This window comes from Dysgonomonas sp. 521 (genome assembly GCF_010501055.1).
In the GTDB taxonomy this organism is placed as follows: domain Bacteria; phylum Bacteroidota; class Bacteroidia; order Bacteroidales; family Dysgonomonadaceae; genus Dysgonomonas.
This window is the reverse complement of sequence record NZ_QVMO01000024.1, coordinates 1-48,567: the sequence shown is the minus strand read 5'-3', so window position 1 is coordinate 48,567 and position 48,567 is coordinate 1. Positions and strand designations below refer to the sequence as shown.

The following is a 48,567-nucleotide window of genomic DNA, read 5'->3' as shown; positions in this document are numbered from 1 at the left end:
GTTGCTTTCATCAGGCTCAATCTGTACGTAAAGATAGATTTGCAGTACTGGCTCGACAATCCATTCCTTGAACCTCCTGAACCAGCTCCCGAATATCGGCAGGGGGTCCTTTTTCCAGAATATAGCTGAACCATCGCCTGAACATATTTGCAAGCCGGCATTTGGAAATGCTATTTTTATTTAGGACAGTATTGCCAATAAATATAACAAATTCTTTCGTTTTCATAGCAACCTTACAGAATGAATCACCCATTTTACCACTCATAACCCAAAAAAGCATATCTTTGTACCTTCAATTTTACATGATATGAAACAGCTTGCGTTAATTTTTATCTTATTTTTGTTTTTTGCTTGTTCTTCACTGGATAACGATGCCAAAAAGGCCGCTGAATTGAATAAGCAATCGATAGAATATGCTAAGGATGCTGACCTGCAGAAAGCGGAGGAACTATATAAAGAATCGCAAGAAATAGTGAACAGCTATATAGGCACCGATGAATATGAGGAGTTCCGCAAGTTATACCATCAATACATGGAAGAAGCCGAAAAATAATAATAAGAAACTAATATATTCCTATACCATATGTCTGAAAATACTGTAAATACGGAAGAACTTAAAAGAAGTCTCAATTTTATAGAAGTCATAGTAGAAAACGACCTGAAAGAAGGCAAGAACGACAGCCGCGTGCAAACCCGTTTTCCGCCTGAACCAAACGGATATCTGCATATAGGACATGCAAAGGCTATCTGTATAGACTTTGGTATAGCCCAACAATATGGCGGGGTATGTAATCTCCGCTTCGATGATACCAATCCGGTAAAGGAAGAAGTGGAATATGTAGACTCCATTATGGACGATATAAAATGGTTGGGCTATGACTGGGCCAATGTATATTACGCCTCCGACTATTTTCCTCAACTTTGGGACTTTGCCATACAACTGATAAAAGAAGGCAAAGCCTATATAGATGAGCAGTCGGCCGAAGATATTGCAAAACAAAAGGGAACACCTACCGAGCCGGGAGTTGCCAGCCCTTACCGTGACCGCCCTGTAGAGGAAAGCCTCGACCTATTCCATAAGATGAACGAAGGCGTTATTGAAGAAGGAACTATGGTACTTCGTGCCAAAATAGATATGGCGGCAGCCAATATGCACTTCCGCGACCCGATTATTTATCGTGTTATCAAACGTCCGCATCACCGTACAGGCAACAAGTGGAACGTTTATCCGATGTACGACTTTGCGCACGGGCAATGCGACTACTTCGAAGGAGTAACCCATTCGCTCTGCACCTTGGAGTTTGTGCCTCACCGCCCGCTTTACGACTGGTTTATCGACCAGTTGGCGACAAGCGACTACCGCCCGCGTCAGTATGAGTTCAACAAACTGCAATTCACTTATACGCTGCTGAGTAAGCGCAACCTGCGCGCTATGGTAGAAGAGGGAATACTTAAAGGTTGGGACGACCCGCGGATGCCTACTATTACAGGGTTCCGCCGCAGGGGATATACTCCTGAATCTATCCGCATACTGATGGACAAGATCGGTTATACCAAATATGACGGGGTAAACGATATAGGACTTCTTGAGTATGCTATACGCGAAGACCTGAATAAGAAGGCAAACCGTGTATCGGCAGTTCTTAATCCGGTAAAGCTGGTTATAACGAATTACCCTGAGGGTAAGACCGAAATTATGCCGGCACAGAACAACCCCGAAGACGAGAATGCGGGAAGCCATGAGATACTATTCTCACGCGAGTTATATATTGAGCGTGACGACTTTATGGAAGATGCCCCTAAGAAATATTTCCGCCTGACTCCGGGCAACGAAGTACGCCTGAAAAACGCGTATATCGTGAAATGTACAGGCTGCAAAAAAGATGAAGCAGGTAACGTTACCGAAGTATATGCCGAATATGACGAGATGACAAAAAGCGGTATGCCTGACAGCGGACGCAAAGTAAAAGGAACGATCCACTGGGTATCTGTAGACGGATGCTTCGATGCCGAAGTACGCTTGTACGACCGCCTCTTCATGGTAGAAAACCCCGCTGATGATGAACGTGACTTCAGGGAACTGTTGAATCCGGACTCATTAAAGGTACTTAAAGGCTGCAAAATGGAGTCTTACCTGAAGGGTGCGAAAGAAGGAGACAAATTCCAGTTCCAGCGCACAGGATATTTCTGTGTGGACAAGGATTCTACACCAGACAATATGGTGTTTAACCGTACTGTATCACTGAAAGATTCGTGGGCAAAGGCAAAAGATAAATGATTTAAATTTAATCTTCTACTATAATACTTTATTACGATGCGCTGGATGACTTGCGCATAACTTACTGTTGGATAGCCAAGGATTTGGAGAATGCAGAACTGAATGCCTATGGATTCCATTTATATGAATTACCCGCGAAATCGACCTGAACCGGATGAAGGTGAATATCAGCAATATGAAAGTCGATATTCAGAAAACCGCCGCCACCCTAAGCCAACAGATGAACTACCTGAAAGTATTGATGGGTATGCCATTGGAATATCAGTTTCTTGCAAAAGGCAATATGGAGTTATCCCCATTAGAAAGCTTTTTATCCGCTGTTCAGGAGAACTATATACAAAATAAAACCGAACTGCTTATACTGAATAATGAGAAAAAAGCCGGGGAGTTAGAAATCCGGCAACTCCGGCAGGCTTATCTTCCGACTTTATCCTTGTTTGCTTCTTCCGGTTATAATTTCGAAAATGAGCAATTCACGATTAGTAAGAGTACATTCTGGTCTAACGCTACATATTTCGGGGCAAAACTATCTATCCCGATTTTTGACGGAGGAGCAAAACATCACAAAATACGTCAGGCACAATTCCGGTTGCGACAAGTATCGATACAAAATAAATACTCCCTATATCTAGGTATCAAGTTAGCGCAAAATACCTAGATATAGCGATTGTTAAAAAAACGCAATCCTCCTACTTTTGTGCCTCAATTATACCCTATATATAACAACTGATCTATCCTTACACTAATTATGAATACAACAAAAAGTATTTCAAAAGTTCTTCTAATCCTATCTGTCTTCCTGTTTTTCAACCTTGCACACATACATGCCGATCTGGTGCGAACCGATGCTAATATATTCGGCCATGTAATCAATGCTAAAACAGGCGAGCATATCTCTTTCATTAATATCGTATTGAAAAATACGACTATCGGTGTAGCTACAGATGCTACCGGACACTATGCCTTGAAAAATTTACCGGAAGGGAAATTTACAGTAGTAGCACAGGGCATAGGATATAAACCGCAAGAAAAAGAAGTAGAGCTAAAACGGGGAAAATCAATAGAAGTTAACTTTGAAATTGAAGAAGACGCCCTCAACCTGAATGAGGTAGTCGTAACTGCGGGACGAACATCCCAGAAACGAACCGAAGCACCTGTAATAGTAAATACCATCAGCACCAAGATGCTGGAAACGACCCAGTCGGTGGTATTGGGCGAAGGCCTGAACTATTGTACCGGATTACGTTACGAAAACGACTGCCAGAACTGTGGTTTCTCACAGGTAAGAATGAACGGTATGGAAGGCCCGTACTCGCAGATATTAATAAACAGCCGCCCCATATTCAGCGGACTGGCCGGAGTATATGGCCTGGAATTGATTCCTGCGAATATGCTGGAGCGCATAGAAGTAGTCAGAGGTGGTGGTTCGGTTCTGTATGGTTCGAACGCCATTGCCGGAACTATCAACCTGATACTGAAAGACCCTAAGTCGAATAGTTTTGAGGCAGGATTCAACACATCGTTAATCGGGACAGGTGTCAGTGGTTCTAACGGGCCGGCTGCCGATTATAACGCGACATTCAATGCGACACTGGTTACTGACGACCACAAAACGGGAATTTCCGTTTTCGGAAATATGCGTGACCGCAAAATGTTTGACGCAAATGGCGATAGTTTTTCTGAAATAGCACCAATGAAAAACACCGTGATAGGAACACGTATTTTTCACCGTCCTGCTTACAGGAGCAAATTAAGCCTCGACTTTTTCAATATACGGGAACAGCGAAAAGGAGGAAATAAACAAAGTTATCCCGACCATGAAAGAGATATATCCGAATCGGTAAAGCACGACATGCTGGCAGGAGCACTTACTTATGAGCAATATCTACGCGAAAGCGATCTACTTACTGTATTCGCTTCGGGACAATACCTCGACAGGGATTCTTATTACGGGGCAAACCAGTCGTTAAGCGATTATGGCAACACCAAAGACAAGACTTACAACTTTGGCGCCCAGTATAAAGTATCAATCAATGATTTTTCAACTTTGATAGCAGGTGTAGAACACACCGGTTCGCACCTGATAGATAAAAAACTGGGATATCCTGAATATGAAGTGGACGAAACCGGAACAGAAGTAATTGTAACACACGTCCCTAACCGTATCGTTTCCGACCAGTCCCTGTCTACAACAGGAGCTTTTGCCCAATACGAAATAAAAGTAGGGAAAGCGAAATTCCTAGCGGGCGCACGTGTCGAGCATTACACGATAGACGACAAGCAGGCCGATAGCGATAAATCGGGGACTGTACTGGTGCCCCGCGCAAGTATCATGTACGACATACTTCCGTATCTGCAAACCCGTCTCGGCTTCTCAAGAGGCTACCGCGCACCTCAGATTTTCGATGAAGACCTCCATATCGAAACTTCCGGTTCTCGTCAGGTAATAAACAAGAATGACCCTGACCTGAAACAGGAGAACAGTTCAAGCTTCACATTGTCTTTCGACCTCAACAAAAAACTTGGAGGAGTGAATACAAGTATCCTGGTTGAAGGGTTTTATAACAAATTGCATAATCCTTTCAGAAATGAAATTGGAGAACCCGATGAAAACGGAACTGTTATCTATACACGCATCAACTCAAAGGATGGCGCCGTTGTACAGGGAGTAAACCTTGAATTCAAATTAATGCCGTCCGACAAGCTGAATCTGAGTGCAGGTTTCACATTCCAATCCAGTAAATATAAGGTAGGGGATGAAACCTTTGGCGAAAAAAAATTCTTCAGAACGCCCGACACTTATGGCTTCTTAGCGCTGGACTGGGAATTTGCCCGCAACTTCGGACTATCGGCTACTGGTAATTATACAGGAAAAATGCTCGTACCTTATTTCGGGCCCGAACTGGAAAATCCGGAAACCGGGGAATTACGCAAATCAAAAACTTTTTTCGATGCCGGATTGAAGTTCCATTACGACATGAGACTGGCCGGTAATGTCACTATTGAATGGTTTGCCGGAATGAAAAACATATTCAATTCTTATCAGAAAGATTACGACAGAGGCGTTGATCGCGACCCGTCATATATCTACGGGCCAAGCCTGCCACGTACGGTATTTCTAGGATTCAGGATAGGAAATCTGCTGTAAAAGATTACAAAAACAAGAATAATAGGAGGAGATGTTCGGAAAAAAACCGGACATCTCCTCCTATTATTTAACAAATATCAAGAACTCTTATTACCAACTAAAAACTATTATCTCTATTTTTGTACAAAACATATAATAAGGTCATGAAAAAGATTACATTATTCGCCTGCTTATTTATAGCTACATCAATAACTGCCTTTTCACAAGAGTACAATTATAAATTCCGTCTTACATTGAAGGACAAGGGCAAAACCGCATATTCAATAGATAAGCCCGAAGAGTTCTTATCTGCCAAGGCGTTGGAAAGGCGGCAGAAGCAAAACCTGGAAATAGATGAAACCGACCTTCCTATCTCCCCCGAATATATAAAAGCGATAGAAGAGGTTGGCGGCAAGGTAGTTGCCCGCAGCAAATGGCAGGGCACTGTAGCCGTTCATTGCAGCGACAGCGCAATGGTGGATAAATATAAGGAATTACCGTTCGTGTCGGATGCCCTGTTCGTATGGCGAGGCAAACCAAAAGGCGCGACAAAAACAGACAGCATTATCAGATATCCTGCGGTAGAAACTGTCGTTTTCGGCGACTATTACGCACGGGGGAATGCCAATATAAAAACCAACAACGGACAATACCTGCACGAAGCAGGATATAAAGGCAAGGGTATGACAATTGCCGTTATAGACGCGGGGTTCAGCCACCTGCCGCAAATAGACATGCTCGACAATCTGGATATAAAAGGATACAAGGGCTTTGTGTACGAAAACGAAGACCTGTTTAACAATGCCAATCAGCACGGGCTGAACGTATTGTCCTGCATTGGCACAAACAAGCCTATGCAATTTGTAGGAACAGCGCCCGAAGCCAGCTTCTGGTTGTTCGGTACCGAAGATTCGCGTTCCGAGTTTCCTATCGAGGAAGACTATTGGGCTACCGCAATTGAGTACGCAGACAGTGTAGGCGTAGATGTCGTAAACACATCGCTGGGCTATAACAATTATGACTACCCCGCCAAAAGCTATACACACAAAGACCTTACAGGCAAGGCAGCCCTTATATCCCGTGCAGCCGATGCGGCGGCAAAGAAAGGCATGCTGCTTGTTATCAGCGCGGGCAACTCCGGCGACTCTGAATGGGAAAAGATCACCCCCCCGTCGGATGCCGTTAATATACTTACAGTAGGCGCCATCCAGCGCGATTCCATTATAGCTGATTTTAGTTCCCGCGGACTGACCGAAGACCTGCGTATCAAACCCGACGTCATGACATTGGGGCAGATGGCTACCGTGGTCAAAGATAACGGGTTTGTGTCCTATAGTAGCGGTACGTCATTCTCCTCCCCTATTATGTGCGGAATGGTCACATGCCTGTGGCAGGCCTTCCCTACATTGACGAATAAAGAGATACAGGATGTTGTGCGTCAGTCTTCGGATATTTATGACAACCCTAACCGCGACTACGGATACGGTATCCCCGATATGAAAAAGGCGATGGAAATAGCGCAACTGCTGGCAGATAAAAAAGCCGCGTTAAAACCTGAAAAGAAAGGGAAGAAATGAGCAATCCCGCCATATCTCTTTATGAACTGAACAATCTGATAAAGAATGTGCTTGACGACAGCCTTCCCGAGATGTTCTGGATTCGCGCCGAAACAAGTGACGTGCGTGTCAACCAGAACGGGCATTGCTATCTGGAGTTTATAGAGAAAGATATAAACGGGCGCAACCTGCTAGCCAAAGCGAGGGGGATGATTTGGGCAAATACATTCTTTATGCTCAAAGCCTATTTCGAAAACGCTACCAAGCAGCCTTTTACCTCCGGCATTAAAGTGCTGGTACAGGTAAGTGTGCAATTCCATGAACTATACGGATTTAGCCTTACCATACACGACATAGACCCAAGCTATACATTAGGCGACCAGGCATTAAACAGAGCCGCCATACTGAAACAGCTTGAAGAAGAAGGCGTTCTCAACCTGAATAAGGAACTGGAACTGCCTGTCCCTACAAACCGGATCGCCATCATATCTTCGCCCACTGCGGCGGGCTATGAGGATTTTCTCGACCAGCTCGCAGGGAATGTTTACGGCTTTATCTTCTACACGAAGCTATTCGCGGCGGTGATGCAGGGCGACAGGTCTGAAGATTCCATTATTTCGGCGCTTGAACGCATTTACGAATATCAGGATTGTTTCGATGCCGTTGTCATCATACGTGGCGGGGGGGCGACCTCAGACCTCAGCAGTTTCGATTCATACCTTCTGGCTGCCAGTTGCGCTCAATTCCCTTTGCCAATAATAACCGGCATCGGGCACGAACGTGACGACACGGTTCTCGATATAGTAGCACACACCCGCGCAAAGACTCCGACAGCCGTGGCTGAATTCCTGATTGGCAATATGGCAGAAACTGCGCTCGAACTGGATGAAATAGCGCAGAACATTGTTATGCTGACAACGCAACGGCTACAGGACGAAGCCGTACAACTAAGCGTTTTCGAAACAAAAAACTCTTTTGTACTCAAAGCGTGGTATAAAGAACAGGTAGCGACCCTGTCCTCAACAAAAGATTTCTTATCCAGAAGTTTACAAAGGGTAAAAAAAGAAAAGCAAAACAGGCTTACAGTATATGAAGATGCACTGATAAAGAAATCTCAACAATCTGTTAAAGAGAACCTTTCAAAATTTGAACTGATTGAAAGCACTCTGAAACGTGTGACACAGCAGCAATTCAAAGATAAAAACATACAACTGAACACATACGAAAAGCATCTGGAACTCGCATCTCCTGAAAATATCCTGAAAAAGGGATACACCCTGACAATGCAGAACGGGAAAGTGATTAAGCAAAGTTCGTCTGTAAACAGGGGGGATGAAATAACAACTGTATTTTCGGATGGCAGAGTAGATTCTGTAGTTAAGTAAGTAATGAAATATATTTATTGCAGGAGGCTTTTGACACACCCTCGTATTGAAGGGTTCGCCTATTGCAGGCGTATACAATACGCCCCTACGTAATACACAAAATGATGCATTAATTTTGTTTAAGGAAAGAGAAGTAAAATTATCTTATAATGCAAATCAAGGGTTGCCCTGGGTTGAAGTATACTATTATAAATCAATCTTCTGTTTTGCAGTCAGGGTTCTAAGTCCACGAAGTGGGCTAATCATGGATAACTACGGGTAAAACCCGTGGAAAAATCGGATAGGGAGAGGCCGTCTCCGTAGGAGGCGAATGGCATTTATTTTTGCTATTTGCCTCCTACAGAGACATATTTTCCAGCCAGTCCCTGCCACGGGTTTTGCCCGTGGTTATCCACCTTCAGTCCCTTCGGGACAATAAGTTACTGTGCTTTTTAACCCTTGATTCGCATTTATAATAGAGACGTTTTGAGTTATAAGTAATGAGTTCTGAGAATTACGGCTTCGCGTCTTTACGAGAGATAAAAGTAACTGGAAAAAGTAATAAAAAACTGTCACTTTTGGCTCCGCTTCGCTCTGCCGATTTTCAATTGTCACTTTTTCATACGCTTCGCTGCTGTGACCGTTGGTTGTTACTTAGTTAAAATAAAAAATGATGAAAAAACTTAGCATTTTATTTCTGTTAGCAGTATTTGTATTCACTTCTGCACAAGCCCAGACAGTAGATACAATCGAAGTGTTCAGCCCTAAGATGGACCGGAGTATAAAGAATGTAGTGATCCTGCCCGCCGGATACGACAAAGATAATGAGGTAAAGTACCCTGTGCTGTACCTTTTGCATGGGTATAGCGGGCGTTACAACTCGTGGATTGACCTGAAAAAAACACTACCACAGGAAGCAACCCGCCTGAATATGATTGTTGTTTGTCCTGACGGACAGAACAGTTGGTACTGGGACAGCCCTGTCGATCCTAAGTTCCAATTTGAAACTTATGTAAGTAAAGAACTGGTAGAGTATATCGACCGGAATTATAATACTGTAACCTCTCCCAAAGGACGTGCTGTAACAGGGCTTAGCATGGGAGGTCACGGAGGCTTATGGCTGGGTATAAACCATCCTGATGTGTTTGGCGCGTGTGGCTCGATGAGCGGGGGTGTGGATATTCGCCCTTTTCCTAACAGCTGGGAGATGAAGAGCCGTCTTGGTACATATAAGGCGAATCCCGAAAGATGGAACGGGCATACAGTTATTACACAGTTGGATAAGATAGAACCGGGGGCATTGGCGATTATCTTCGATTGCGGAACGGATGACTTTTTCTTTCAGGTAAACGAACAACTACATAAGGAGATGATGTACAGGAATATACAGCATGATTATATCGTTCGTCCGGGAGGTCATACAGGAGAGTACTGGAGCAACTCTATAGATTACCAAATGTTATTCTTTTCTAAGTTTTTCAATCAGAAATAGCTATCTTTGCAGTCTTTGGTATCAAATAGTTAAATGGAACAGAAAGATATTATAATAGCAGATAAACAGGATATAACCCGTGTGGGAATAGAGGCACTTGTGAACGAAACAAAGAAAGTGGCTTCCATTCGCTATGCTGAGAGCAAAGCCGAACTGATAAAGCTGCTGAGCCTCCACCTCGATGCTGTTGTAATATTGGACTATACCCTGTCGGACTTTGCAGGAGTGGATGAACTGCTGAATGTAGGCTATCGCTTTTCGCAGGTAAGGTGGTTGTTGTTTTCGGATGAACTGAGTTATGATTTTCTGCGCAGGCTGACGTCTACCAGCGAATCGTTCAGTATTGTACTTAAATCCTGTGACCTGGATGAGATAAATATGGGGCTGGCTCACGCGCTGAGGGGCGAACGCTTTCTCTGTGGCAGGGTAACAAACCAGCTTCTACAGGCTCAGAAATCGTCAACAGACACACTAGAGCATATTCTGACAAGTACGGAAAAGGAAATACTGAAAGAGATAGCCATCGGTAAGACTACAAAAGAAATAGCAGCCAACCGTAACCTTAGTTTCCATACAGTGATTACCCACCGTAAGAATATATTCCGCAAACTGGAGGTAAACAATGTGCATGAGGCGACAAAATACGCCATACGGGCGGGACTGGTGGATATGGCTGAGTACTATATTTGATTCAGTTAGCAGTCAGCAGTCAACAGTTAGCAGTTTTTATTCAGGCCTTTGCCTACTCCTCCCTTTTGGGGAGGCTGGGAGGGGTGCTGTAACTTATATAACATATGAAAGAATATAAAGTACTCTTTGTCTGCCTTGGTAATATCTGCCGCTCTCCGGCTGCAGAAGGCATTTTTAGGGCTATGGTAAAGGCTGAACGACTCGACGATAAGATCACAATAGACTCGGCCGGGACAGCAGGATATCATACGGGAGACCTGCCTGATTCGCGCATGAGAAGGCATGCTTCACGCAGAGGCTATACATTGGATTCTATGGCGCGCCGGTTTACAAGCAATGACTTCGATAAGTTCGATATTATTGTGGTAATGGACGATAACAACTATCGGGATGTAATGCGCTTGGCTCCCGACCTTGAAGCAGAGAAGAAAGTGCATCGCATGGTGGAGTTCTCACAGCACTTTGTGCATGACCATATCCCTGACCCATACTATTCGGGAGCAGAAGGATTCGAGCTGGTACTCGACTTGCTGGAAGATGCCTGCGAGGGGCTGTTGAGAAAGATGAAGGACAGTGAACTATGACTTTAGTTTACCCTATCTATTTGTCCTCCCTCGTAGAAGTTGATTATATTCCTGGCTACCTCCAGTGTCATATCCAGCCGTGCCGCATAGGTGCCTGTTCCTGCATGAGGCGTTAGGATGGCGCTATCCAGTTCGAGCAATTCGGGCAGTATTTTAGGCTCTTTCTCGAATACATCCAGTCCGGCTGCATATATCTCTCCTGTTTTCAGGGCTGCGGCCAACGCTTTATCATCTACCAGTTGTCCGCGCGCGGTATTAATCAGTATAGCCGTACTTTTCATCTGTTTGAACTCCTGTTCTCCCATCAGGTGGTAGGTTTCGGCAGTCGCAGGGGCATTCAGGGAAACGATATCCGATTCTTCGAGCAACGTATCAAAGTCTACATAGCGGGCATTGTACTTATCCTCAATATCTTTAGGTAATTGGTGCCTGTTATGGTAAATGATTTTCATACCCGAAGCCACAGCCCTGCGGGCGACAGCCTGTCCGATGCGTCCCATGCCGTATATTCCAAGCGTTTGCCCGTAGAGAGGCATTCCCAGATCGCCGTATATTCCCCAGTCGAGCCTGACACCGCTATGCAGCTTATGGTTGTAATAAGCTATCTTGCGTGCTGTAGCCATCATCAGGGCGAAGCATAACTCTGCGGTAGGTTCGAGTACCGATTGGGGTGTATTGGTAACCGCAATCCCTTTTGATGCGGCATACTCCGTATCGATATTGTTGTAGCCCACTCCGAAGTTCGCTATCAGCCGGAGCTTCTTGGCCGCGTCTATTATCTCGGCATTTGTCTGGAAAGAGAAGTTGGGAACGAATACGTCTATGTCTGCAATGCGTTCTATTACCTCCTCTTTGGTAAACATCTTGTTTTGCGGATAGATTATATCAAACTTCCCTTCAAGGCTGGCGAATCCTTCCCGCTTGAAGTTGTGTCCCATCAGTATCTTTTTCATAATGAGTTGGTTTTATAGTACTCCTTTTTCAACGAGATACTCTCTTATCCTTGTCCAGTCGGCGTATGGCCTGTCGCAAATGTTTTCATCATAAATAAGGGGGCATCCCAGATTGGCATCGTCAATATATAAGTGTCCGTATGCCTTTGGGGAAGAAGTCCAAAACCGCTGTGTCGGGTTCTTCTGGATGCCATATAGAGGTATCCCGTTATCTTCAAACCATTTCACTGCTTCCGTTAGTACATTCTCCTCTACGATGACTTCTTCGCCGTTTATCTTCTTTTTCTTCTTGCGGTCGCTACGCATTGTGAAGAGGATCAGCCGGTGACCATTTTCCGTCAGTTCTTTCAGAACGGGTATGGCGCCTATCTCTTTGCCTATAGCAGGGAATTCATGTGTTACACACGTCCCGTCAAAATCTATACATATATCCATATTATCTGAAACAGAGAATGAGGTGGTTTTGTTTACAGAAGGGAAAACCCGGGTCCTTTATTACCCGGGTTCTCAGTATTTTTACTTAATCTTTCAGATTAAAGGATATTACTGTTTGTTATCGGTGGAAGTACCATTTATATCATCTTCCAGGCCGTTTACCCCGTCTTTGAAGTTTTTAACTCCTTTACCCAGACCTTTCATGAGTTCAGGGATCTTTTTGCCGCCAAAGAGCAATAAAACAACGATAGCTATGATGATGATTTCTCCGGTACCCAGGTTACCTAAAAATAGAAGTGTGTTCATCGGATTTACAAGTTTATTATATTAGACATTCTTCGTGCTAAATTAGTCAGAATAAAATTATTTCTGATATTTTTTTACATCTTTTATATAAAGGTTTGGGGTTACACTTCATGCCTTTACTATGCTATGCAGTCCCTACTATAGACCAAATCTTTTCGGCAATCTTTCTTTGTATCCCATATCCTGCCCTGTCCGGCATCGTTATTATAGTTTTCCGGCAAGAATAAGCTCTCCTATTTTCAGATCGAGCGGAGTAGTAATTTTTATATTTGTCACTTCTCCTTTTACCAGATGTACATCAATGCCCATTGCTTCCACAACGGATGCGTCATCTGTAAATGTATCTTTGAATCCCGTTTCGTAGGCTTTTTTCAGAATATCCGTATGAAAGACCTGCGGGGTCTGCACCAGCCTTATTTTGGAGCGGTCGATAATCCTGCTTTTTTCGTCATCAATCATTTCCCGCAAACTGTCGGTGGAGTCTATGACGGGTATAGCTGCCGGATAAGCCTGCACTGCGTCAAAGCAGCGTTTTATCATCTCTGCCGAACCGAAAGGACGCACGCCGTCCTGCACGCCCACGATGCCGTCTTCGATAAGTGACAATCCGTTTTTTACGGAATGGAAGCGGGTTTCGCCGCCATCGGCAATGGTGTGCGGGATAGTGAAACCATACTCTTTGCACAAACCTTTCCAATAATCCTGATGCGAAACAGGCAGTACCAAGATAATACGGATACCTTTATCGAACCTGTAAAAAGCTTCGATGGTATGCATCAGCACCGGTTTCCCCCCAATCGGTATAAACTGCTTGGGCAGGTCGCTACCCATGCGCAGGCCTTTGCCCCCGGCCACTATGATAATGTTGTTTTTCATGCTCGGGTTCATTCTATTTTATCCAGAATTTTCTGTATTTCCACATTTGTCTTTTGCAATTTATCCTTACAGAACTTGATGAGGGTCGCTGCCTTTTTCACTTCTTCAAGAAGTATATCCACGTCTAAATCCTCGTTTTCGATGCGGTACATGATATCCTGTAGTTCCTGCATCGCTTCTCCGTATGTCTGTTCTTTCTTTGCCATATTATCTTAATTTCATTTTTGTGTTTTGTATAGGGGCGTATGCAACACATCCCCACAGCTAATGTAATATTTTCATTACAACAATGCTTTTATCAATGCATAAAGGATAAGGCCGGCTGCCAGAATAAGGATTGCCGCTTTGGCTTTCTCCAATGTCGTATAACTCCTTTTTAGAGCAATGCCCGCATCTCCGAATTTATCAATAAACCATGCATTCCGTCCTTTCTCCGAGATAAGAGCCAATCCGTCAGAGAAAGCATACGCGCTCGTATATACGAATGGGATAACGGCTTCATTCATCTTATTTATAAAACCGTATTTACCTCCGCTACTTGCCGCGGCAAGACCTTCTGAAAAACTTGATAGGTGGTCATAGGTAAATGGGATTATTTCATTCCCGTGACTATCTACAGCGCCATACTTGCCATTCAGGCGGACATATACCAACCCTTCGGAGTATTCGTAGGCAATGTCTTCGTAGATAAAAGGCACAACCTCGTTTCCGGTTTTGTCGATTACACCTCCCTTTCCATCCTTGAAAGTACAGATCAATCCATCTTTGCAAACAATACTGAGGATGCTCCCGCCATCGTAAATAAAGGGTATCACTTCTGTACCCGCCGCATCGATAAAGCCACTGCAACTATCTTTTTTTGCACATATCAGCCCTTCGCTGAACTGGTAAATATCTTCGTATATAAAGGGGATAATCTCATTCCCCTGCTTGTCTATCACACCGGCTTTCCCATCCTTTATCACTCCACAAAGACCTTCTGCGAAGCAGTTTGTAGCATCGTAAGTATATGGAATAACCAGGTTTCCTTGTTTATCGATAAACCCCCATTTCCCATCCTTGCATACCCCAGCTAATCCGTCGGAGAAAATATCGGCATCGTCGTATTCAATGGGAATGACGATATTACCGGACTTGTCGAGATAGCCACATTTTCCATCCTTTTGTACCATTACCAGCCCTTCGGAATAGCTGAAAGCCATTTCGTAGGTGCAAGGTACAATCAGTTCTCCGGATTTATTAATAAATCCAGTACCCGATTTGCGTATAATGTGAGCCATCCCTTCCTGAAAGCTGAAGGCATAAGAAAAAGGAATGGGTTTTCCGGTATTGTTCATCATCTTTTTATTTTAACTAAGTAACAACCAGCGGTCACAGGAGCGAAGCGTATGAAAAAGTGACAAAAGTGACAGTTTTTTATTACTTTTTCCATGTAACTTTTATCTCTCGTAAAGACACGAAGCCGTAATTCTCAGCACTCATTCTTCTCTATAATAAGATAAAATTATATCTTTTTCATCGCATCCCCCAAGGCTGTAATTATCAACCTATAAAAATATCTGTAATACGTTCTCCGTTTGTCAGCCGGTACGCCTGCCAGCCACAGTTCATAGCGGCATCAATGTTTACTTTTTTGTCATCTATAAACAGTATCTCATCTGGCTGCACCCCTATTTGGCGGGCAACCTCAAGATAAATATCCGCATCGGGCTTCCGCAGGTGCATTTCGTCCGAATAAAAGCACCGAATGAATAAATCGTCGATAGCACCACCAAAACGCTCACTGTACATATCCCTGAATTTTTCACGGTGCGGAAGGTTCGTATTACTCAGAAGATATATATCGAACGATTCCCTTATCCTTTTCAGTATATTTATCCGGTCTTCTTCGTAGGGCTGCAATAGTGCGTTCCACGCCCGCCAGATATCTTCTTCGGGAATATCCTTCGATGACGGGTACCGGATACGAATCTTCTCTATAAATTGTGTGGGCGATATAAGCCCCAGTTCGATATCGAGAAAAGCCGATCCATTATCCGCGATAACATCTTCCTCGCTTACTCCTTTTATGCCGAGCTTTTCAAACTCAGCTATTGTTTTATCGGCATCTACATCCATAATGACACCGCCAAAGTCAAAGATGATACACTTGATTTTCTCGGTTTCAATGCCGGGTATGTTTACTTTCATCTGTAAATAGTATTATTTAGTTATATTTTTTAAGTAAGATTTTAGTACATGACAAAAATAACACTCTACATGGAAATTATTGATAATAATAACATTGTCTTTTTCATCATTCCGTTAGGGATGAATCGCTTGGTAGAAATTAATTTGCCAAAGTTCAGCAGCATTCCCAAGAGAATGCTGAAAGACAGGCGAATATTGTAATGGGGATTCAATCATTTTCCTCTCCCTTCTTCCCGAATGATTTCTTTACCCATCCCGGCACAATCAGTGCCCCTACAAACAGATAATTGTAATAAGTAAGCAACCGCCACAAAAGGATAATCAACGGCACAACCCCTGCCAGCGGTATAAATTCGCTCAGGTATTGCTTGAATATAAATTCGCTGAAACCACTGCCACCCGGAGTAGGGCTGACAACCATGACAATCCACATAATAAACTGGCGGGCAAATATCAGCAGGTTGTCATGCACGGCAAAGAACGCCATAAAAATAGCGTTTACCACCAGATAGCGCGAACACCACGATAATATAGTCGCCGTTATCAGAGGCCACCAGAAAGACATCGTTTTTCCTCTTATTTCGCGTGAACTGACAACAAGGTCATCCCCTGCTTTTACCGCACTCTTATGCCACCGTCTTAATACCGGCAGGCGAAACAGCTTAATTATCAGCCAGCGTATAGCCTGCGGCTTAAAGAATAACCCTATGATAAGAATCGTACACAGAGCCATCTTTATAATATAGGCAACGATAAACAGCACCAGCACACTCGATCCTAAAGCCGTATGGTCAGAAAACAGCGTATCGAAAGGGATGAAAAGGAGCAGGATGGGAAAGGTAACCACAAAAAACATTTCGTCCAGCAGCAAGGTCACAAATACCATTGCCGTACTGCGCCCCACCGGGATTTTCTCCTTTGCCAGAAAGACTACTGCCATAGTGGAACCACCTACTACCGAAGGGGTTATAGCCGTCCCGAACTCGGCAAGCAAAGTCACTTTTATACATTGCTTCCACGACAATTGCTTTTCTGTGAGGTAGCGGTAGCGGATAGTGAAACCGATATCGCGACCAAGCATAAAACAAAAGGCGATAAATATCCAGAAAACGGTTTGACCCGTTATGTCTATTTGCTTGAGGTCATCCATATTGAATTCTCTGGTAAGCATAAAAATAATTACCCCTATCCCGATGAAGGTAGGCAGTAATATCTTCCATATACTAAATCCCTGAGATTCTTTTTCCATTTCTGTACCCTGAAAGTGTACAAAAATAAGAAAACATTTCGTCTTTTTCTTTTCTTTTGTACATTTAAGGTCGCAGACCTGTTTATTACATGTAATACAGAAAAATATGATAGTAATGCGAATCAAGGGTTAAATGTGCTATTTTTTGTCCCTTTAGTTTCTACCAATATGATGTGCCTAACGGCACATTTAACCCTTGATTCGCATTAATTAACAAAAAGAAAAATTCAAAATATGATGAATTGGTATACTAAAAAGAAAAGGCGAATACAAGTCGATAAAATTATCTCACATGATGATTTAGCTTGGGATAAGGATATAATAAATAAAAGCGCCGGAATAAAAGTAGAAGTATCGGAAACAGAACAAAGAATAACTATCAATGCTACCAGTAGTCGACTAGCATCTATTGTCTGCGGAGGTATATTTTTTTTGGCAGGAATAATTTTCGCTTATTTTACATATACAGAGGCTATCAATAGCCTTGACGGGAAGATTTTATCAATTATCTGTATATTATTTGGGGGTGTACTTTTTATTTATAGTTTAGTCCGTCCCAAAAGGCTATTTACTTTCGACCGCTTGAATGGCACAATAACTTACCCTGAGACACAAGCGAACAGTATAAATAGCATTTATTTCAAAGACTCAGAATGGGTAAAAAAATATTCTTTTGCCGGTAGGTTCTATATAGGCGATTGCCTTGCATTAGTCCAAAGTAATGAATATTCCACAGTGACTTTACTTTATAACGATTTTTATAGTGAATGGTCTTATCTGGTATGGTTTATGGATAAAAACAGGCCATTGCCTCCGGGTACAATATTCGATTCTATTCGTAAGGCCGACTATAACCGACGCAAAACGGATGGCTTTCCCCCACCTCTCTATAATGCAACCATACTTATATCTGAAGATAAATATTGAAATGAACGATTTTCCCATATCTTCCAAAAGATTGTTATTACGATATATTCGTGAAACGGATGCTGATGCTATATTTTCGTACCGTTCCCTGCCGGAGGTAGCGAGGTTTCAGTACTGGGAACCTTTTACAAAAGAACGAACAATAGTTTTTATTAATCAGTGCACAGAGGCGGATTTAAAGAAAGAAAACCAGTGGATAGGTTTAGCGATAGAATATAAAGGTAAAGTTATAGGCGATTGCGCCTTCAATATCAGCAACAGCATTATGGAAATAGGCTGTAATATTTCGCCGGAGTATCAGGGCATGGGATTAGCGAAGGAAGCACTATCTGTACTTATCGATCACTGTTTTAAGAACTTTGAGATAAAAGAAGTGGCCGGAATTACAGATTCACGGAACACAGCGTCCATCCGGTTAATGGAATCACTGGCTATGCAGAAAGTTGCCGGCTTTGAAAATCATATTTTTTGCAAAGGGGAAAATTGCATTGAGTATAAATATTCAAGAAAAAATGAAAGAGAATAAATGGTATAAAAAGATAACTTTTGATGAATAAAGTTATAATAATAGGAAATTGTGGTGCAGGAAAAACGACATTAGCAAAACAAATAGCTCTTAAAACTGGTTTGCCCCTCATTCATTTGGATAAGGAATATTATCAAGCAGGATGGATACGTCCTGAAAAAGATAAGTGGCAGGAGAAAGTAATAAATCTAATCACTAAACCTAAGTGGATATTAGACGGTAATTATATAAATTCACTGGATATAAGGTTGAAAGAGGCTGATACGATTATTTTTTTAGATATAAATAAATGGATTTGTATTTTCAGTGTGCTAAAACGTATTATACAAGGCGACACCCGTGACGACATGGCATCGGGCTGCAAAGAAAGACTGGATACGGAATTTCTTAAATATGTGTGGAATTACAATGAAAAAATAAGACCATGTGTATATGATTTATTAAACGAATATAAAGAAACAGAATTGGTCGTTTTAAGAAGCAGAAAGGAGATGAGGAAGTATATTCGTCATTTTATCAAAAGCTATTGAATTGCATTCTTCTGGATTTACAATATTGGTAGTCCGGTAATTGTTTACTTTTATAGAAAATTTATCTTATATAAAGACGTTTTGAATTATAAGAATTGCAACTTCGCGTCTTTGCGAGAATAAAAAGTAACATGAGAAAAGTAACAAAAACTGTCACTTTTGTCACTTTTTCAAACAACTGTTTAATAATAGAATGGTCAAACAATACATACATAAAAGCAAAACCTATATCTTCTCTCTCCGGAAAAGATACAGAAAAGCCAAGAGGAAATACCAAATAGGCATCCCCCTATGCCTCATCCTGTTGGTTTGGTATATACTCTGCCTGCCGCCTCCTTTGTTCCATGTGCCGTATAGTACCGTTGTCTCCGACAGGCACGAAGAATTGCTTGGTGCACGCATTGCCGACGACCAGCAATGGCGTTTCCCTACTTCCGACTCGGTACCCGAAAAATATAAGATATGCCTGATAGAATTCGAAGACAGGCATTTCCGCTCTCATTGGGGTGTAAACCCTCTGGCCATAGCCCGCGCCATAAAGCAGAACATCGGGACAGGACGAATCGTCAGCGGGGCAAGTACCATCACAATGCAAACTATACGCCTGTCGCGTAAAGAGAGCCGCACATTCGGCGAAAAGTTTATCGAAATGATATTGGCCACACGCCTCGAGTTTTCTTATTCTAAAGACGAAATATTAAACCTGTACGCATCGCATGCCCCCATGGGAGGCAATGTAGTGGGGATAGACGCTGCATCGTGGCGTTACTTCGGACATCAGGCAGCAACACTGTCATGGGCAGAAGCCGCGACATTAGCCGTATTGCCAAACTCTCCCAGCCTGATGCACTTCGGGCGAAACAGGGACAAGTTATTGAACAAGAGGAATAAATTACTGGGAGCGCTCCATCAACGCAACATAATAGAAAAGGTAGATTATGAACTGGCGATGGCCGAACCCCTACCCTTCCAGCCATATCCCCTGCCGCAGGTTACCCCCCATCTGGTAACCAGGATATATAAAGAAAACGGAGGCAGGCATATAACATCTACTATAGACAAATACCAGCAGGAACGTACCGAATCGATACTGAACCGCTGGAACGCCGAATTTGCCCAGAATGGAGTTAAGAATATCGCCGCCATCGTTTTTGATGTAGAAAAAAATGAGGTATTAGCCTATTGTGGCAATGTAAACTTCGAAAAAGAAGCATCGGGCAATCAGGTGGATGTTATACAGGCGCCACGCAGCACAGGCAGTATACTAAAGCCATTCCTCTATTGCGCCATGTTGCAGGAAGGAGAATTATTGCCCGATCAGTTACTGCCGGATATACCGATCAATATAAACGGATTTGCGCCCAAAAACTTCAGTCTGCAATACGATGGGGCCACTCATGCGTCGGAAGCCCTTGCACGGTCTCTAAACGTGCCGTTCGTAGTATCGTTACGAAACTATAGCATCCCTAAGTTTTACAATCTCCTGAAAAAGGCGGGAATGACCACACTCGACCGTCCGGCTGATAATTACGGGCTGTCGCTGATACTGGGAGGGGCAGAAGGCAAGTTATGGGATATCAGCTATATGTACCTGAGTATGGCACAGCAATTAAACCTGTTCAATGAAGAAAACAGATACTATGAACTAAAGAAACCATCCTATATACTAAACGAAAAGAATAGTGAACGGGGCGACCGCATCAAAAGCCCGTTGTTCTCTGCCGGAGCTATCTGGCAGACATTCGATGCGCTTACCAACCTGAACCGCCCCGAAGAGATAGACTGGCGATCTATACCATCCATACAAAAAATAGCCTGGAAAACGGGGACAAGCTTCGGATTTCGTGACGGATGGGCAATAGGCGTCAGCCCGAAATATGTAGTAGGTGTATGGGTCGGCAACTCCGATGGGGAAGGGCGTCCGGGATTGACAGGCGCACGCACGGCAGGTATGGTTATGTTCGATATATTCAACTCCCTGCCTCAGAGCCGCTGGTTCGAAAGACCCGACAGGGACCTTGTGAGGGCTGAAATATGCCACGAAAGCGGATTCCTGAAAAGCATGAATTGCCCCGAAGCCGGAACGGATACGATGTGGATATGCAAAAGAGGACTAGACGCGAAACCATGTCCTTACCACAAGCTGGTACACCTATCGGAGGACATGCGCTATCAGGTATATGAGAACTGTGCAGGCAGCAGGGGGATCGTTCATACTTCATGGTTTATTCTCCCGCCTTCGTGGGAGTGGTACTATAAGGAACAGCATCCGGCATATCGCAGCCTGCCGCCTTATTCGCCCGAATGTAGCAAAAACTCGGATATTAAACCGATGGAATTTATCTATCCGTTTCCCAATGCTGTCATTTCTCTCCCTAAACAATTGGATGGTTCTCCCGGACAATTAATATTCGAATTAGCCCACCGGTCTCCGCAGAGCCGCGTCTTCTGGCATCTTGACGGACAATATTTAGGAGAGACCGAGATTTTCCACAAAAAAGAATGTATACCGGGTAAAGGAGGGCATATTCTGACGGTAGTAGACGATACAGGAGCGAGTTTATCAATAAAATTTACGATAAAATAAAAAAAGTTTTTCCTTAGCAAAGCATTGATAATAAAGATAATAGATTCTTAATTTTATTAATAATTATATTTTTTGCGCATTTTTTCATATTACCTATGCAACGTTTTTCAAATAAGCGCATCTTTAGTATATCTGAAAAGATAACCGGGTAACCGGAAACGGAATGACTTCTCAACTTTAACACAATCCTACAAAACTATAGGGCAATTGGCCCAAGTAGTTATTTCCGTAGACACAATATTATACAAACTTGCGATTTTAGAACAAAAAAAAGTATCCGGGGTTCCCCGGATACTTTTTTCTTTTATACTAAGGAATAAATATATTATTCTTCTTTCTTTGGTTCTTCTTCTACAGCCGGAGCTTCAACTTCTGGCGCAGCAACCTCCTCTTCTACAACAGGTAAAGATTGAGGGGCAGTTTCCAGTACTTCTACTTCTTCTGCTTTCTCTTCTTTTTCTGCCTTAGCAGCTTTTGCTTTTTTAGAAGTTTCTTTAGCCTCTACAGCAGGTGCAGCAGCATCATCTTTCTTCTTAGAACGACGTGTTCTACCCTTAGCAGCAGCTTTCTTCTCTTTCAACATGTTTTCGTTGTAGTCTACCAATTCGATAAAACACATCGAAGCATTGTCGCCCAAACGGTTACCGGTTTTGATAATACGAGTATATCCTCCCGGACGGTCTGCTATTTTCTGAGAGATATTTTGGAACAACTCAGTCACAGCAACTTTGCTTTGAAGTTCCTGAAAAACCAAACGTCTCGATTGAGTTGTATCTTCTTTCGACTTGGTAATGATTGGCTCAATAACTTTTCTCAAAGCTTTTGCCTTTGCTACAGTCGTAAAGATGCGCTTGTTAGGACTAAGTAACAAAGATGTACACATATTGGAAAGCATCGCGTTCCTGTGTGAACTGGTACGTCCTAAGTGATTAATTTTTTTATTATGTCTCATGTCGCTTATTAATCTTTATCTAATTTATATTTAGAAATATCCATACCGAATGACAGGCTCAGGCTATCCAACAATTCATCAAGCTCGGTAAGTGATTTTTTACCGAAGTTTCTGAATTTAAGAAGGTCATTCTTGTTGAATTGAACCAATTCGCCAAGTGTTTCCACTTCTGCTGATTTCAGACAGTTGAGCGCGCGAACCGAAAGGTTCATATCTGCCAACTTGGTCTTCAGCAACTGGCGCATGTGCAGGATTTCTTCATCGAATTCCTCATTTCCGTCCACTTCATTTTGTTCGAGGAGAATCTTCTCGTCGGAGAACAGCATAAAGTGATGGATAAGGATTTTAGCAGCTTCTTTCAAAGCATCTTTCGGATGAATAGATCCATCGGTTGCTATTTCTATTACTAGTTTCTCATAGTCCGTTTTTTGTTCTACACGATAGTTCTCTATCGCGTATTTTACATTACGGATGGGAGTATAAATAGAATCGATAGCTATAACATTAACATCGTCGGACAGACTACGATTTTCATCGGCAGGTACATACCCACGGCCTTTGTTAATATTCAGCTCGATTTGGAAGCTTGCATTTTTGTCTATATGACAAATTTCAAGTTCAGGGTTTAAAACTTCAAATCCTGACAGATGCTTCCCTATATCTCCAGCTTTGAATACTTCGGTACCTGAGACAGTAATGCTTACCTTTTCTGTTTCGATCTCCTCTACGATTTGCTTGAATCTAACCTGTTTCAGGTTCAATATGATATTCGTTACATCTTCTATAACACCCGGCACGGTCGCAAATTCATGTTCGACACCGTCGATTTTGATAGAAGTGATAGCAAAACCTTCAAGGGATGAAAGCAGAATACGGCGTAAAGCATTACCCACGGTAATACCATACCCGGGTTCTAACGGACGAAACTCGAATTTCCCGAAGAATTCATCCGCTTCTAACATCAATACTTTATCCGGTTTTTGAAATGCTAATATAGCCATGAATTTAATTAATTTTTAGAATACAACTCTACGATCAACTGTTCTTTAATGTTTTCAGGGATATCTGCTCTTTCAGGAATATGTAGATATTTTCCTGTCATAGTAGCCTGATCCCATTCGATCCAAGGGTATTTACTATGGTTAAAACCAGACAGGGCTTCATTAACCACTTCAAGTGATTTTGATTTTTCACGAACGCCTACAAGTTGTCCTGGTTTTAGTGAATATGAAGGAATGTTTACAACAGAACCGTCTACTACGATATGACGGTGCGAAACAAGCTGACGTGCTGCGGCTCTTGTAGGAGCCATACCTAAACGGAAAACAACATTGTCAAGTCTTGACTCAAGCATCTGGAGTAATACTTCCCCTGTGATACCACGTGAGCTCAACGCTTTGTCAAACATATTACGGAACTGTTTTTCGAGTACTCCATAAGTATATTTAGCTTTTTGTTTTTCACGTAATTGAATACCGTACTCTGACGATTTCTTTTTTCTTCCGTTACCATGTTGTCCCGGAGGATAGTTCTTTTTAGACAGAACTTTGTCAGGTCCGAATATTGGCTCTCCGAATTTACGGGCGATTTTTGATTTTGGTCCAGTATATCTTGCCATTTTTCTTTCTAATTAATAATGAAATGAAGCTAAAATTGTGCAGCCGCGATTACAGAGAGGGTTATTGTAATCAAATCACAATTGAAGATCCAAATTTTTAAACTTGATTAAACTCTTCTGTGTTTTGGAGGACGGCATCCGTTGTGAGGAAGTGGAGTAACGTCAACGATTTCTGTCACTTCAATGCCTGCTGCATGGATAGTACGGATAGCAGACTCACGTCCATTTCCGGGTCCTTTTACAAATACTTTTACTTTTCTCAATCCTAAGTCAAACGCAACTTTAGCGCAATCTGAAGCTGCCATTTGAGCTGCATAAGGGGTGTTCTTTTTAGAACTTCTGAAACCCATTTTCCCTGCTGATGACCAACTGATAACCTGGCCATCGCTGTTTGTAAGCGAGATAATGATATTGTTGAAAGAAGAATGCACATGAGCTTGTCCGATTGCATCCACCTTAACATTTCTTTTTTTCGCTGCGACTGTTTTTTTTGCCATATCAAATTAATTATTTTGTAGCTTTTTTCTTGTTAGCAACAGTTTTCTTTCTACCCTTACGTGTACGGGCATTATTCTTAGTACTCTGACCTCTTACCGGTAGTCCGATACGGTGACGGATGCCTCTGTAGCAGCCGATATCCATCAATCGCTTGATGTTTAGCTGTACTTCCGAACGCAAGTCTCCTTCTACCTTGAACTGTGTACCGATAATTTCACGTACTGCTCCGGCCTGGTCATCGGTCCAGTCCTTTACTTTGACATCTTTGTCAATTCCTGCTTCGGCAAGGATTTTATTAGCAGAACTACGTCCGATACCGAAAATGTATGTCAAGGCTACTTCGCCTCTCTTATTTTGTGGTAAATCGACCCCAACTATTCTTATTGCCATATATTTTTTCGATTAATTTGCAAAATTAATAAATTATCCCTGACGTTGCTTGAACTTAGGATTTTTTTTGTTAATTACGTATAAGCGGCCTTTTCTTCTGACAATCTTACAGTCAGCGGTACGCTTCTTTACTGATGCTCTTACTTTCATATCTTTGTTTTTTTATTTGTATCTGAATGAAATCCGTCCTTTTGTTAAATCATAAGGAGACATCTCTACACGTACCTTATCTCCGGGAAGTATCTTAATGTAGTGCATACGCATCTTTCCTGAGATATGCGCCGTGATTTCGTGACCGTTTTCTAGTTCGACACGAAACATCGCATTTGATAGTGCTTCAACTATTACTCCGTCTTGTTCTATTGCTGACTGTTTTGCCATAAATATTTATAAAGGTTTTTAAATTGCGTTATTTCCTAAAACAGCTTCTACAAATTCAAATGTAGATAATATATCTGCCTTTCCCTGACGGATGGCTACTGTATGTTCGAAGTGCGCCGAAGGTTTACGGTCGCGTGTTCTTACTGTCCAGCCATCGCTTTCGAAAACGACATTTTTGCTTCCCATATTGATCATCGGCTCTATGGCTATGCACATACCCTTCTTTAGTAAAGGGCCTGTACCACGTTTACCATAGTTAGGAACTTCCGGCGCTTCGTGCATCTTGCGTCCTATCCCATGCCCTACCAGTTCGCGAACGACCGAGTAACCATGTTTTTCGCAATAAGTCTGCACTGCATCGCCTATATCCCCTATCCGATTGCCTTCTACGGCTTTTTCAATACCCAGATAGAGAGATTCCTTTGTTGTCCTCAACAGTTTCTTTACGTCTTCGCTTACTTCGCCTACACAGAACGTGTAAGCCGAATCGCCGCAAAATCCGTTTTTCTCTGTACCACAGTCAACAGAGATAACATCTCCATCTTTTAGAACATAATCCGTAGGAAACCCGTGTACAACCTGCTCGTTAACCGACGCGCAAATTGCTCCCGGGAAATCTACGGTACCCGGAGCACCCTTATATCCCAGAAAGGAAGGTATTGCTCCGTGATCGTATATAAATTCTTTAGCAATCTTATCTAATTGAGCCGGAGTAGCTCCGGGCTTAATATGCTTGGCTACTTCGCCGAGGGTCATCCCCACCAGGCGGTTAGCTTCACGCATCAACTCGATTTCTTCGTCTGTTTTCAGAAATATCATTTATAGCCTCCTTAATATGCTGCAATTGAACCTGAACGTCCTTTGATTCTACCAGATTTCAATAAGCCATCGTAATGTCTCATCAACAGGTGGCTTTCTACTTGTTGCAATGTATCCAAAACAACCCCTACGAGGATCAACAGGGATGTTCCACCAAAGAACTGGGAAAACTCACGGCTTACACCGAAAGCACTGGCAAACGCCGGCATGATAGCGACCAAAGCCAGGAATAATGATCCCGGGAATGTAATACGGGACATTATCGAGTCAATATAGTCTGCTGTCTTTTTACCCGGTTTGATACCCGGTATAAAGCCGTTGTTACGCTTCAGCTCATCGGCCATCTGCACAGGGTTTATGGTCACTGCTGTATAGAACCATGTAAATGCGATGATAAGGAATGCAAATACAAGGTTGTATGCTACGCTGGTATGATCCATAAATGAACCCCAGAATCCTGTTTTTTCGGTAGAGAATCCGGCTATTGTAATAGGTACAAACATGATTGCCTGAGCAAAGATGATAGGCATCACATTCGCAGCATTTACCTTCAACGGTATATACTGGCGTGCTCCACCGTATTGTTTGTTACCAACTACTCTCTTAGCATACTGAACCGGTATCCGGCGAGTACCTTGTACTAACAAGATTGCACCGCAAACGATCAACAACAGTAATACTATTTCGGCCAGAAACATTACCAGTCCTCCGGCAGGGCTTGACAAACGGGAGGTAAACTCTCCGATAAGCGCATGCGGAAGGCGGGCGATGATACCTACAAGGATGATAAAAGAAACACCGTTACCGATACCTTTATCTGTGATACGTTCTCCTAACCATAGAACAAACATACTACCTCCTGCAAGGATTATTGTAGAAGGAATAAGGAAGTCCCAGGTAGTAGGAGCAGCAGGTCCCAGCGCGCCTAACAAGTAAGCCGGTCCTTGGAATATAAGGATGGCTACTGTCAGGTAGCGTGTATATTGGTTCATCTTTGTACGTCCGCTTTCGCCTTCTCTCTGCAGTTTCTGGAAATAAGGTATCGCGATACCCAACAGCTGGATAACGATGGATGCCGAGATATACGGCATGATACCTAATGCAAAGATAGAGGCATTGGCGAATGCACCTCCGGAAAACATATCGAGGATTCCCAAGATACCTCCGGCAGTCATCGAATGCAGATTCGCAAGCTGCTGAGGGTCTACTCCCGGAAGGATGATATGAACTCCGAAGCGATAAATCACTACGAAAAAGAAGGTAATCATGAGTCTTTTTCTAAGATCCTCAATCTTCCATATATTTTCCAGTGTTTTTACAAATCCCATCTTACTTTAGTTTAGTTGCTGTTCCACCTATAGCCTGAATAGCTGCTTCCGCCGATTTAGAGAAAGCGTGTGCTTCTACATCAACTTTAGTAGTAAGGGCTCCGTTTCCTAGTATTTTTACCAATTGGTTACCTGACAGGAAACCTGCGTCTATCAATGTCTGAACATCAATTTTTGTAAGTTTCTTTGAATCAGCTAAGCGTTGTAAAACATCCAGATTGATCGCTTTGTATTCAACACGGTTAATGTTTTTGAAACCGAATTTAGGCAAACGACGCTGAAGCGGCATCTGGCCTCCTTCAAATCCGATTTTCCGTGAGTAACCCGATCTGGATTTTTGTCCTTTATGACCTTTTGTGGAAGTACCTCCTAAACCTGAACCCGGACCACGCCCGATTCTTTTTGCGGTTTTAGTAGAACCTTCAGCAGGTCTCAAATTTGATAAACTCATATTTTTATATTTTTTTATCTTATAAACTAATTTACTCTACAACAGTAACCAAATGGCTTACCTTGTTGATCATACCTCTGATAGCAGGTGTATCTTCGTGTTCGACAACACGATTCAATTTTCTAAGACCCAAAGCGTCTAATGTCAGCTTTTGGTCTTTAGGACATTTGATTCTGCTTTTTACTTGTTTAATTTTAATTTTTGCCATAATAAATTTTCTTTGCAAATTAACCTTTAAACACTTTTTCCATAGAAATACCTCTGTTCTGAGCTACAGTGTACGCGTCTCTCAGCTCTCCTAAGGCTTCGATAGTAGCCTTCACAAGGTTGTGAGGGTTTGACGAACCTTTCGATTTTGCCAATACGTCTGTTACTCCAACACTCTCAAGCACAGCACGCATCGCACCTCCTGCCTTAACCCCTGTACCGGGAGCAGCCGGACGAAGCATCACCTCGGAACCTCCGAAGCGAGCTAGTTGCTCGTGAGGAACTGTTCCTTTAAGGATAGGAACTTTGATAAGGTTTTTCTTTGCAGCTTCAACTCCTTTAGCAATGGCTGTTGTTACTTCACCGGCTTTACCCAGACCCCAGCCTACTATGCCATCTTCATTACCTACAACTACGATAGCAGCAAAGCTGAATGTACGACCACCCTTTGTTACTTTGGTAACACGGTTGATAGCTACTAGTCTATCTTTTAACTCGATGTCGTTAGTCGATTTTACTCTATTGTTAACTCCTGCCATTTCTATTAAAATTTAAGTCCACCTTTACGGGCAGCATCTGCCAATTCTTTAATTCTGCCATGATATAAATAACCGTTACGGTCGAATACCACAGTTGTGATTCCAGCTTCCTGAGCGCTTTTAGCGATAAGTTCACCAACTTTAGCAGCTATTTCTTTTTTAGGTGCTTTCTCTGTCATTTTCAGAGAAGATGCAGCCGCCAAAGTTTTACCTGTCAAATCGTCGATAACTTGCGCGTAAATTTGCTTATTGCTTCTGAATACTGTCAGGCGTGGACGTTCGGTAGTCCCGTGGATCTTGCCACGTACACGCAACTTTATTTTATTTCTTCTATCTGTCTTTGTTACCATGATTACTACAGTTTATGAATTATTTACCTGCGGCCTTACCTGATTTGCGACGGACAACTTCGCCAACAAAACGTATACCTTTGCCTTTGTAAGGTTCTGGTTTACGGAATGAGCGTATTTTCGCACAAATCTGACCTATCAGCTGTTTATCACAAGATTCAAGTATAATTAGAGGGTTTTTATTTCTCTCCGACTTGGTTTCCAGTTTCACTTCGGGAGGCAGCATCATGTGGATGTTGTGTGTAAATCCTAAAGATAGTTCCAGAAGCTGACCTGCATTTGATGCACGGTAACCAACCCCTACTAATTCGAGCTCTTTGCGATATCCTTCAGAAACTCCAACAATCATGTTGTTAAGCAACGATCTGTACAATCCGTGTAAAGAACGATGTGCTTTTTCGTCAGACGGACGTGTTACTGACAACACACCATCTTCAATAGAGACTTTGATATCAGTATTAACTTCTTGCGATAGTTCTCCTTTTGGTCCTTTTACTGTAACCTTATTATCCTTGCCAACAGTAACTGTTACTCCGGCTGGAAGATTTATGGGTAATTTTCCTATTCTTGACATAACTTAATATCCTCCCTCTTAATTAATAAACATAACACATTACTTCGCCACCGACTTTGAGTTCGCGAGCTTCCTTGTCTGTCATCACTCCTTTCGAGGTAGATACTACAGCTATGCCCAGTCCGTTAAGGACACGAGGCATATCTTTATACCCTACATACTTACGTAGACCTGGAGAAGATACGCGAATCAATTTCTTAATCGCGTTTACTTTATTTACAGGGTCGTACTTCAAGGCAATTTTAATTGAACCCTGAGGACCCTCTTCTACAAACTTATAGTTAAGAATGTAGCCTTTTTCCATGAGAATTTTTGTAATTTCTCTTTTCAAATTTGACGCCGGAATTTCTACAACTCTGTGGCCAGCCATGATGGCGTTTCTTACACGCGTCAAATAATCTGCTATTGGATCTGTCATGATTAAATGATTTAAATTAATCCCGCAAAACCGGGACAATATTTAAAATAATTATAAATGATGAATTAAGAATTATAAATTTGGAATATTGAATAGCATCAATTCTTCATTCTCAATTTATAATTCTTCATTCCTGTATTTGTTACCAGCTCGCTTTCTTTACTCCCGGTATTAATCCTTTGGATGCCATTTCCCTGAATTGGATACGGGAAATTCCAAACTGGCGGATATAGCCTTTTGGACGGCCTGTAAGGCTGCAACGGTTGTGCATACGTACAGGAGAAGCATTCTTAGGCAGAGCTTGCAGCGCTTCGTAATCGCCATCGGCTTTTAGCTGCGCTCTTTTAGCTGCGTATTTGGCAACCAGTTTTGCTCTTTTCACCTCACGGGCTTTCATTGATTCTTTTGCCATCTTATATCAATTCTTTTTTTGCGTTCTTAAATGGTAGTCCGAACTCTCTTAGTAGAGCGTACCCTTCTTCATCCGTTTTGGCGGAAGTTACAAAGGTAATATTCATTCCCAGAATACGGCTAATGTTGTCGATATTAATTTCAGGGAAGATTATCTGCTCATCGATACCCAGTGTATAGTTTCCGCGTCCGTCAAGCTTGCTTTCGATACCTTTGAAGTCGCGGATACGAGGAAGGGCTACACGTACAAGTCTTTCAAGGAATTCATACATCTTGTCGTGACGTAATGTAACCATCACACCGATTGGCATTTTTTTACGCAACTTGAAGTTTGAGATATCCTTTTTTGAGTATGTTGCTACGGCTTTTTGTCCTGTTATAGTTGTGATTTCGTTAATGGCTGTTTCGATAATTTTCTTATCTGCTACGGCGATTCCAAGACCTTGGTTGATAACGATTTTTTTCAATACAGGTACCTGCATTGTCGACTTATAACCGAATTCTTTCATCAAAGAAGCAACAATACGGTCTTTATAATCTGTTTTAAGAGTTGTTGTATTGCTCATTATTTAATTTCCTCCCCTGATTTTTTAGCGTAACGTACTAGCTTGCCATCTACCAATTTACGACCGATACGTGTAGGTTTACCCGATTTAGGGTCTACCACGTTCAGGTTAGAGATATGAATAGCAGCTTCTTTCTTTTCTATTCCACCCTGAGGGCTTTTAGCATTAGGCTTAGTATGTTTGGATACCATGTTCAGGCCTTCTACGATGGCGCGTTGTTTGTCAACGATGACTTTCAGCACACGACCGGTTTTACCTTTATCGACACCAGTATTCACATAAACTATATCGCCTTTTTTGATATGTAATTTACTCATTGCTTTTTAGTTTTTTGAATTATAGTACCTCTGGTGCCAATGAAACTATTTTCATGTTAGTTGAGCGGAGTTCGCGTGCAACTGGTCCGAAAATACGGCTTCCTCTGATTTCACCTGCTGCGTTCAATAATACGCAAGCATTATCATCGAAACGGATATAAGAACCGTCCTGACGGCGGATTTCTTTTTTCGTACGTACGATAATTGCTCTTGTTACAGCACCTTTCTTAATATCACTCGAAGGGATTACATTTTTGATAGCAACCACAATCACATCCCCTACAGACGCATAACGTCTTCTTGTACCGCCTAATACGCGGATACATAAGCATTCTCTAGCTCCACTGTTATCAGTAACTACTAGTCTTGATTCTTGTTGTATCATAATTATTTAGCCCTTTCGATTATTTCTATTAATCTCCATCTCTTAGTTTTACTCAACGGACGAGTTTCCATGATGCGCACAGTGTCGCCGATGTTGCACTCGTTCTTTTCGTCGTGAGCGTGATATTTCTTCGTTTTGTTAACGAATTTTCCATAAATAGGGTGTTTTTCTTTCCATTTTACAGCTACAGTGATGGTTTTATCCATCTTGTTACTGAAAACGACCCCGAATCTTTCTTTTCTTAAATTTCTCGTTTCCATCAGCTCTTAATTATTTTTTTAGTTCTCTTTGGCGCAACTCTGTAAGGAAGCGTGCGATATCGCGGCGTTTTTCCTTAATTTTAGTCGGATTATCCAATGGAGATACACTGTGGTTCAACACCATTTGGTTTAACGCTGTTCTTTCAGCATCTAATCTTTCGTTCAATTCTTTGTCGGAAAGTTCTCTTACTTCTGCAATTTTCATACTTCTTAAGCGTTTTGAGTTAAGTCATAATCTCTGCGTACTACAAATTTTGTAGTCACAGGAAGCTTTTGTGCTGCAAGGCGCAATGCTTCTTTTGCCACATCATAAGATACACCTTCGATTTCGAAAATGATTCTACCTGGTGTAACCGGTGCAACGAAACCTTCCGGCGATCCCTTACCTTTACCCATACGTACTTCGGCAGGTTTCTTAGTGATAGGTTTGTCAGGGAAAATTCTAACCCAAACTTGCCCTTGACGCTGCATGTAACGAGTTACTGCAATACGGGCCGCTTCTATCTGGCGCCCTGTAATCCATTTGTTTTCCAGGGTTTTGATGCCAAACGAACCGAAAGCCAATTCATGCCCTCTCTGAGCGATGCCTTTCATACGACCTTTTTGCTGTCTTCTGAATTTTGTTTTCTTCGGTTGTAACATTTTACTTCAAACGTTTTTTTAATTACTTTCTCTTATTTCTCTTGAAACCTTTTCCGTCTCCTCTGTCGTTTCTATCGTTACGACGGTCGCCTCCACCTCTGTTGTTAGAGTGACCTCCGTCTTTAGATGCTACAAATGAAGGGGCAAGGTCTTTCTTGCCGTAAACTTCTCCACGGCAAATCCATACTTTGATACCTATCAGACCAACTTTTGTAAGTGCTTCGGCGTGTGCATAATCGATATCGGCACGGAATGTATGAAGTGGAGTACGTCCTTCTTTATACATCTCGGAACGAGCCATTTCAGCTCCGTTGAGACGGCCTGATATTTGGATTTTGATACCTTCGGCACCCATTCTCATCGTTGAAGCTATTGCCATTTTGATAGCGCGGCGGTAAGCGATTTTGCCTTCTACCTGACGTGCTACGTTGTTGGCAACGATAACTGCATCCAACTCCGGTTTTTTGATTTCAAAGATATTGATCTGGATATCTTTATCTGTAATCTTCTTTAACTCTTCTTTCAGCTTGTCTACTTCTTGTCCGCCTTTACCGATGATGATACCCGGACGTGCTGTACAAACTGTGATAGTTACCAGTTTCAATGTACGCTCGATCACGATGCGTGATACACTCGCTTTAGCCAGACGGGCATTCAGATATTTACGGATTTTGCTGTCTTCTAACAGGGTATTTCCATATCTTTTGCCTCCATACCAGTTAGAATCCCATCCACGGATGATACCTAAACGATTTGCTATTGGATTTACTTTTTGTCCCATCTGCTAATTAATTTTGATTTTCTTTATTAAGTGTATCAACGTGAAGTGTTACATGGTTTGAACGCTTACGTATTCTGTAACCTCTTCCTTGTGGCGCAGGGCGCATTCTTTTCAGCATTGCGCCTCCGTCTACGTTGATCAACGATACATACAATTCACCACTTTCTGCTTTACGCTCATTCTTGGCTTCCCAGTTTGCGATAGCAGAGCGTAATAGTTTTTCTATTCTAGCAGCAGCTTCTTTGTTTGAGTATTTCAATACACCAAGAGCCCTGAATGCTTCCATTCCACGTATCATGTCGGCCACCAGGCGCATTTTGCGTGGAGAAGTAGGTACATCATTCAGCTTGGCGAAAGCAATAGTCTTATTAGCTTCTTTTCGTGCTTCAGCTACTATATGTTTTCTTTTACCCATTTTAATGTTTACTTTTTAATAATTTACTGGCTTCTGCTCCAATTATTTTTTCTTGTTACCTCCGTGTCCACGGAATGTACGTGTAAGGGAGAATTCTCCTAACTTGTGGCCTACCATGTTTTCGGTCACATATACAGGGATAAATTTGTTCCCGTTGTGAACAGCGATAGTGTGACCTACGAAATCAGGGGATATCATTGAAGCTCTTGCCCATGTCTTAACTACAGCTTTCTTACCTGACTCATTCATAGCCAAGACTTTTTTCTCAAGCTTAACATTAATATACGGGCCTTTTTTTAACGAACGACTCATAATTTCTTATTGATTAATCAGGTTATTATTTTTTTCTTCTTTCGATGATGTACTTAGAAGAATGTTTCTTAGGAGCCCTAGTCTTAAGACCCTTAGCATACAATCCCTTACGCGAACGTGGGTGACCTCCTGAAGCACGGCCTTCTCCACCACCCATTGGGTGATCGACAGGGTTCATTACTACACCTCGGTTGTGAGGACGGCGGCCAAGCCAACGCGAACGACCGGCTTTACCTGATTTCTCTAGTCCGTGGTCTGAGTTACCTACACTGCCTATAGTGGCTTTACATGTAGAAAGGATCTTACGTGTTTCTCCCGAAGGCATCTTGATGATCGCATAGTTTCCTTCGCGGGAAGTTAACTGTGCGAAAGCACCTGCCGAGCGAACCATCTTAGCTCCCTGACCTGGACGAAGTTCGATGTTGTGAATAACTGTACCGATTGGAATTTTTGCCAAAGGCAAAGCGTTTCCAACTTCTGGAGCAGCATCTGCTCCGGATATCACTGTTTGACCGACTTGCAGTCCCTGAGGAGCCAAGATATAAGTTTTAGCTCCGTCTGCGTAATATAACAAAGCGATACGTGCCGAACGGTTCGGATCGTATTCGATTGTTTTTACAGAGGCTGGTATTCCGTCTTTTGTTCTCTTGAAGTCTATGAGCCTGTATTTTCTCTTATGACCGCCACCGAGATAACGCATAGTCATCTTACCAGTATTGTTACGGCCACCAGACGCATTTTTACCGACTACAAGGGATTTCTCTGGTACACTTGCAGTGATTTCTTCGAATGTACCAATAATTTTGTGTCTCTGCCCCGGTGTTGTGGGCTTTAATTTACGTACTGCCATTTTTTATTTAGATATTACTAAAAAAGTCTATACTTTCACCTTCTTTCAGGGTGATAATTGCTTTCTTGAATGCAGGAGTTTTACCTTTTATCACACCTGTTTTAGTGTAACGGCTTTTGAGCTTGCCGTTGTATTTGATTGTATTTACAGATACAACCGACACACCGTAAAGCTCTTCTACTGCTTTTTTAATCTCCACTTTATTTGCACTTGGAGCAACACGAAAACCATAACGATTCGGAAATTTTTCCGAGATCATTGTTTGTTTTTCTGTCAAAATTGGTTTAATCAAAATTCCCATAGTACTATCTCCTTATGCTTTTAAAAGGTTATCTATAATCGCAACTGAAGACTCAGCCAACACTAAACTTGTACAGTTAAGTATTGAATAAGTATTTATATCAGAAGCTCTTACTACTTTTACTCTCTCTAAATTACGAGCCGACAAATATACATTTTTATTTTGATCCGGCAAAACCAGAAGTATCTTTTTATCAGCTACTTGTAAATTTTTAGCCAAGGCTACGAAATCTTTAGTTTTTGGTGCATCGAAAGACAGGTCTTCGATTACTACTATCTGATTTTCTTTTGCTTTGGTAGCAAGGGCAGATTTACGGGCTAGCACTCTTACTTTTTTGTTCAACTTGAAGCTATAGTCTCTTGGCTTAGGCCCGAATACGCGTGCTCCTCCGACTAATACAGGTGAATTGATATCACCACGGCGGGCACCACCTCCACCTTTCTGACGGATCAACTTGCGTGTACTACCTGAGAGCTCACTTCTTTCTTTGGTCTTGTGTGTACCCTGGCGTTGATTTGCAAGGTATAGTTTCACATCTAACCAAAGAACGTGCTCGTTAGGCTCAATTCCATAAATAGCATCATTTAATGATACTTTTTTACCGGTTTCTTTACCGTTCTTATCTAATACACTCAGTTCCATTATCTTTCTATTCTAACGATTGAACCTTTACATCCCGGTACCGAACCTTTTACTAACAAAAGATTGTGTTCCGGAATTATTTTTATAATCACGAGGTTTTGTACAGTAACTTGTTTGTTACCCATCTGACCTCCCATTCTTGTTCCTTTAAATACCTTTGCAGGGTACGAACAAGCTCCGATAGAACCCGGGGCACGAAGGCGGTTGTGCTGTCCCAGAGTAGCTTCTCCTACTCCACGGAAACCGTGGCGTTTAACAACACCCTGGAAACCTTTACCTTTCGATAGTCCTGTTACGTCGATAAAAGGATCGTCCATTGAGAACATTCCATCTACTGTAATAACGTCTCCCAGATTGTACTTCTCTTCATACTTGAACTCGGCCAAGTGCCTTTGAGGTGTTACTCCAGCTTTCTTAAAGTGTCCGGCTTCAGGCTGGCTGGTGTGCTTGTCTTTCTTTTCGACAAAGCCTATCTGCACAGCTTCGTAACCGTCTTTTTCTGCTGTTTTAACCTGAGTAACAACACAAGGACCCACTTCGATAACAGTGCATGGAACATTTTTTCCCTCGGCACTGAATACGGATGTCATTCCGATTTTCTTTCCTAATAATCCTGGCATTTCTCTAAATTATTTAATTGTATATAAAAAATTCATCAAACTTTGATTTCAACTTCAACGCCGCTAGGCAACTCCAGTTTCATCAGCGCGTCTACAGTTTTTGCTGTAGAACTGTAGATATCGATCAATCTTTTGTAAGAAGACAGTTCGAATTGCTCACGAGACTTCTTGTTAACGAAAGTTGAACGGTTGACAGTAAAAATACGTTTGTGTGTTGGCAACGGAATAGGACCGCTCACTACTGCACCTGTGGCTTTTACTGTTTTCACGATTTTCTCGGCAGATTTGTCTACCAGTGTGTAATCGTAAGATTTCAGTTTAATTCTAATTTTTTGACTCATTCCTGATTTTAGTTAATTATTAATTATGACTTTTATTTAAATATGGAAGACTGCAATTAAGAGTCATTTACTAATTGCAGTCTACTTTATTATTTAATCAAATCTACGCGGCCTTTCACCTCGGTTAATACCTGACGTGCGATAGACGGTGATACTTCTTCGTAGTGAGAGAATGTCATTGCTGACGTTGCTCTACCCGAAGTGATCGTTCTCAAAGATGTCACGTAACCGAACATTTCTGCCAACGGCACTTTTGCTTTTACGATACGTGCTCCCGAACGGCTCGATTCCATACCTTCTACCTGTCCACGGCGTTTGTTCAGGTCGGAGATTACATCACCCATACTTTCTTCTGGGGTAACAACCTCGAGTTTCATAATAGGTTCTTCCAATGTAGGCCCAGCCTTTTCACATGCGTTTCTGAATGCAAGTTTGGCGCAAAGCTCAAATGACAACTGGTCAGAGTCCACATTGTGGTATGATCCGTCAACCAAGACAACTTTCAGTTTATCTAAAGCATATCCGGCCAATACCCCATTCTTCATTGCAGCAAGGAAACCTTTCTGGATTGAAGGAATAAATTCTTTAGGAATATTACCACCTTTTACTTCATCGATGAATTGTAGTTCTCCTTCGAATCCGGCATCGGTAGGACCAACTTTAACGATAATATCAGCAAACTTACCGCGACCCCCTGTTTGTTTCTTATACACTTCGCGAAGATCAACTGTCTGAGTAATCGCTTCTTTATAAGACACCTGAGGGCGACCTTTATTACATTCTACCTTAAATTCACGTTTCAAACGTTCGATAAGAACATCGAGGTGAAGTTCGCCCATACCTTCGATGATAGTTTGTCCGCTATCTTCGTCTGTATGTACACGGAATGTAGGATCTTCTTCCGATAATTTGGCAAGGCCATTCGCTAATTTATCTACATCTTTTTGGGTGATTGGCTCCACTGCAATTCCAATAACCGGTTCAGGGAAGTCCATCGACTCAAGTACGATCGGATGGTTTTCGTCACACAGTGTATCTCCTGTGCGGATATCTTTAAATCCGACTCCTGCGCCTATATCACCACAACCAATCATTTCTTTCGGATTTTGCTTGTTTGAGTGCATCTGGAATAAACGTGAAATACGCTCTTTCTTTTCAGAACGAGTGTTATACACGTACGATCCGGCTGCTAATTCTCCCGAATAAACACGGAAGAAGCACAAACGTCCTACATACGGGTCTGTAGCAATCTTAAATGCCAATGCCGCCATCGGCTCATCCGGGCTTGGATGACGAGCGATTGTATTGCCATTTCTAGGGTCTGTGCCTTCGATAGAAGGTGTATCGATAGGGCTTGGCAAAAACTTACATACAGCATCCAAAAGTGGCTGTACTCCTTTGTTCTTGAACGAAGATCCACAAAGCATCGGATTGATATCCATCGAAAGAGTTCCTTTGCGAATAGCTGCAACAATTTCTTCTTCTGTGATAGTAGAAGGATCATCGAAGAATTTTTCCATCAAAGCTTCGTCGCATTCAGCTGCTTTTTCAAGCATCTTCTCTCTCCACATTTGTGCTTCTTCCAAGAATTCGGAAGGTATCTGATCCAACTCGTAGTCGGCTCCCATAGTTTCATCGTGCCAGTACATCGCCTTCATTTTGATCAGGTCGATGATACCTTTGAAGTTTTCCTCAGCCCCGATAGGGATCTGGATAGGACACGGATTTCCGTTCAACATTTCCTTAATCTGGCGCACTACTTCAAAGAAGTCTGCACCCGAACGGTCCATCTTATTCACATAACACATACGAGGCACATCGTATTTGTCAGCCTGGCGCCATACTGTTTCCGACTGAGGTTCAACTCCACTTACGGCATCGTAAGCGGCGATAGCACCGTCAAGTACACGCAGCGAGCGCTCTACTTCTACTGTAAAGTCAACGTGTCCGGGAGTATCTATAAGATTTATTTTGAACATCTTATCGTCACACTTCCAGCTTGTCGTTGTTGCAGCAGATGTAATTGTAATACCACGCTCCTGTTCCTGATCCATCCAGTCCATCGTAGCTGTTCCATCATGAGTCTCTCCAATCTTATAGGTAAGCCCGGTATAGAATAGTATACGTTCGGAGGTAGTTGTTTTACCGGCATCAATGTGAGCCATGATGCCTATATTTCTAGTTAATTTTAAATCTTCAATTGATTTTGCCATTGTTTTTTAACTCTTTCCTTTTTGTTAAAATCTGAAGTGAGCGAATGCACGGTTTGCTTCAGCCATTCTGTGCATGTCTTCTTTTCTCTTGTATGCACCACCTTGGCTATTAAATGCATCTGTAATTTCCGCGCCCAATTTGTCAGCCATAGTCTTACCACCTCTCTTGCGAGCATACAGGATAAGATTTTTCATACAGATTGATTCTTTGCGGTCGGGGCGGATTTCGGTAGGAACCTGAAATGTTGCACCACCTACACGGCGAGACTTCACTTCTACTTGTGGAGTTACATTATCTAATGCTGCTTTCCATATCTCAAGAGCAGACTTTTCTTCGTTTGGTAATTTTTTCTTTACAATCTCTAATGCTGTATAGAAAATATCGAACGCAGTCGATTTTTTACCATCGTACATTAAGTGGTTAACAAACTTTGTAACCTTTACATCACCGAAAACAGGATCCGGGAGGATCTGTCTTTTCTTTGGTTTTGCTTTTCTCATTTTTGCTTAAAAAAATTTTGTTTTTGTTTTTGGTTGCCAATTTTCTGATGTCTTCAACGGTTCCGCCGAACCATTTACTCAACCCATATATAGCCTATCCAATAAACTTAAACCGTTTTAATACTTAATTAAAAATCTCGGTTAAGGGATGAACTTTCAGATATTATTTCTTCTTAGCTCCTGCAGCTGCAGCTCCCGGTTTAGGACGTTTTGCTCCGTATTTAGAGCGACGTTGTGTACGGCCATTTACACCAGCGGTATCCAATGTTCCACGTACGATGTGGTAACGAACACCCGGAAGGTCTTTCACACGGCCACCTCTAACAAGCACAATCGAGTGTTCCTGCAAATTGTGACCTTCTCCAGGTATATAAGCATTTACCTCTTTTGAGTTTGTTAAACGCACACGTGCTACCTTACGCATCGCTGAGTTAGGTTTCTTAGGAGTAGTAGTGTATACACGGATACACACACCTCTACGCTGTGGACATGCGTCCAAAGCACGAGACTTACTCTTTTCAACCAAAACCGCCCGTCCTTTTCTTACTAATTGTTGAATTGTAGGCATGTTGTTTTAATCTTTAGAACTTTTTAATTCAGTTTTTGTTATACATTTTACTAACGAACAACACAGGAAACCAAAACTATCTCAATGACAATCAATAAATTGCCACCGAAATAAGCTTCTTTTCATGCGTTATTCGGGTTGCGAAGGTAGACATAATCAGCTAATTACGCAAATTAATCACTAAAAAAGTATAAAATAATTTACCTCTAAGTAACTGTTTAAATTTTATACGAATATTTTATTATACCTTTTTCTTCGTTCATTTTCAGTCTGTTTTTACTTTCTCTCAACTCAACCAACGGTCACAGGAGCGAAGCGTATGTAAAAAAGCATCTCTAAAACATCTCTAAAAATTTGAACGAAGAAAATTTAAACAGTTACTTATCCCTTTTGCAAGTAATCAATAATAATCAATACAACATTCTCTTTGTCATCCTGATCCCGTTCTTCAAAGGAGAAAGTGACAAGAGATGCTTCCTGTCGTCAGCATGATAGGGAGGGAAATTATGTTGCAATAAATACTTTCCATTACTTAAATTGGTCTTTTCTATCTGCGCGCAATCGCAGATTGCTTACCTTACTTTTGGCCGAAGCTCCAAAAGTAAGCAAAAAAGCATTGCGCCCCGCTTCGCCGTACGACCCACCATCGGTTTGTCGGCTGAATGAAGTGATGAAAGATTCATCATTGCAATAATTGGCAGACGATGCTTAAAAGCGCCCGCACTTCATTCTACGCCGCCTGCACCGGGTGGGTACCCCGTACGCTTGCTAACGGCGCTGGCTGACGCCTGATTTGCAGGGTCTATCCTCTGTCTTGACGTTGCGTTGCGACTCCGTGCATCAGTTCCACAGGCGGGGCACCCACCCGGTGCAGTCGGCGTGAAACGGGATGTTGTCCGAGCCGAAGGCGAGTTTCGTCCCGTTTAGCCGGCCAGCCGTTGGTGGGTCGTCGAGGGACAAAGCACTAGCCTTTTGCCTTCTTTTGGGCAATGCCAAAAGAAGGGGCAAGCCCGGGAGGGCACGGCAGTAGGGAGCTACGACTAAAGTATTTAGCCCAGGATAGCCTTTATGTAAAAAATAAAAGAACACATAATTTAAACAAAACGAAATACTGATTGACATAATTTATCAAAAATACATAATCGGTTGTGAATCAAATAGTATTATTGTACTCCGTAAAACTCTGTACGACTCTGTGGTTGAAAGTCAAGACGACTTCATCCTATAACATTTGTTTATAAAATAAAATATCACGTAATTTGTAACTTATAAAGAATGATTCTATATAAGAAATCTATCGGAAAGGATGTCTAAAACGAAGAAAGTTCTGGCTGTAGCCGAAACTTCATATATTATCCGTAAAGGTCTGGTTTATGTTTTATCCCAGCTTTCGAGTGTGGGAAAAGTGGTAGAATTGAGAGAAATGGAGGATATAAACTACCAGATAAATGTACTGAACCCGGATGCGGTACTTATCAATCCCATGCTGCTGGGGCATACCTCGCGGCATGATATACGGCAGCAGCTCAATCTGGATAAGCAAACAGCCATTATCGCTTTGGTTTATAATCTGATCGATGAGCAATTTTACCGTTCTTATGATGCTGTAATACGTATCAATGATTCGGAATCTAAGATAGAAGAAACATTGCTTAAGTGCCTTGAAAAAGAACAGAACAGCCAGTCGGAAACGGAAGAACTGAGCGACAGGGAAAAGGAGATACTGATAAGTGTAGTAAAGGGGATGAGCAATAAGGAGATAGCGGATTATCATAGTATATCTATCCATACAGCCATTACCCATCGCAGGAATATAACGCGTAAATTGAAGGTTCATAGTATCTCAGGCCTGACTATTTACGCCATTATAAATAAACTGGTGGATATTTCGGAAATTAAATATCAGGACGAATAAACGTTTACGCGATGCAAAATATAACCATTGTATTCAATAAGAAAATGAAGATGTCGGAGTTGATAGACGCCGATTATCATTTATTATTACTTCTCAACCGGCTGAATATCTCGTTGGGATTTGGCGAAAAAAGTGTAGACGCGGTATGCCGGGAAAACGAATTCGATACAGACTGCTTCCTGTTCCTGGCCAATTATCAGTCAAACAAATGTATCATCAATATAGAGGAGGCTTTCCGTACGTTGCCGTTGGCACCCTTTTTGCGTTACCTCAAGAGTTCACATAGCTACTTTCTCGACCGGAGGCTTCCGAATATCAGGCGTAAGCTCGAACTTATATTTCCGGAGACTGACAAAGCTTTGCAGACGGTAGTCCTCGACTTCTTCGACAATTATATGAAAGAGGTCTTTGAGCACATGCAGTATGAAGACGATACTGTTTTCCCTTATGTCTATTCACTGATAGATAAGCATTCCGATAAGCATTACTCTATCAATATCTTCGAAGAAAGGCATAACGATATAGAAGGGAAAATGAATGACCTGAAGCAGATATTGCTGAAATATGTACCCGGAACTACCGACCAGATGCTGATGATAAACGTTCTGACCGAACTGTATATGTCGGAAGAAGAACTTGAAGCACACACCTTTATAGAAGATAATCTGGTAATACCCCGCGTAAAGGAAATAGAAGCGGAACGTAAGAAAAAGAAGTAAGTAACGATAAAAAGGACTTGGTCTATATGTGTTATAGCGGAAAAACTCCGTGTAACTCCCTTTACTCCGTGTTTAAAAAAGTTTGAGATATGCTTGCATATCAAAAAATACACCCCAAGTTATTTGTCGCTAACTGTCATTTCCTTTTGAACCAACCTTTCAACTCCGAAATGCTAAAAACCTTCCTTAGATTAAGATAGGCATACAACAGCGAAATACACAATAACGGTATTGTACCAAGATACGCATATTCAGGAATATAAGTTGCTATATAGAATGTAATGCATATAAGTATCAGGTTAATAAGCGCCATTTGTATGGTTTTCTTATCCCACCGGAACTCCGAAAGCTGATGCCCTACGATAAGTACAAGCGGCAGATATACGATATACGCCATAAGGTATCCTATGCCGGCGGCTGCCAGCCCGTAGTAAGGGTATAGCAGGTAGCTCGCAGCCAGATACACGCCGTAATAAGCAACTTCGGACATAAAGAATATCAAACCCCTGTTTTTCGCAAGCATAATGAAGGCCACAGGCCAGCTTAGTACCTTGAAGAATGTCCCTGTCAGTTGCCAGCAAAGGAGAGTGCCCGCGCCTGTAAATTTGCCCGAATACAGGACGGATAATGCAAAATCGGAGAATATCAACATGCCGGTAATAGCGGGTGGCGCAATGATTAAAACAATGTAGCTTTGTTCGTTTATTAGCTGCTTCACTTTGTCCTTTTGTCCGGCAATGGCAGACAGGCGGGGAAAGAAGTCCGAACCCATCGAACGGAGTATCAGCCCCAGGTATATATTTGTTATTACCCATGCCGACTGGAACAGCCCTGCGGTGTCTACGCTATCTTCACGGGTAATATAAGCCCTCACGAGAAACATGCTGATGGTGCTTATCAGTCCGGCAAGTACAATAAAGATACCGAGTTTCAGAGTACTCAATCCGCTATAAAAAGCTTCTTTGCCTGATATTTCAACTTTATTGAAACGTTGCTTCCTGTAATAATATTCTACACAAAAGAAGGAAATCAGCCATGTTATTATAAAAGCCGGAATTATTCCGTCCAGTCCGATAGTATAATAGATAGGGACAGTCGCGATAAGCCCGAAGATGCTTCCCAGCATATTCGATTTAGCCAGTTCGGGTATTTTTCTCATCCCCTGTAGGATCGTAGAGCGCCCCGTGGTCAGTATAGCCAGTGAAACACAGATGGATAAGGCTGCGACAAGTAGGGCGTACCCGTCATCCTCAAAGACCCATATACTGATAGGGTAACAGAAGATAGCACATGAGAAGAACCCTAAGACGGCAGTCCATCTAAACCACTTGCCGAAGCGTGATATTACCTTGCCAAAAGTAGTATCATCGGCATTTGCCTTTGCTTCGGCTATCTCCCTTACCCCAGCGGTATCCATCCCAAGCCCGTAGCCTGTGCGCATCATATCAATGATAGATTGATAAATGCCGATAAGGCCTACTCCGGCAGGCCCCAATAGTATGGCTATAATTTTGGTACGGATTATTCCGACAAGAATAATGAATATCTGCGACCCTCCAAAAATAGTGGTGGATTTCAGTATCTGGTTATATGATGGGTTCTTGCTCAAATGATTATTGTGCGGCTTCTATATTAAAGCTATCTTCTATTATTTTGAAATTTTGTTCCAGGTGCTCTTCGGTATCGCTTTGTTTAACGATAAATATACTCTTTTCGCCCTCCTTAAATGCATACATATTTCCACAAGCGTGTACAGAATGGTTTGCAATGGTAAATCTGGAAGACAAACCTTCATATTTTCCGAAATTTGAAGATGTTATATTCTCTGTCTTCAACTGATATTTGGTGCTGTCTATTTCGCTGAAATAGCCTTCTATCAGATCTTTCGGGTTTATACCTTTTTTATCGGTAAATGTAATGAACAATACGTTATTCCCGCTTTGCGCCCTTATCGAATAAGATTCCCCGGGTAGTGTACTTGTTTTCACTATCCAGTTTACAGGGCAGGTGAAGGAGATACCCTCGTATGTCAGTTTTTTCTTCGTATTTTCTGTCGAACAGGAAGAAAGAATAAATATAAACAAGAGGAATATATTTAACCAGTATTTTGTTAAGTCAGTCATATAAATATATAAGTTTTTGCAAATCTATTATTTTTTACTGAGAAGTCGCTCCGACTTTTTCATTTTTAGGGGCAACGTATCAAAAATCAATATCCTATTGAACGATGTAGAGGTAATGCCTTGTGGTTGCCCGCAGGTAAAATATACGGGAGGAAACAAGCCGCTCCCCCCTGGAAGCATCTGAAAACAAGATAGGTGAATTATAATTCGATTTACCTTATTTCGATTTAGTGATATTATGGTAGTAAATATGTCCTTTGTTATCATTTCTTTATAAAGTTAAGAGCCTATTTAAATTTTAGCGAAAATTTTTATTACAGGTTCAGGTCAATAGTTCTTAGCAATTTTTTTATGCTCTTTTTAGCGTATTTTCCCCTTTTTACTCTTGGTTTAGCCCGCTAAACCTGCTAGCAAAAATGATAAAATCCATCTAAAAATAGCTATAAAAAAAATTTGCTATAAAATTTAAACAGACTCTAAATTCTTCTCAAAAAATATCAAGGTCGCTTGTCTTCCAATATTCTCTATTTCCCATATTTATTTCTGCTAAAAGCTTATAAATGTTAATCTAACATGGGTTTGTTGTAATCTGAATATTAGTTGCATAGGCAACAAATATTTGATAATCAGCAAGATAAAGTGATAATTTTAACATGGTTTCTTTTGAAACTAATATATTCCTTATATCTTTGTGCACTGTTTTAATAATTTTTTACAAAATGAATAAGAAAAAAGCGTTGGCAGTGGCCATACTTACCCTGTGTAGTACCTCATTTGCTTTTGCCGGAGGTATCTTGACTAATACGAATCAGAGCGCGAGGTTTGCCCGCCTGATGGCTTTGGAAGCGACTACTACGACCGACGCCGCATACTACAATCCGGCCGGTACGATAAAGCTTGCCGAAGGTTTTCACTTTTCTTTTAGTAATCAGAGTGCTTTTCAGGAACGAATTATAAATTCTACATATAGTCCCTATAAAGGTTCCGGCGGAAGCGACTTTAAGCAGTTTAAAGGTACAGCCTCCGCGCCTATTATCCCTTCATTGCAGGCTGTATACCGTAAAGGTAACTGGGCTCTTTCGGGAAATCTTGCCGTCGTTGGTGGAGGAGGAAAAGCCACATTCAATGATGGTATCTCCATGTTTGAGGCTCCTATAGCAGCTATCCCTCCGGCTATACAAGGATTTGCAGAAAGCTTGAGCCTCCCGTTGACTTGCAACCAATATGCGTATGATACTTATATGACAGGGACGAATTACATATTTGGCGGACAGATTGGGGGGACTTACAAGATCAATGATATGTTTTCCGTTTATGCAGGTTTCAGATTGAATATCGTACATAATAAATATGAAGGATATATAAGGGATATTAAGATCAATCCGAACTCTCAGGTTCCGGGACTGGGAAATGGGGAGATGGTAAATGCTTCCGAGTATTTTACCCAGCTGTCGGCTAACCCGATGCTGAACGCAGAACAACAAAATATGCTTAAACAATATGCCGCTTCTACCGCAGACAAAGAATTGAATTCTAAACAATCCGGCTGGGGTGTCGCACCTATTTTAGGAGTACACTTTTCTTACAAGGGCTTAAATATCGGGGCGAAGTACGAATTCAGAACCAGCCTTAATGTAGAAAATAAGACTCAGTATAATAAAGATGCCGGGTTGGATTCATTTAAGGATGGAGTAAATACCGCGCACGATGTACCTGCTTATTTTACTATAGGGGCATCTTATGATATTATAGCGCCGTTGACAGTAAATGTGGGTTATCATCATTTCTTTGATAAAGACGCAGATATGGCAGGAGGAAAACAGAAACATCTGACAGGCGGAACAAATGAATACCTGGCTGGTGTCGAGTACCGTATCAACCCTATGTTCCTTGTAAGTATGGGTGGGCAGATAACAAGATATGGATTGGCAGATGGTTTCCAGTCTGATTTGAGCTTTTCTGTGAATTCGTATTCATTAGGCTTCGGGGGTGCAGTAAATGTATCCAAAAATGTTCAGATAAATGTAGGGTATTTCTATACAGACTATTCGGATTACAAGATGGCGGATGTTGCAGGCAGCCCTTCTACATCATATACAAGGAAGAATAAAGTATTCACGGCTGGAGTAGACTTTTCGTTCTGAAAAAGATAAAGAATATATATGATACCCGGTGTAATGATAGATACACCGGGTATTTTTTTTATCGTATCTATATACTTTACTGTAAGTAATGCGAATCAAGGGTTAAATGTGCCGTTAGGCACATCATATTGGTAGAAACATGAATGAAATTCGTTTTTTGTGCCGTCAGGTACAAAATGTGAATTGTTCTGTAGATATTGCGTACCTGACGGCACGCAATTAACCGGTTAAAGCTTCTTTCTACCAACATTCAGTCCCTAAAGGGACAAAAAATAGCACATTTAACCCTTGATTCGCATAAGTAATGGGAATCAGTAGTTGAAAAATATGTTTAGTATATTCGTTCCTATTACTTATACGAATCAGTATTTCGTTTTGTTTAAATTATGTGTTCTTTTATTTTTTACATAAAGGCTATCCTAGGCTAAATACATTAGTGGCAGCTCCCTACTGCCGCGCCCTCCCGGGCTTGTCCTTCCTTTTGGCATTGCCCAAAAGGAAGCAAAAGGCTAGTGCTTTGTCCCTCGGCGACCCACCAACGGCTTGCCGGCTAAACGGGACGAAACTCGCCTTCGGCTCGGACAACATCCCGTTTCACGCCGCCTGCACCGGGTGGGTGCCCCGCCTGCGGAACAGATGCACGGAGTCGCAACGCAACGTCAAGACAGAGGCTAGACCCTGCAAATCAGGCGTCAGCCAGCGCCGTTAGCCAGCGTACGGGGTACCCACCCGGTACAGGCGGCGTAGAATGAAGTGCGGGCGCTTTTAAGTATCGTCTGCCAATCTGTAGAATGATGAATCCATTATCACTTCATTCAGCCGGCAAGCCGATGGTGGGTCGTACGGTGAAGCGGGGCGCAATGCTTTTTTGCTTACTTTTGGAGCTTTGGCCAAAAGTAAGGTAAGCAATCTGCGATTGCGCGCAGAATAAAAAATTAAAGAACATTTAACTTATCAACTACTGATTGACATAAGTAATGCTAATCAAGGGTTAAATGTGCCGTTAGGCACATCATATTGGTAGAAACATGAATGAAATTCGTTTTTTTGTGCCGTCAGGTACAAAATGTGAATTGTTCTGTAGATATTGCGTACCTAACGGCACGCAATTAACCGGTTAAAGCTTCTTTCTACCAACATTCAGTCCCTAAAGGGACAAAAAACAGCACAGTTAACCCTTGATTCGCATAAATAACAAACAAATATATTTTTAAAGACAATTACACAGTACATGACAAAAACGTTATAAAATGCATATTCCGGCGATACCCACCCAGTGATTCCGGTGATACCCACCCACTCACTGTGCAAATTAGTCTGACAAAATTACCGTTTTTTTCTTAAGC

General features: G+C 42.0%; 61 protein-coding genes. 17 read left to right on the top strand and 44 right to left on the bottom strand.

Annotated elements, in window-relative coordinates:
• Positions 1-307 precede the first annotated feature (307 nt).
• The 9 genes from D0T84_RS09090 (at position 308) to D0T84_RS09050 (ending at position 11,091) form a co-directional block, all read left to right on the top strand.
• Positions 308-553, top strand: a complete 246-nt coding sequence (locus D0T84_RS09090; RefSeq protein WP_163307565.1) for a hypothetical protein — start codon at positions 308-310, stop codon at positions 551-553.
• Between the two features lie 30 nt (positions 554-583).
• Positions 584-2,278, top strand: coding sequence for a glutamine--tRNA ligase/YqeY domain fusion protein (locus tag D0T84_RS09085; RefSeq protein ID WP_163307564.1), 1,695 nt, complete (start codon positions 584-586; stop codon positions 2,276-2,278).
• A 175-nt stretch (positions 2,279-2,453) separates the two neighbouring features.
• Complete coding sequence (locus D0T84_RS09080) at positions 2,454-2,936, top strand: TolC family protein (protein ID WP_163307563.1); 483 nt, start codon at positions 2,454-2,456, stop codon at positions 2,934-2,936.
• A gap of 90 nt (positions 2,937-3,026) precedes the next feature.
• Complete coding sequence (locus D0T84_RS09075) at positions 3,027-5,426, top strand: TonB-dependent receptor (protein WP_163307562.1); 2,400 nt, start codon at positions 3,027-3,029, stop codon at positions 5,424-5,426.
• A gap of 143 nt (positions 5,427-5,569) precedes the next feature.
• A complete protein-coding gene (locus tag D0T84_RS09070) occupies positions 5,570-6,982 on the top strand; it encodes a S8 family serine peptidase (RefSeq protein ID WP_163307561.1) in 1,413 nt (470 codons plus the stop codon).
• Positions 6,979-8,346 (top strand): exodeoxyribonuclease VII large subunit, encoded by a 1,368-nt coding sequence (gene xseA / locus D0T84_RS09065; protein WP_163307560.1) that lies wholly within the window; start codon positions 6,979-6,981, stop codon positions 8,344-8,346. The genes D0T84_RS09070 and xseA overlap by 4 nt, the downstream gene beginning before the upstream one ends.
• Before the next feature lie 652 nt (positions 8,347-8,998).
• Positions 8,999-9,817, top strand: coding sequence for an alpha/beta hydrolase family protein (locus D0T84_RS09060; protein WP_163307567.1), 819 nt, complete (start codon positions 8,999-9,001; stop codon positions 9,815-9,817).
• Positions 9,818-9,850: 33 nt separating this feature from the next.
• On the top strand, positions 9,851-10,507 hold the full coding sequence (locus D0T84_RS09055) for a response regulator transcription factor (protein WP_163307559.1): 657 nt from the start codon (positions 9,851-9,853) through the stop codon (positions 10,505-10,507).
• A gap of 104 nt (positions 10,508-10,611) precedes the next feature.
• Positions 10,612-11,091, top strand: a complete 480-nt coding sequence (locus tag D0T84_RS09050) for a low molecular weight protein-tyrosine-phosphatase (RefSeq protein WP_163307558.1) — start codon at positions 10,612-10,614, stop codon at positions 11,089-11,091.
• Between the two features lie 2 nt (positions 11,092-11,093).
• Here the strand turns inward: D0T84_RS09050 and D0T84_RS09045 are convergent, their stop codons facing one another.
• The 7 genes from D0T84_RS09045 to D0T84_RS09015 form a co-directional block, all read right to left on the bottom strand.
• Positions 11,094-12,044 carry an NAD(P)-dependent oxidoreductase gene (locus D0T84_RS09045; RefSeq protein ID WP_163307557.1) on the bottom strand — a complete coding sequence of 317 codons (951 nt, stop codon included), beginning with the start codon at positions 12,042-12,044 and terminating at the stop codon, positions 11,094-11,096.
• A gap of 12 nt (positions 12,045-12,056) precedes the next feature.
• Positions 12,057-12,479, bottom strand: coding sequence for an HAD family hydrolase (locus D0T84_RS09040; RefSeq protein WP_163307556.1), 423 nt, complete (start codon positions 12,477-12,479; stop codon positions 12,057-12,059).
• A 108-nt stretch (positions 12,480-12,587) separates the two neighbouring features.
• Positions 12,588-12,785, bottom strand: a complete 198-nt coding sequence (gene tatA / locus D0T84_RS09035) for a twin-arginine translocase TatA/TatE family subunit (protein WP_163307555.1) — start codon at positions 12,783-12,785, stop codon at positions 12,588-12,590.
• Between the two features lie 204 nt (positions 12,786-12,989).
• Positions 12,990-13,661, bottom strand: coding sequence for a 2-C-methyl-D-erythritol 4-phosphate cytidylyltransferase (locus tag D0T84_RS09030; RefSeq protein ID WP_163307554.1), 672 nt, complete (start codon positions 13,659-13,661; stop codon positions 12,990-12,992).
• Positions 13,662-13,669: 8 nt separating this feature from the next.
• Positions 13,670-13,867 (bottom strand): exodeoxyribonuclease VII small subunit, encoded by a 198-nt coding sequence (gene xseB, locus D0T84_RS09025; protein ID WP_029903348.1) that lies wholly within the window; start codon positions 13,865-13,867, stop codon positions 13,670-13,672.
• Between the two features lie 75 nt (positions 13,868-13,942).
• Complete coding sequence (locus D0T84_RS09020; protein WP_255495279.1) at positions 13,943-15,001, bottom strand: WG repeat-containing protein; 1,059 nt, start codon at positions 14,999-15,001, stop codon at positions 13,943-13,945.
• 202 nt (positions 15,002-15,203) lie between these two features.
• A complete protein-coding gene (locus D0T84_RS09015; RefSeq protein WP_163307553.1) occupies positions 15,204-15,851 on the bottom strand; it encodes an HAD family phosphatase in 648 nt (215 codons plus the stop codon).
• 48 nt (positions 15,852-15,899) lie between these two features.
• Here D0T84_RS09015 and D0T84_RS09010 point away from each other — a divergent pair, with 48 nt between their 5' ends.
• Complete coding sequence (locus D0T84_RS09010) at positions 15,900-16,052, top strand: hypothetical protein (RefSeq protein WP_163307552.1); 153 nt, start codon at positions 15,900-15,902, stop codon at positions 16,050-16,052.
• A 7-nt stretch (positions 16,053-16,059) separates the two neighbouring features.
• Here the strand turns inward: D0T84_RS09010 and D0T84_RS09005 are convergent, their stop codons facing one another.
• The gene (locus D0T84_RS09005) at positions 16,060-17,100 is read right to left on the bottom strand and encodes a lysylphosphatidylglycerol synthase transmembrane domain-containing protein (RefSeq protein WP_163307551.1); all 1,041 of its coding nucleotides are present in this window, start codon (positions 17,098-17,100) and stop codon (positions 16,060-16,062) included.
• Positions 17,101-17,334: 234 nt separating this feature from the next.
• On the opposite strand from D0T84_RS09005, the gene D0T84_RS09000 reads away from it, so the two are divergent.
• The 4 genes from D0T84_RS09000 (at position 17,335) to pbpC (ending at position 21,670) form a co-directional block, all read left to right on the top strand.
• Positions 17,335-18,027 (top strand): hypothetical protein, encoded by a 693-nt coding sequence (locus tag D0T84_RS09000; protein ID WP_163307550.1) that lies wholly within the window; start codon positions 17,335-17,337, stop codon positions 18,025-18,027.
• A gap of 1 nt (position 18,028) precedes the next feature.
• Positions 18,029-18,553 carry a GNAT family N-acetyltransferase gene (locus D0T84_RS08995; protein ID WP_163307549.1) on the top strand — a complete coding sequence of 175 codons (525 nt, stop codon included), beginning with the start codon at positions 18,029-18,031 and terminating at the stop codon, positions 18,551-18,553.
• Between the two features lie 23 nt (positions 18,554-18,576).
• On the top strand, positions 18,577-19,083 hold the full coding sequence (locus D0T84_RS08990) for a hypothetical protein (protein WP_163307548.1): 507 nt from the start codon (positions 18,577-18,579) through the stop codon (positions 19,081-19,083).
• A 193-nt stretch (positions 19,084-19,276) separates the two neighbouring features.
• On the top strand, positions 19,277-21,670 hold the full coding sequence (gene pbpC, locus D0T84_RS08985; RefSeq protein ID WP_163307547.1) for a penicillin-binding protein 1C: 2,394 nt from the start codon (positions 19,277-19,279) through the stop codon (positions 21,668-21,670).
• A 325-nt stretch (positions 21,671-21,995) separates the two neighbouring features.
• Here pbpC and rplQ read toward each other — a convergent pair whose 3' ends face one another.
• The 33 genes from rplQ to rpsL all read right to left on the bottom strand — a co-directional run bounded on the left by rplQ (position 21,996) and on the right by rpsL (position 40,320).
• Entirely contained in the window at positions 21,996-22,622 is a 627-nt protein-coding gene (gene rplQ, locus D0T84_RS08980) for a 50S ribosomal protein L17 (protein WP_163307546.1), read from the bottom strand.
• An 8-nt stretch (positions 22,623-22,630) separates the two neighbouring features.
• A complete protein-coding gene (locus tag D0T84_RS08975; RefSeq protein WP_163307545.1) occupies positions 22,631-23,623 on the bottom strand; it encodes a DNA-directed RNA polymerase subunit alpha in 993 nt (330 codons plus the stop codon).
• 8 nt (positions 23,624-23,631) lie between these two features.
• Complete coding sequence (rpsD, locus tag D0T84_RS08970) at positions 23,632-24,240, bottom strand: 30S ribosomal protein S4 (protein WP_163307544.1); 609 nt, start codon at positions 24,238-24,240, stop codon at positions 23,632-23,634.
• Between the two features lie 107 nt (positions 24,241-24,347).
• Positions 24,348-24,737, bottom strand: coding sequence for a 30S ribosomal protein S11 (rpsK, locus tag D0T84_RS08965; protein WP_163307543.1), 390 nt, complete (start codon positions 24,735-24,737; stop codon positions 24,348-24,350).
• 10 nt (positions 24,738-24,747) lie between these two features.
• Entirely contained in the window at positions 24,748-25,128 is a 381-nt protein-coding gene (gene rpsM / locus D0T84_RS08960) for a 30S ribosomal protein S13 (RefSeq protein WP_163307542.1), read from the bottom strand.
• A gap of 33 nt (positions 25,129-25,161) precedes the next feature.
• Positions 25,162-25,278 (bottom strand): type B 50S ribosomal protein L36, encoded by a 117-nt coding sequence (gene ykgO, locus D0T84_RS08955; protein ID WP_163307541.1) that lies wholly within the window; start codon positions 25,276-25,278, stop codon positions 25,162-25,164.
• Between the two features lie 12 nt (positions 25,279-25,290).
• The gene (gene infA / locus D0T84_RS08950) at positions 25,291-25,509 is read right to left on the bottom strand and encodes a translation initiation factor IF-1 (RefSeq protein ID WP_006841806.1); all 219 of its coding nucleotides are present in this window, start codon (positions 25,507-25,509) and stop codon (positions 25,291-25,293) included.
• An 18-nt stretch (positions 25,510-25,527) separates the two neighbouring features.
• Positions 25,528-26,328 (bottom strand): type I methionyl aminopeptidase, encoded by an 801-nt coding sequence (gene map / locus D0T84_RS08945; RefSeq protein ID WP_163307540.1) that lies wholly within the window; start codon positions 26,326-26,328, stop codon positions 25,528-25,530.
• 11 nt (positions 26,329-26,339) lie between these two features.
• A complete protein-coding gene (secY, locus tag D0T84_RS08940; RefSeq protein WP_163307539.1) occupies positions 26,340-27,656 on the bottom strand; it encodes a preprotein translocase subunit SecY in 1,317 nt (438 codons plus the stop codon).
• Between the two features lies 1 nt (position 27,657).
• Positions 27,658-28,107 carry a 50S ribosomal protein L15 gene (rplO, locus tag D0T84_RS08935; RefSeq protein ID WP_163307538.1) on the bottom strand — a complete coding sequence of 150 codons (450 nt, stop codon included), beginning with the start codon at positions 28,105-28,107 and terminating at the stop codon, positions 27,658-27,660.
• 31 nt (positions 28,108-28,138) lie between these two features.
• Positions 28,139-28,315 carry a 50S ribosomal protein L30 gene (rpmD, locus tag D0T84_RS08930; protein ID WP_163307537.1) on the bottom strand — a complete coding sequence of 59 codons (177 nt, stop codon included), beginning with the start codon at positions 28,313-28,315 and terminating at the stop codon, positions 28,139-28,141.
• Positions 28,316-28,334: 19 nt separating this feature from the next.
• Positions 28,335-28,853 (bottom strand): 30S ribosomal protein S5, encoded by a 519-nt coding sequence (gene rpsE / locus D0T84_RS08925; protein WP_163307536.1) that lies wholly within the window; start codon positions 28,851-28,853, stop codon positions 28,335-28,337.
• Between the two features lie 5 nt (positions 28,854-28,858).
• The gene (gene rplR / locus D0T84_RS08920; RefSeq protein WP_163307535.1) at positions 28,859-29,203 is read right to left on the bottom strand and encodes a 50S ribosomal protein L18; all 345 of its coding nucleotides are present in this window, start codon (positions 29,201-29,203) and stop codon (positions 28,859-28,861) included.
• Between the two features lie 19 nt (positions 29,204-29,222).
• On the bottom strand, positions 29,223-29,777 hold the full coding sequence (gene rplF, locus D0T84_RS08915) for a 50S ribosomal protein L6 (RefSeq protein ID WP_163307534.1): 555 nt from the start codon (positions 29,775-29,777) through the stop codon (positions 29,223-29,225).
• Between the two features lie 22 nt (positions 29,778-29,799).
• On the bottom strand, positions 29,800-30,195 hold the full coding sequence (gene rpsH / locus D0T84_RS08910; protein ID WP_163307533.1) for a 30S ribosomal protein S8: 396 nt from the start codon (positions 30,193-30,195) through the stop codon (positions 29,800-29,802).
• A 142-nt stretch (positions 30,196-30,337) separates the two neighbouring features.
• Complete coding sequence (rpsN, locus tag D0T84_RS08905; protein WP_163307532.1) at positions 30,338-30,607, bottom strand: 30S ribosomal protein S14; 270 nt, start codon at positions 30,605-30,607, stop codon at positions 30,338-30,340.
• Between the two features lies 1 nt (position 30,608).
• Positions 30,609-31,172, bottom strand: coding sequence for a 50S ribosomal protein L5 (rplE, locus tag D0T84_RS08900; RefSeq protein WP_163307531.1), 564 nt, complete (start codon positions 31,170-31,172; stop codon positions 30,609-30,611).
• Positions 31,172-31,489: a 50S ribosomal protein L24 gene (gene rplX, locus D0T84_RS08895; protein ID WP_163307530.1), complete on the bottom strand. Its 318-nt coding sequence runs from the start codon at positions 31,487-31,489 to the stop codon at positions 31,172-31,174. The genes rplE and rplX overlap by 1 nt, the downstream gene beginning before the upstream one ends.
• A 19-nt stretch (positions 31,490-31,508) precedes the next feature.
• On the bottom strand, positions 31,509-31,874 hold the full coding sequence (rplN, locus tag D0T84_RS08890) for a 50S ribosomal protein L14 (RefSeq protein ID WP_163307529.1): 366 nt from the start codon (positions 31,872-31,874) through the stop codon (positions 31,509-31,511).
• A gap of 2 nt (positions 31,875-31,876) precedes the next feature.
• On the bottom strand, positions 31,877-32,134 hold the full coding sequence (gene rpsQ / locus D0T84_RS08885; protein WP_006800252.1) for a 30S ribosomal protein S17: 258 nt from the start codon (positions 32,132-32,134) through the stop codon (positions 31,877-31,879).
• Positions 32,135-32,144: 10 nt separating this feature from the next.
• Positions 32,145-32,339 carry a 50S ribosomal protein L29 gene (rpmC, locus tag D0T84_RS08880; RefSeq protein WP_163307528.1) on the bottom strand — a complete coding sequence of 65 codons (195 nt, stop codon included), beginning with the start codon at positions 32,337-32,339 and terminating at the stop codon, positions 32,145-32,147.
• Positions 32,340-32,344: 5 nt separating this feature from the next.
• Entirely contained in the window at positions 32,345-32,776 is a 432-nt protein-coding gene (gene rplP / locus D0T84_RS08875) for a 50S ribosomal protein L16 (protein WP_006841792.1), read from the bottom strand.
• Positions 32,777-32,798: 22 nt separating this feature from the next.
• A complete protein-coding gene (gene rpsC, locus D0T84_RS08870; protein WP_163307527.1) occupies positions 32,799-33,557 on the bottom strand; it encodes a 30S ribosomal protein S3 in 759 nt (252 codons plus the stop codon).
• A 7-nt stretch (positions 33,558-33,564) separates the two neighbouring features.
• The gene (gene rplV, locus D0T84_RS08865) at positions 33,565-33,972 is read right to left on the bottom strand and encodes a 50S ribosomal protein L22 (protein WP_163307526.1); all 408 of its coding nucleotides are present in this window, start codon (positions 33,970-33,972) and stop codon (positions 33,565-33,567) included.
• 42 nt (positions 33,973-34,014) lie between these two features.
• Complete coding sequence (rpsS, locus tag D0T84_RS08860) at positions 34,015-34,284, bottom strand: 30S ribosomal protein S19 (protein ID WP_006800257.1); 270 nt, start codon at positions 34,282-34,284, stop codon at positions 34,015-34,017.
• 25 nt (positions 34,285-34,309) lie between these two features.
• On the bottom strand, positions 34,310-35,134 hold the full coding sequence (gene rplB / locus D0T84_RS08855; protein WP_163307525.1) for a 50S ribosomal protein L2: 825 nt from the start codon (positions 35,132-35,134) through the stop codon (positions 34,310-34,312).
• 7 nt (positions 35,135-35,141) lie between these two features.
• Positions 35,142-35,435, bottom strand: coding sequence for a 50S ribosomal protein L23 (rplW, locus tag D0T84_RS08850; RefSeq protein ID WP_163307524.1), 294 nt, complete (start codon positions 35,433-35,435; stop codon positions 35,142-35,144).
• 12 nt (positions 35,436-35,447) lie between these two features.
• Positions 35,448-36,077 carry a 50S ribosomal protein L4 gene (gene rplD / locus D0T84_RS08845; protein WP_163307523.1) on the bottom strand — a complete coding sequence of 210 codons (630 nt, stop codon included), beginning with the start codon at positions 36,075-36,077 and terminating at the stop codon, positions 35,448-35,450.
• Complete coding sequence (gene rplC / locus D0T84_RS08840; protein ID WP_163307522.1) at positions 36,077-36,697, bottom strand: 50S ribosomal protein L3; 621 nt, start codon at positions 36,695-36,697, stop codon at positions 36,077-36,079. Before rplC ends, rplD begins: the two co-directional genes overlap by 1 nt.
• A 35-nt stretch (positions 36,698-36,732) precedes the next feature.
• Positions 36,733-37,038: a 30S ribosomal protein S10 gene (rpsJ, locus tag D0T84_RS08835; protein WP_006841785.1), complete on the bottom strand. Its 306-nt coding sequence runs from the start codon at positions 37,036-37,038 to the stop codon at positions 36,733-36,735.
• Between the two features lie 89 nt (positions 37,039-37,127).
• Positions 37,128-39,251, bottom strand: coding sequence for an elongation factor G (gene fusA, locus D0T84_RS08830; protein ID WP_163307521.1), 2,124 nt, complete (start codon positions 39,249-39,251; stop codon positions 37,128-37,130).
• A 24-nt stretch (positions 39,252-39,275) separates the two neighbouring features.
• Entirely contained in the window at positions 39,276-39,752 is a 477-nt protein-coding gene (gene rpsG, locus D0T84_RS08825) for a 30S ribosomal protein S7 (protein ID WP_163307520.1), read from the bottom strand.
• A gap of 163 nt (positions 39,753-39,915) precedes the next feature.
• On the bottom strand, positions 39,916-40,320 hold the full coding sequence (gene rpsL / locus D0T84_RS08820) for a 30S ribosomal protein S12 (RefSeq protein ID WP_163307519.1): 405 nt from the start codon (positions 40,318-40,320) through the stop codon (positions 39,916-39,918).
• Between the two features lie 1,306 nt (positions 40,321-41,626).
• Between rpsL and D0T84_RS08815 the strand changes: the two genes are divergently transcribed.
• Together D0T84_RS08815 and D0T84_RS08810 are read left to right on the top strand one after the other, a co-directional pair.
• Entirely contained in the window at positions 41,627-42,235 is a 609-nt protein-coding gene (locus D0T84_RS08815; RefSeq protein WP_163307518.1) for a response regulator transcription factor, read from the top strand.
• An 11-nt stretch (positions 42,236-42,246) separates the two neighbouring features.
• On the top strand, positions 42,247-42,954 hold the full coding sequence (locus D0T84_RS08810; RefSeq protein ID WP_163307517.1) for a hemerythrin domain-containing protein: 708 nt from the start codon (positions 42,247-42,249) through the stop codon (positions 42,952-42,954).
• Between the two features lie 136 nt (positions 42,955-43,090).
• Here the strand turns inward: D0T84_RS08810 and D0T84_RS08805 are convergent, their stop codons facing one another.
• Both D0T84_RS08805 and D0T84_RS08800 read right to left on the bottom strand, forming a co-directional pair.
• Entirely contained in the window at positions 43,091-44,563 is a 1,473-nt protein-coding gene (locus tag D0T84_RS08805; RefSeq protein ID WP_163307516.1) for an O-antigen translocase, read from the bottom strand.
• 4 nt (positions 44,564-44,567) lie between these two features.
• A complete protein-coding gene (locus tag D0T84_RS08800) occupies positions 44,568-45,077 on the bottom strand; it encodes a hypothetical protein (RefSeq protein WP_163307515.1) in 510 nt (169 codons plus the stop codon).
• A gap of 719 nt (positions 45,078-45,796) precedes the next feature.
• On the opposite strand from D0T84_RS08800, the gene D0T84_RS08795 reads away from it, so the two are divergent.
• Positions 45,797-47,221, top strand: coding sequence for an OmpP1/FadL family transporter (locus D0T84_RS08795; RefSeq protein ID WP_163307514.1), 1,425 nt, complete (start codon positions 45,797-45,799; stop codon positions 47,219-47,221).
• 765 nt (positions 47,222-47,986) lie between these two features.
• Here D0T84_RS08795 and D0T84_RS22895 read toward each other — a convergent pair.
• Positions 47,987-48,115, bottom strand: coding sequence for a hypothetical protein (locus D0T84_RS22895; RefSeq protein WP_255495276.1), 129 nt, complete (start codon positions 48,113-48,115; stop codon positions 47,987-47,989).
• Positions 48,116-48,567: the final 452 nt, after the last annotated feature.

Bases quoted from the DNA above. Each gene is read 5' to 3' on its own strand.
- rplD (WP_163307523.1), bottom strand. From the start codon at position 36,077: ATGGAACTGAGTGTATTAGATAAGAACGGTAAAGAAACCGGTAAAAAA.
- D0T84_RS09050 (WP_163307558.1), top strand. From the start codon at position 10,612: ATGAAAGAATATAAAGTACTCTTTGTCTGCCTTGGTAATATCTGCCGC.
- rpsQ (WP_006800252.1), bottom strand. From the start codon at position 32,134: ATGGAAACGAGAAATTTAAGAAAAGAAAGATTCGGGGTCGTTTTCAGT.
- D0T84_RS09085 (WP_163307564.1), top strand. From the start codon at position 584: ATGTCTGAAAATACTGTAAATACGGAAGAACTTAAAAGAAGTCTCAAT.
- rpsJ (WP_006841785.1), bottom strand. From the start codon at position 37,038: ATGAGTCAAAAAATTAGAATTAAACTGAAATCTTACGATTACACACTG.
- rplE (WP_163307531.1), bottom strand. From the start codon at position 31,172: ATGAGCAATACAACAACTCTTAAAACAGATTATAAAGACCGTATTGTT.
- rpmD (WP_163307537.1), bottom strand. From the start codon at position 28,315: ATGGCAAAAATTAAAATTAAACAAGTAAAAAGCAGAATCAAATGTCCT.
- D0T84_RS08800 (WP_163307515.1), bottom strand. From the start codon at position 45,077: ATGACTGACTTAACAAAATACTGGTTAAATATATTCCTCTTGTTTATA.
- pbpC (WP_163307547.1), top strand. From the start codon at position 19,277: ATGGTCAAACAATACATACATAAAAGCAAAACCTATATCTTCTCTCTC.
- rpmC (WP_163307528.1), bottom strand. From the start codon at position 32,339: ATGAAAATTGCAGAAGTAAGAGAACTTTCCGACAAAGAATTGAACGAA.
- D0T84_RS08795 (WP_163307514.1), top strand. From the start codon at position 45,797: ATGAATAAGAAAAAAGCGTTGGCAGTGGCCATACTTACCCTGTGTAGT.
- rpsH (WP_163307533.1), bottom strand. From the start codon at position 30,195: ATGACAGATCCAATAGCAGATTATTTGACGCGTGTAAGAAACGCCATC.
- rplR (WP_163307535.1), bottom strand. From the start codon at position 29,203: ATGGTAACAAAGACAGATAGAAGAAATAAAATAAAGTTGCGTGTACGT.
- D0T84_RS08810 (WP_163307517.1), top strand. From the start codon at position 42,247: ATGCAAAATATAACCATTGTATTCAATAAGAAAATGAAGATGTCGGAG.
- D0T84_RS09000 (WP_163307550.1), top strand. From the start codon at position 17,335: ATGATGAATTGGTATACTAAAAAGAAAAGGCGAATACAAGTCGATAAA.
- rpsS (WP_006800257.1), bottom strand. From the start codon at position 34,284: ATGAGTCGTTCGTTAAAAAAAGGCCCGTATATTAATGTTAAGCTTGAG.
- D0T84_RS09090 (WP_163307565.1), top strand. From the start codon at position 308: ATGAAACAGCTTGCGTTAATTTTTATCTTATTTTTGTTTTTTGCTTGT.
- xseA (WP_163307560.1), top strand. From the start codon at position 6,979: ATGAGCAATCCCGCCATATCTCTTTATGAACTGAACAATCTGATAAAG.
- rpsC (WP_163307527.1), bottom strand. From the start codon at position 33,557: ATGGGACAAAAAGTAAATCCAATAGCAAATCGTTTAGGTATCATCCGT.
- rpsL (WP_163307519.1), bottom strand. From the start codon at position 40,320: ATGCCTACAATTCAACAATTAGTAAGAAAAGGACGGGCGGTTTTGGTT.
- D0T84_RS09020 (WP_255495279.1), bottom strand. From the start codon at position 15,001: ATGATGAACAATACCGGAAAACCCATTCCTTTTTCTTATGCCTTCAGC.
- D0T84_RS09040 (WP_163307556.1), bottom strand. From the start codon at position 12,479: ATGGATATATGTATAGATTTTGACGGGACGTGTGTAACACATGAATTC.
- rplN (WP_163307529.1), bottom strand. From the start codon at position 31,874: ATGATACAACAAGAATCAAGACTAGTAGTTACTGATAACAGTGGAGCT.
- rplC (WP_163307522.1), bottom strand. From the start codon at position 36,697: ATGCCAGGATTATTAGGAAAGAAAATCGGAATGACATCCGTATTCAGT.
- secY (WP_163307539.1), bottom strand. From the start codon at position 27,656: ATGGGATTTGTAAAAACACTGGAAAATATATGGAAGATTGAGGATCTT.
- rplV (WP_163307526.1), bottom strand. From the start codon at position 33,972: ATGGGTAAAAGAAAACATATAGTAGCTGAAGCACGAAAAGAAGCTAAT.
- D0T84_RS09005 (WP_163307551.1), bottom strand. From the start codon at position 17,100: ATGGAAAAAGAATCTCAGGGATTTAGTATATGGAAGATATTACTGCCT.
- D0T84_RS08815 (WP_163307518.1), top strand. From the start codon at position 41,627: ATGTCTAAAACGAAGAAAGTTCTGGCTGTAGCCGAAACTTCATATATT.
- rplF (WP_163307534.1), bottom strand. From the start codon at position 29,777: ATGTCAAGAATAGGAAAATTACCCATAAATCTTCCAGCCGGAGTAACA.
- rplP (WP_006841792.1), bottom strand. From the start codon at position 32,776: ATGTTACAACCGAAGAAAACAAAATTCAGAAGACAGCAAAAAGGTCGT.
- D0T84_RS08990 (WP_163307548.1), top strand. From the start codon at position 18,577: ATGAATAAAGTTATAATAATAGGAAATTGTGGTGCAGGAAAAACGACA.
- xseB (WP_029903348.1), bottom strand. From the start codon at position 13,867: ATGGCAAAGAAAGAACAGACATACGGAGAAGCGATGCAGGAACTACAG.
- D0T84_RS09075 (WP_163307562.1), top strand. From the start codon at position 3,027: ATGAATACAACAAAAAGTATTTCAAAAGTTCTTCTAATCCTATCTGTC.
- rpsN (WP_163307532.1), bottom strand. From the start codon at position 30,607: ATGGCAAAAGAATCAATGAAAGCCCGTGAGGTGAAAAGAGCAAAACTG.
- D0T84_RS09060 (WP_163307567.1), top strand. From the start codon at position 8,999: ATGAAAAAACTTAGCATTTTATTTCTGTTAGCAGTATTTGTATTCACT.
- D0T84_RS08975 (WP_163307545.1), bottom strand. From the start codon at position 23,623: ATGGCTATATTAGCATTTCAAAAACCGGATAAAGTATTGATGTTAGAA.
- D0T84_RS09045 (WP_163307557.1), bottom strand. From the start codon at position 12,044: ATGAAAAAGATACTGATGGGACACAACTTCAAGCGGGAAGGATTCGCC.
- D0T84_RS09055 (WP_163307559.1), top strand. From the start codon at position 9,851: ATGGAACAGAAAGATATTATAATAGCAGATAAACAGGATATAACCCGT.
- rpsK (WP_163307543.1), bottom strand. From the start codon at position 24,737: ATGGCAAAAAAAACAGTCGCAGCGAAAAAAAGAAATGTTAAGGTGGAT.
- rplX (WP_163307530.1), bottom strand. From the start codon at position 31,489: ATGAGTAAATTACATATCAAAAAAGGCGATATAGTTTATGTGAATACT.
- rpsD (WP_163307544.1), bottom strand. From the start codon at position 24,240: ATGGCAAGATATACTGGACCAAAATCAAAAATCGCCCGTAAATTCGGA.
- map (WP_163307540.1), bottom strand. From the start codon at position 26,328: ATGATATTTCTGAAAACAGACGAAGAAATCGAGTTGATGCGTGAAGCT.
- rplQ (WP_163307546.1), bottom strand. From the start codon at position 22,622: ATGAGACATAATAAAAAAATTAATCACTTAGGACGTACCAGTTCACAC.
- rplO (WP_163307538.1), bottom strand. From the start codon at position 28,107: ATGAGTTTATCAAATTTGAGACCTGCTGAAGGTTCTACTAAAACCGCA.
- rplB (WP_163307525.1), bottom strand. From the start codon at position 35,134: ATGGCAGTACGTAAATTAAAGCCCACAACACCGGGGCAGAGACACAAA.
- ykgO (WP_163307541.1), bottom strand. From the start codon at position 25,278: ATGAAAGTAAGAGCATCAGTAAAGAAGCGTACCGCTGACTGTAAGATT.
- fusA (WP_163307521.1), bottom strand. From the start codon at position 39,251: ATGGCAAAATCAATTGAAGATTTAAAATTAACTAGAAATATAGGCATC.
- D0T84_RS09015 (WP_163307553.1), bottom strand. From the start codon at position 15,851: ATGAAAGTAAACATACCCGGCATTGAAACCGAGAAAATCAAGTGTATC.
- tatA (WP_163307555.1), bottom strand. From the start codon at position 12,785: ATGAACACACTTCTATTTTTAGGTAACCTGGGTACCGGAGAAATCATC.
- rplW (WP_163307524.1), bottom strand. From the start codon at position 35,435: ATGGGAATTTTGATTAAACCAATTTTGACAGAAAAACAAACAATGATC.
- D0T84_RS09010 (WP_163307552.1), top strand. From the start codon at position 15,900: ATGACAAAAATAACACTCTACATGGAAATTATTGATAATAATAACATT.
- D0T84_RS08995 (WP_163307549.1), top strand. From the start codon at position 18,029: ATGAACGATTTTCCCATATCTTCCAAAAGATTGTTATTACGATATATT.
- rpsM (WP_163307542.1), bottom strand. From the start codon at position 25,128: ATGGCAATAAGAATAGTTGGGGTCGATTTACCACAAAATAAGAGAGGC.
- D0T84_RS09030 (WP_163307554.1), bottom strand. From the start codon at position 13,661: ATGAAAAACAACATTATCATAGTGGCCGGGGGCAAAGGCCTGCGCATG.
- rpsG (WP_163307520.1), bottom strand. From the start codon at position 39,752: ATGAGAAAAGCAAAACCAAAGAAAAGACAGATCCTCCCGGATCCTGTT.
- infA (WP_006841806.1), bottom strand. From the start codon at position 25,509: ATGGCAAAACAGTCAGCAATAGAACAAGACGGAGTAATAGTTGAAGCA.
- rpsE (WP_163307536.1), bottom strand. From the start codon at position 28,853: ATGGCAGGAGTTAACAATAGAGTAAAATCGACTAACGACATCGAGTTA.
- D0T84_RS09070 (WP_163307561.1), top strand. From the start codon at position 5,570: ATGAAAAAGATTACATTATTCGCCTGCTTATTTATAGCTACATCAATA.
- D0T84_RS09080 (WP_163307563.1), top strand. From the start codon at position 2,454: ATGAAAGTCGATATTCAGAAAACCGCCGCCACCCTAAGCCAACAGATG.